Source organism: Nocardiopsis halophila DSM 44494 (genome assembly GCF_000341245.1).
GTDB classification, from domain to species: Bacteria; Actinomycetota; Actinomycetes; order Streptosporangiales; family Streptosporangiaceae; genus Nocardiopsis_A; species Nocardiopsis_A halophila.
In genome coordinates this window covers 55,660-112,303 of sequence record NZ_ANAD01000059.1, presented here as the reverse complement: position 1 = coordinate 112,303, position 56,644 = coordinate 55,660, and the positions used below count along the sequence as shown (strand labels likewise).

General features: G+C 73.0%; 55 protein-coding genes, 1 tRNA gene and 2 pseudogenes (2 of these 58 running past the window's edge). 38 read left to right on the top strand and 20 right to left on the bottom strand.

Translation table 11 applies throughout. The features are described from left to right. Positions 1-609, bottom strand: the 5' portion of a protein-coding gene (locus D450_RS0107795; protein ID WP_017538113.1) for a class I SAM-dependent methyltransferase. It extends 9 nt beyond the left edge of the window; the window shows 609 of its 618 coding nt (coding positions 1-609); it begins with the start codon at positions 607-609; its stop codon lies off the left edge, out of view. 149 nt (positions 610-758) lie between these two features. On the opposite strand from D450_RS0107795, the gene D450_RS0107790 reads away from it, so the two are divergent. The 10 genes from D450_RS0107790 (at position 759) to ccsB (ending at position 10,811) form a co-directional block, all read left to right on the top strand. Beyond that, positions 759-1,745: a sugar phosphate isomerase/epimerase family protein gene (locus D450_RS0107790; protein ID WP_017538112.1), complete on the top strand. Its 987-nt coding sequence runs from the start codon at positions 759-761 to the stop codon at positions 1,743-1,745. 68 nt (positions 1,746-1,813) lie between these two features. Beyond that, positions 1,814-2,749 (top strand): proline dehydrogenase family protein, encoded by a 936-nt coding sequence (locus D450_RS0107785; RefSeq protein ID WP_017538111.1) that lies wholly within the window; start codon positions 1,814-1,816, stop codon positions 2,747-2,749. Between the two features lie 89 nt (positions 2,750-2,838). After that, a complete protein-coding gene (gene proC, locus D450_RS0107780; protein WP_017538110.1) occupies positions 2,839-3,630 on the top strand; it encodes a pyrroline-5-carboxylate reductase in 792 nt (263 codons plus the stop codon). A gap of 108 nt (positions 3,631-3,738) precedes the next feature. Then, a complete protein-coding gene (locus tag D450_RS0107775; RefSeq protein WP_017538109.1) occupies positions 3,739-4,917 on the top strand; it encodes an acetoin utilization protein AcuC in 1,179 nt (392 codons plus the stop codon). A 68-nt stretch (positions 4,918-4,985) separates the two neighbouring features. Then, entirely contained in the window at positions 4,986-5,792 is an 807-nt protein-coding gene (locus tag D450_RS0107770) for a phosphatase (protein ID WP_017538108.1), read from the top strand. 278 nt (positions 5,793-6,070) lie between these two features. Then, entirely contained in the window at positions 6,071-6,274 is a 204-nt protein-coding gene (locus D450_RS0107765) for a helix-turn-helix domain-containing protein (RefSeq protein WP_017538107.1), read from the top strand. Positions 6,275-6,654: 380 nt separating this feature from the next. Beyond that, positions 6,655-7,266, top strand: coding sequence for a TlpA family protein disulfide reductase (locus D450_RS0107760; protein WP_017538106.1), 612 nt, complete (start codon positions 6,655-6,657; stop codon positions 7,264-7,266). Continuing rightward, positions 7,263-8,099, top strand: coding sequence for a cytochrome c biogenesis CcdA family protein (locus tag D450_RS0107755; protein WP_017538105.1), 837 nt, complete (start codon positions 7,263-7,265; stop codon positions 8,097-8,099). Before D450_RS0107760 ends, D450_RS0107755 begins: the two co-directional genes overlap by 4 nt. A 3-nt stretch (positions 8,100-8,102) precedes the next feature. After that, on the top strand, positions 8,103-9,734 hold the full coding sequence (resB, locus tag D450_RS0107750) for a cytochrome c biogenesis protein ResB (protein WP_017538104.1): 1,632 nt from the start codon (positions 8,103-8,105) through the stop codon (positions 9,732-9,734). A gap of 3 nt (positions 9,735-9,737) precedes the next feature. Beyond that, positions 9,738-10,811 (top strand): c-type cytochrome biogenesis protein CcsB, encoded by a 1,074-nt coding sequence (gene ccsB, locus D450_RS0107745; RefSeq protein ID WP_017538103.1) that lies wholly within the window; start codon positions 9,738-9,740, stop codon positions 10,809-10,811. A gap of 155 nt (positions 10,812-10,966) precedes the next feature. Here ccsB and D450_RS0107740 read toward each other — a convergent pair whose 3' ends face one another. Both D450_RS0107740 and D450_RS0107735 read right to left on the bottom strand, forming a co-directional pair. Continuing rightward, the gene (locus D450_RS0107740) at positions 10,967-11,320 is read right to left on the bottom strand and encodes a PLD nuclease N-terminal domain-containing protein (protein ID WP_017538102.1); all 354 of its coding nucleotides are present in this window, start codon (positions 11,318-11,320) and stop codon (positions 10,967-10,969) included. Between the two features lie 118 nt (positions 11,321-11,438). Then, positions 11,439-11,639, bottom strand: a complete 201-nt coding sequence (locus D450_RS0107735; RefSeq protein WP_017538101.1) for a BldC family transcriptional regulator — start codon at positions 11,637-11,639, stop codon at positions 11,439-11,441. Between the two features lie 302 nt (positions 11,640-11,941). On the opposite strand from D450_RS0107735, the gene D450_RS0107730 reads away from it, so the two are divergent. After that, positions 11,942-12,334: a DUF4229 domain-containing protein gene (locus D450_RS0107730; protein ID WP_017538100.1), complete on the top strand. Its 393-nt coding sequence runs from the start codon at positions 11,942-11,944 to the stop codon at positions 12,332-12,334. A 12-nt stretch (positions 12,335-12,346) separates the two neighbouring features. On the opposite strand, the gene D450_RS0107725 is transcribed toward D450_RS0107730, so the two are convergent. Continuing rightward, positions 12,347-13,636, bottom strand: a complete 1,290-nt coding sequence (locus D450_RS0107725; protein ID WP_017538099.1) for a hypothetical protein — start codon at positions 13,634-13,636, stop codon at positions 12,347-12,349. A 128-nt stretch (positions 13,637-13,764) separates the two neighbouring features. On the opposite strand from D450_RS0107725, the gene D450_RS0107720 reads away from it, so the two are divergent. From D450_RS0107720 to D450_RS0107635, 18 genes are all read left to right on the top strand, one after another. Next, positions 13,765-14,484 (top strand): demethylmenaquinone methyltransferase, encoded by a 720-nt coding sequence (locus tag D450_RS0107720; protein WP_017538098.1) that lies wholly within the window; start codon positions 13,765-13,767, stop codon positions 14,482-14,484. 503 nt (positions 14,485-14,987) lie between these two features. Beyond that, complete coding sequence (locus tag D450_RS0107715) at positions 14,988-16,292, top strand: geranylgeranyl reductase family protein (protein WP_017538097.1); 1,305 nt, start codon at positions 14,988-14,990, stop codon at positions 16,290-16,292. Positions 16,293-16,393: 101 nt separating this feature from the next. Beyond that, positions 16,394-16,753, top strand: coding sequence for an NADH-quinone oxidoreductase subunit A (locus D450_RS0107710; protein WP_017538096.1), 360 nt, complete (start codon positions 16,394-16,396; stop codon positions 16,751-16,753). A gap of 57 nt (positions 16,754-16,810) precedes the next feature. After that, positions 16,811-17,371, top strand: coding sequence for a NuoB/complex I 20 kDa subunit family protein (locus tag D450_RS0107705; protein ID WP_026124393.1), 561 nt, complete (start codon positions 16,811-16,813; stop codon positions 17,369-17,371). Continuing rightward, entirely contained in the window at positions 17,368-18,117 is a 750-nt protein-coding gene (locus D450_RS0107700; protein ID WP_017538094.1) for an NADH-quinone oxidoreductase subunit C, read from the top strand. The genes D450_RS0107705 and D450_RS0107700 overlap by 4 nt, the downstream gene beginning before the upstream one ends. Before the next feature lie 43 nt (positions 18,118-18,160). Beyond that, positions 18,161-19,462: an NADH-quinone oxidoreductase subunit D gene (locus D450_RS0107695; RefSeq protein ID WP_017538093.1), complete on the top strand. Its 1,302-nt coding sequence runs from the start codon at positions 18,161-18,163 to the stop codon at positions 19,460-19,462. 28 nt (positions 19,463-19,490) lie between these two features. Further along, entirely contained in the window at positions 19,491-20,186 is a 696-nt protein-coding gene (nuoE, locus tag D450_RS0107690; protein WP_017538092.1) for an NADH-quinone oxidoreductase subunit NuoE, read from the top strand. After that, positions 20,183-21,481: an NADH-quinone oxidoreductase subunit NuoF gene (nuoF, locus tag D450_RS0107685; RefSeq protein WP_017538091.1), complete on the top strand. Its 1,299-nt coding sequence runs from the start codon at positions 20,183-20,185 to the stop codon at positions 21,479-21,481. The genes nuoE and nuoF overlap by 4 nt, the downstream gene beginning before the upstream one ends. 88 nt (positions 21,482-21,569) lie before the next feature. Then, positions 21,570-24,047 carry an NADH-quinone oxidoreductase subunit G gene (locus D450_RS0107680; RefSeq protein WP_017538090.1) on the top strand — a complete coding sequence of 826 codons (2,478 nt, stop codon included), beginning with the start codon at positions 21,570-21,572 and terminating at the stop codon, positions 24,045-24,047. Beyond that, on the top strand, positions 24,044-25,420 hold the full coding sequence (gene nuoH, locus D450_RS0107675; RefSeq protein ID WP_017538089.1) for an NADH-quinone oxidoreductase subunit NuoH: 1,377 nt from the start codon (positions 24,044-24,046) through the stop codon (positions 25,418-25,420). Before D450_RS0107680 ends, nuoH begins: the two co-directional genes overlap by 4 nt. After that, complete coding sequence (nuoI, locus tag D450_RS0107670) at positions 25,413-26,015, top strand: NADH-quinone oxidoreductase subunit NuoI (protein ID WP_017538088.1); 603 nt, start codon at positions 25,413-25,415, stop codon at positions 26,013-26,015. Before nuoH ends, nuoI begins: the two co-directional genes overlap by 8 nt. Continuing rightward, entirely contained in the window at positions 26,012-26,902 is an 891-nt protein-coding gene (locus tag D450_RS0107665) for an NADH-quinone oxidoreductase subunit J (protein WP_017538087.1), read from the top strand. The genes nuoI and D450_RS0107665 overlap by 4 nt, the downstream gene beginning before the upstream one ends. After that, positions 26,890-27,189 carry an NADH-quinone oxidoreductase subunit NuoK gene (gene nuoK / locus D450_RS0107660; protein ID WP_017538086.1) on the top strand — a complete coding sequence of 100 codons (300 nt, stop codon included), beginning with the start codon at positions 26,890-26,892 and terminating at the stop codon, positions 27,187-27,189. Before D450_RS0107665 ends, nuoK begins: the two co-directional genes overlap by 13 nt. Before the next feature lie 50 nt (positions 27,190-27,239). Next, entirely contained in the window at positions 27,240-29,111 is a 1,872-nt protein-coding gene (nuoL, locus tag D450_RS0107655; protein ID WP_241483091.1) for an NADH-quinone oxidoreductase subunit L, read from the top strand. A gap of 4 nt (positions 29,112-29,115) precedes the next feature. Then, positions 29,116-30,669 (top strand): NADH-quinone oxidoreductase subunit M, encoded by a 1,554-nt coding sequence (locus tag D450_RS0107650; RefSeq protein ID WP_017538084.1) that lies wholly within the window; start codon positions 29,116-29,118, stop codon positions 30,667-30,669. Then, positions 30,666-32,264, top strand: coding sequence for an NADH-quinone oxidoreductase subunit NuoN (nuoN, locus tag D450_RS0107645; RefSeq protein ID WP_017538083.1), 1,599 nt, complete (start codon positions 30,666-30,668; stop codon positions 32,262-32,264). Before D450_RS0107650 ends, nuoN begins: the two co-directional genes overlap by 4 nt. Positions 32,265-32,490: 226 nt before the next feature. Beyond that, positions 32,491-33,498 (top strand): polyprenyl synthetase family protein, encoded by a 1,008-nt coding sequence (locus D450_RS0107640; protein WP_026128431.1) that lies wholly within the window; start codon positions 32,491-32,493, stop codon positions 33,496-33,498. A 164-nt stretch (positions 33,499-33,662) separates the two neighbouring features. Beyond that, entirely contained in the window at positions 33,663-34,073 is a 411-nt protein-coding gene (locus D450_RS0107635; RefSeq protein WP_241483088.1) for a PRC-barrel domain-containing protein, read from the top strand. On the opposite strand, the gene rarD is transcribed toward D450_RS0107635, so the two are convergent. After that, positions 34,061-35,005 (bottom strand): EamA family transporter RarD, encoded by a 945-nt coding sequence (gene rarD, locus D450_RS0107630; protein ID WP_017538080.1) that lies wholly within the window; start codon positions 35,003-35,005, stop codon positions 34,061-34,063. The two genes, D450_RS0107635 and rarD, sit on opposite strands and share 13 nt — an antisense overlap. 449 nt (positions 35,006-35,454) lie before the next feature. After that, a complete protein-coding gene (locus tag D450_RS0107625) occupies positions 35,455-37,116 on the bottom strand; it encodes a serine hydrolase domain-containing protein (RefSeq protein ID WP_241483090.1) in 1,662 nt (553 codons plus the stop codon). A 468-nt stretch (positions 37,117-37,584) separates the two neighbouring features. Here D450_RS0107625 and msrA point away from each other — a divergent pair, with 468 nt between their 5' ends. Further along, on the top strand, positions 37,585-38,250 hold the full coding sequence (msrA, locus tag D450_RS0107620; RefSeq protein WP_017538078.1) for a peptide-methionine (S)-S-oxide reductase MsrA: 666 nt from the start codon (positions 37,585-37,587) through the stop codon (positions 38,248-38,250). A gap of 53 nt (positions 38,251-38,303) precedes the next feature. Here msrA and D450_RS0107615 read toward each other — a convergent pair whose 3' ends face one another. Then, complete coding sequence (locus tag D450_RS0107615) at positions 38,304-38,483, bottom strand: DUF397 domain-containing protein (RefSeq protein WP_017538077.1); 180 nt, start codon at positions 38,481-38,483, stop codon at positions 38,304-38,306. A 2-nt stretch (positions 38,484-38,485) separates the two neighbouring features. Continuing rightward, on the bottom strand, positions 38,486-39,439 hold the full coding sequence (locus D450_RS0107610) for a helix-turn-helix domain-containing protein (protein ID WP_241483087.1): 954 nt from the start codon (positions 39,437-39,439) through the stop codon (positions 38,486-38,488). 24 nt (positions 39,440-39,463) lie between these two features. Here D450_RS0107610 and D450_RS0107605 point away from each other — a divergent pair, with 24 nt between their 5' ends. Together D450_RS0107605 and D450_RS0107600 are read left to right on the top strand one after the other, a co-directional pair. Further along, positions 39,464-39,784: a hypothetical protein gene (locus D450_RS0107605; RefSeq protein WP_017538075.1), complete on the top strand. Its 321-nt coding sequence runs from the start codon at positions 39,464-39,466 to the stop codon at positions 39,782-39,784. A 229-nt stretch (positions 39,785-40,013) separates the two neighbouring features. Continuing rightward, on the top strand, positions 40,014-40,280 hold the full coding sequence (locus D450_RS0107600) for a hypothetical protein (protein ID WP_017538074.1): 267 nt from the start codon (positions 40,014-40,016) through the stop codon (positions 40,278-40,280). A 625-nt stretch (positions 40,281-40,905) separates the two neighbouring features. Here D450_RS0107600 and D450_RS0107585 read toward each other — a convergent pair. Together D450_RS0107585 and D450_RS0107580 are read right to left on the bottom strand one after the other, a co-directional pair. Beyond that, positions 40,906-41,277 carry a hypothetical protein gene (locus tag D450_RS0107585; RefSeq protein WP_017538071.1) on the bottom strand — a complete coding sequence of 124 codons (372 nt, stop codon included), beginning with the start codon at positions 41,275-41,277 and terminating at the stop codon, positions 40,906-40,908. A gap of 101 nt (positions 41,278-41,378) precedes the next feature. After that, positions 41,379-41,879 carry a hypothetical protein gene (locus tag D450_RS0107580; RefSeq protein ID WP_017538070.1) on the bottom strand — a complete coding sequence of 167 codons (501 nt, stop codon included), beginning with the start codon at positions 41,877-41,879 and terminating at the stop codon, positions 41,379-41,381. A 415-nt stretch (positions 41,880-42,294) separates the two neighbouring features. Here D450_RS0107580 and D450_RS0107575 point away from each other — a divergent pair, with 415 nt between their 5' ends. Next, the gene (locus D450_RS0107575; RefSeq protein WP_152520811.1) at positions 42,295-44,154 is read left to right on the top strand and encodes a COG1361 S-layer family protein; all 1,860 of its coding nucleotides are present in this window, start codon (positions 42,295-42,297) and stop codon (positions 44,152-44,154) included. Positions 44,155-44,273: 119 nt separating this feature from the next. On the opposite strand, the gene D450_RS0107570 is transcribed toward D450_RS0107575, so the two are convergent. Next, positions 44,274-44,720 carry a PPOX class F420-dependent oxidoreductase gene (locus D450_RS0107570; RefSeq protein WP_017538068.1) on the bottom strand — a complete coding sequence of 149 codons (447 nt, stop codon included), beginning with the start codon at positions 44,718-44,720 and terminating at the stop codon, positions 44,274-44,276. A gap of 77 nt (positions 44,721-44,797) precedes the next feature. Between D450_RS0107570 and D450_RS0107565 the strand changes: the two genes are divergently transcribed. Continuing rightward, the gene (locus D450_RS0107565; RefSeq protein WP_017538067.1) at positions 44,798-45,181 is read left to right on the top strand and encodes a MerR family transcriptional regulator; all 384 of its coding nucleotides are present in this window, start codon (positions 44,798-44,800) and stop codon (positions 45,179-45,181) included. 78 nt (positions 45,182-45,259) lie between these two features. Here the strand turns inward: D450_RS0107565 and D450_RS0107560 are convergent, their stop codons facing one another. From D450_RS0107560 to D450_RS35565, 6 genes and pseudogenes are all read right to left on the bottom strand, one after another. After that, the gene (locus D450_RS0107560; protein WP_017538066.1) at positions 45,260-45,847 is read right to left on the bottom strand and encodes a hypothetical protein; all 588 of its coding nucleotides are present in this window, start codon (positions 45,845-45,847) and stop codon (positions 45,260-45,262) included. Between the two features lie 243 nt (positions 45,848-46,090). Next, positions 46,091-46,762, bottom strand: coding sequence for an NAD(P)H-binding protein (locus tag D450_RS0107555; protein WP_026124396.1), 672 nt, complete (start codon positions 46,760-46,762; stop codon positions 46,091-46,093). A 115-nt stretch (positions 46,763-46,877) separates the two neighbouring features. Further along, entirely contained in the window at positions 46,878-48,440 is a 1,563-nt protein-coding gene (locus D450_RS0107550; RefSeq protein ID WP_017538064.1) for a fatty acyl-CoA synthetase, read from the bottom strand. A 163-nt stretch (positions 48,441-48,603) separates the two neighbouring features. Beyond that, positions 48,604-49,663, bottom strand: a pseudogene (locus D450_RS29690) (2-oxoacid:ferredoxin oxidoreductase subunit beta). Next, positions 49,653-51,506, bottom strand: coding sequence for a 2-oxoacid:acceptor oxidoreductase subunit alpha (locus D450_RS0107525; RefSeq protein ID WP_017538060.1), 1,854 nt, complete (start codon positions 51,504-51,506; stop codon positions 49,653-49,655). Before D450_RS0107525 ends, D450_RS29690 begins: the two are co-directional and overlap by 11 nt. A gap of 257 nt (positions 51,507-51,763) precedes the next feature. Beyond that, the gene (locus D450_RS35565; protein ID WP_333563638.1) at positions 51,764-51,862 is read right to left on the bottom strand and encodes a putative leader peptide; all 99 of its coding nucleotides are present in this window, start codon (positions 51,860-51,862) and stop codon (positions 51,764-51,766) included. Positions 51,863-52,069: 207 nt separating this feature from the next. On the opposite strand from D450_RS35565, the gene D450_RS0107520 reads away from it, so the two are divergent. After that, positions 52,070-52,930 (top strand): M48 family metalloprotease, encoded by an 861-nt coding sequence (locus tag D450_RS0107520; RefSeq protein ID WP_017538059.1) that lies wholly within the window; start codon positions 52,070-52,072, stop codon positions 52,928-52,930. Between the two features lie 54 nt (positions 52,931-52,984). On the opposite strand, the gene D450_RS0107515 is transcribed toward D450_RS0107520, so the two are convergent. Then, the gene (locus D450_RS0107515) at positions 52,985-53,482 is read right to left on the bottom strand and encodes a YajQ family cyclic di-GMP-binding protein (protein ID WP_017538058.1); all 498 of its coding nucleotides are present in this window, start codon (positions 53,480-53,482) and stop codon (positions 52,985-52,987) included. A 160-nt stretch (positions 53,483-53,642) separates the two neighbouring features. On the opposite strand from D450_RS0107515, the gene D450_RS0107510 reads away from it, so the two are divergent. Both D450_RS0107510 and D450_RS33255 read left to right on the top strand, forming a co-directional pair. Further along, positions 53,643-53,724 (top strand) — tRNA-Tyr (locus D450_RS0107510). Between the two features lie 302 nt (positions 53,725-54,026). Further along, positions 54,027-54,200 (top strand): annotated as a pseudogene (locus tag D450_RS33255) (helix-turn-helix domain-containing protein); the annotation flags it as partial. Positions 54,201-54,249: 49 nt separating this feature from the next. Here D450_RS33255 and D450_RS33630 read toward each other — a convergent pair. Further along, positions 54,250-55,152 (bottom strand): nucleotidyl transferase AbiEii/AbiGii toxin family protein, encoded by a 903-nt coding sequence (locus D450_RS33630; protein ID WP_017538056.1) that lies wholly within the window; start codon positions 55,150-55,152, stop codon positions 54,250-54,252. Beyond that, complete coding sequence (locus D450_RS31745) at positions 55,149-56,147, bottom strand: type IV toxin-antitoxin system AbiEi family antitoxin domain-containing protein (RefSeq protein ID WP_017538055.1); 999 nt, start codon at positions 56,145-56,147, stop codon at positions 55,149-55,151. Before D450_RS31745 ends, D450_RS33630 begins: the two co-directional genes overlap by 4 nt. Positions 56,148-56,554: 407 nt before the next feature. On the opposite strand from D450_RS31745, the gene D450_RS0107490 reads away from it, so the two are divergent. After that, positions 56,555-56,644, top strand: the 5' end (the start) of a protein-coding gene (locus D450_RS0107490; protein WP_017538054.1) for a hypothetical protein. Its footprint extends 120 nt past the window's final position; 90 of the gene's 210 nt are visible here — the first part of the coding sequence; its start codon is at positions 56,555-56,557; the stop codon falls past the right edge of the window.

Here is a 56,644-nt window from a genome sequence, read left to right as displayed (position 1 = left end):
CCGCCACCAGAGGTTGACCGCGTAGTCCACCTCCAGGCCGGGGTGGGAGGCGGTGATCTCGGCGGCCAGCGCGGGCGGGAACTCGATGCCCACCACGGCCTCGAAGTCGGCGCGCCGCTCGAACCGCCACCGGATCTCCAGCGGTTCCCGGACGAACCCCTGGGCGGCCCAGAAGCGCTCGACGTCGTCGGGGTCGTAGCGGGGCAGGAAGCGGCGGAACCAGGAGCCGAAGGTGCTGCGGGAGGCGTCGTTGTCGATGATGAACGCGGCCCCGCCGCGGCGCACCACCCGGGACAGCTCGCGCAGGCCGGGCTCGCAGCCGCGGCCGAAGAAGTAGGCCCAGCGGGCGTGGGCCACGTCGACCGAGGCGTCGGGGACCGGCAGGCGCTGCGCCACCCCGGTGCGCACGGCGGTGTTCTCCAGACCGGCGGTGCGGGCGCGGGCCGCGGCGGCCAGCTCCCCGTGCGGCTCGACCCCGGTCACCCGGTCCGCAGCGGCCGCGAAGCCCGGCAGGTGGTACCCGGTGCCGCAGCCGATGTCGAGCACGTGCGCGCCGGCCAGGGGGCGGATGCGCTCCATGGCGGCGGCGATGCGCCCGTCCGGGTCCACCGCCGCGTTCTCCAGCTCGTAGACCCGGGGGCTGTTCCAGATGTTGGGGCTGGGGATCGCCCCCTGAAGTGCGGCTCTCACCCCGGGCAGGCTAGCCGCGCCGCGGGGGGCCGGGCGAATCCGGCCCCCCACCGCATAGGGTTGATCGGGTGAGCGCTATCGAGGTCCCCGACGCGCCGGTGGTCCTGTCGACCGCCTCGGTCTTCCCGGAGAAGACGCCCGCCGCCTTCGAGATCGCCGCCGAGCTCGGCTACGACGGCATCGAGGTCCTGGTCTCCTCCGACCCGGTCAGCCAGGACACCGACATGCTGCGCCGGCTCTCCGACTACCACGGCGTACCCGTCACCGCGGTGCACTCCCCGTGCCTGATCTTCACCCAGCGGGTGTGGGGGCGCGACCCCTGGGAGAAGCTGGTCCGCTCCAAGTCCATGGCCGAGGCGCTGGGCGCCACGGCGATCGTGGTGCACCCCGCCTTCCGCTGGCAGCGCGAGTACGCCCGGGCCTTCGAGGAGGGCATCGCCCGCATGCAGGAGGAGACCGACGTGGTCTTCGCCGTGGAGAACATGTACCCGGTCCACATGGGGGACCGGGAGGTGGTGCCCTACGCCCCCAGCTGGAACCCGCTGGACCGGGACTACCCGGACGTCACCCTGGACCTGTCGCACACCGCGATGTCGCGTTCGGACGCCATGGACATGGCCAAGCGGCTGGGCGGGCGGCTGTCCCACGTGCACCTGGCCGACGGGGTCGGCGGGCAGAACCTGGACGAGCACCTGATCCCCGGGCGCGGCACGCAGCCCTGCGCCGAGGTGCTGGAGCACCTGGCCACGACCGGCTACGACGGGCAGATCGTGCTGGAGGTCAACACCCGCAAGGCGGCCGACCGCGAGGCGCGCAAGCTGGAGCTGGCCGAGGCGCTGGCGTTCAGCCGGCTGCACTTCGCGGGCGCCTCGGACGGCGGGACCGGGCGCGGCGGCTCCGCGGGGGCCAGTCGCTCCGAGGGCTCCGAGGGGCCCGGCCGCCCGGACCGGCGCGAGCGGATCGCGCTGCGCCAGCGCGCCCCGGCCGCGCCCGAGCGCACCTTCGTCGTCGACCCCGGCGGCACGGCCGAGGAGGAGGGGGCGGACGGGCGCTGACCCGCCGCGGCCGCCCCGCGGCGCGTAGGCTCGAAAGGGGAGAGGGCCGTCCACCCGGGAGGCGCGTCGTGGTGTTCAGACGTACCGTTCTCGCGGCCGCCGGAAGCGGGCGGCTCCGGTCCGCCGCCGAGGGCTCCGGCGTCACCCGGGCCCTGGCCGGGCGCTTCATCGCCGGGGAGACGCTCGACGACGCCGTGCGCACCGTGCGCGCCCTGGCCGCCGCGGGCCTGTCCGCCACCGTCGACCACCTCGGCGAGGACGTCGACCACCCGGCCCGGGCCGGGGCGGTCGCCCGCGCCTACGGCGTGCTGCTGGAGCGGCTCGGGGAGGAGGGCCTCACCGGCGCCGCCGAGGTGTCGGTCAAGCCCACCGCGGTCGGCCTGGGGCTCGGCGGCGAGGGGGAGGCCCTCGCCGAGGAGAACATCGCGCGCATCTGCGCCGCCGCGGAGGAGGCCGGGACCACCGCCACGCTCGACATGGAGGCCGAGTGGACGGTGGCGCCGACGCTGCGCATCGCCGACCGCCTCCGCGCGCGCCACCCCGGCCTCGGCATCGTCCTGCAGAGCCGCCTGCGGCGCACCGAGGACGACGTCCGCCGGTACGCCGCCCTCCCCGGCGCGCGCGTGCGCCTGGTCAAGGGCGCCTACGCGCCGTCCCCGGACACCGCCCACCGGACCCGCGGCGCCGTCGACGCCGCCTACGTGCGCTGCCTGCACACGCTCATGGCCGGACCGGCCCGCCCGCTGGTCGCCACCCACGACCCCCGCCTGATCGCCATCGCCCGCACCCTCGCCCTGCGCCACGGCCGCGCCCCCGGCGACCACGAGTTCCAGATGGTGTACGGCGCGCGCCCCGCCGAACAGGAGCGCCTGGCCGGGCTCGGCGAGCGGGTGCGGGTCTACGTCCCCTACGGCCGCGAGTGGTACGGCTACCTCCTGCGCCGCCTCGCCGAGCGCCCCGCCTACGCCGCCTTCGCCGCACGCTCCCTGCTCACCCGGTCCTGAGGCCGGGCCCGCACCCGCGTTCGGGAGGGACGCGTCACGCTGCGTTCCGTGACCGGCCTACAGTGGAATGCGTCCGAAAGGGTGAGTGGATGATCGCGATCATTGGCGCGGGCAAGATGGGCGAGGCGCTGCTCGCCGGCCTGCTGAGCACCGGGCACGGCCCGGACGACGTACTGGTCACCGAGCCCCGTGAGGAGCACGCCGCCGAACTGCGCGAGCGCTACGGGGTGCGCACGGTCCCGGCGGCCGAGGCCGCGGGCGCCGACGCGCTGGTCCTGGCGGTCAAGCCGCAGGACATGGTCGACCTCCTCGACGGGCTGAGCCCCTACGTCGGCGGGGGCACCACGGTCGTCTCCGTGGCGGCCGGCATCACCACCGCGGTGCTGGAGAAGCACCTGGGCGACGGCGTCCCGGTGGTGCGGGCCATGCCGAACACCCCGGCGCTGGTCGGCAAGGGCATGACCGCGATCACCGGCGGCCGCGCCGCCGACGAGGGCCACCTGGAGCGCGCCGAGCGGCTGCTGCGCGCGGTCGGCGAGGTGGAGGTCGTCGCCGAGCGGCACATGGACACCGTCACCGCCATCTCCGGCAGCGGCCCGGCCTACTTCTACTTCATCGCCGAGACCATGGTCGAGGCCGGCGTGGCCATGGGCATGCCCCGCGCCACCGCCCAGCGCCTGGTGCGCCAGACCATCTCCGGCGCCTCGGCGATGCTCGGCGAGTCCGGCGAGCACCCGGTGGTGCTGCGCGAGGCCGTCACCTCCCCGGGCGGCACCACCGCGGCCGCCGTGCGGGAGCTGGACCGCCACGGCGTGCGCACCGCCTTCACCGACGCCATCGAGGCGGCCCGGGACCGCAGCCGCGCGCTGTCGGAGGGGTGAGCGCGGGGACGGGTGCGCGCCCGGATCGCACCGCTGCGTCCGGATGTGCTTGAGTATGTGTGTCACCGGACACACGCGTGGACCGCACCAACGCCAGGGGGAGGGCGCATGGCCTGCTCGCTGCACGTCGCCTGGGACGACGGGCTGACCGGCTACAACTTCGGCCCCGAGCACCCGCTCAACCCGGTGCGGGTGGAGCTGACGATGGCGCTCGCCCGCGAGCTCGGCGTGTTCGACGCCCCCGGCATCTCCTTCATCCCGGTCGAGCCGGCCTCCGACGACCTGTTGAAGCTCGTCCACGACCCCGGCTACATCGAGGCGGTCAAGCGGGCCGGGCGGACCCTGGAGCCGGACGAGGCGCACTCCCTGGGCACCCCCGACAACCCGGTCTTCCCGGACATGCACGACGCGGCGTCGCTCGTGGCGGGCGCCTCGGTGGCCGCGGCCCGCGCCGTGTGGCAGGGCGAGACCGAGCACGCCGCCAACATCGCCGGCGGCCTGCACCACGCCATGCCCGGCAACGCCTGGGGCTTCTGCGTCTACAACGACGCCTCGCTGGCCATCGCCTGGCTGCTGGAGCAGGGCGCCAAGCGGGTCGCCTACGTCGACGTCGACGTGCACCACGGCGACGGCGTGCAGGCCATGTTCTACGACGACCCGCGGGTGATGACGATCAGCCTGCACGAGTCGCCGCTCACGCTCTTCCCCGGCACCGGCCGCCCCTCCGAGAGCGGCGGCCCGGGCGCCGAGGGGTACTCCGTCAACGTCGCGCTGCCGGCCGGCACCGACGACGCCCGCTGGCTGCGCGCCTTCGACGCGGTGGTGCCGCCGCTGCTGCGCGAGTTCCAGCCCGAGGTGCTGGTCACCCAGCACGGGGCGGACGCGCACGCGCTGGACCCGCTGGCCAACCTGATGCTCAGCCTGGACGGCCAGCGCCGCGTCTACCGGGAGCTGCACGAGCTGGCCAAGACCACCGCCGGCGGCCGCTGGGTGGTGCTGGGCGGAGGCGGCTACGAGCTGGTGCAGGTCGTGCCGCGGGCCTGGACCCACCTGCTGGCCGAGGCCGCCGGGGGCGGGGTCGACCCGGAGGCGGCCACCCCCGAGGAGTGGCGCGGGCTCGTGCGCCGGCGCACCGGCGACGTTCCGCCGCTGTACATGACCGACGGCCGCACCCCCCGGTTCACCCCGTTCGAGGCGGGCTTCGACCCCGCCGACCCGGTCGACCAGGCGATCCAGGCCACCCGCAGGGCGGTCTTCCCCAGCCAGGGGATCGACCCGAGCCTGTAGCGCACGCACGAGAGGGGACCACGGACCGGGCCGAGCGGCCGCCAGGCCCACACGGAAGGGGAGAACGGGTGACGCCGCCTTCGCGCAGCGAGCTCATCGCGCACATGGTCAGGACCGGGATCGCCGGGCACGTGGACACCCCGCGCCAGGGGAACCTGCGGCACTACCGCAGGCTCGCCGAGCGCGACCCGTACCACATGTTCGGCCTCACCTTCGCCCGCGAGTGGGCCTACCCGGACATCCTGGCGCTGATGGCCAAGCGCTGCGGTGTGGTGGCCGACCCCGCCCACGAGTCCGGGGTGGACACCATCGACCCCGACCTGACCGCCGACGCGCTGGAGGCGCTGGCCGAGCGGATGGCGCGCGCCGCCCGCGACCGCGAGCGCGTCATGGTCGCCACCGGCCACCCGGTGAACCTGCACGCCACCTACCGGGGCTTCAAGCGCGCCCTGGAGCGCAGCGGCTGCCCGGTCGTCACGGCCGGCGAGGGCTTCTCCTACGCCACCGACAGCGGCCACCTGCCCGGGGAGCGGGTCCTGGTCTGGCGGGACGGAGTCGGGATGGTCACCGACACCGAGGGCGAGCCCCGGCACAGCCACCACCCCTTCGCGATGGAGGCCGCGCTGGAGGACCTGCGCCGCCGCGGCGAGCCGTGGCCGCAGCTGGTCATCGCCGACCACGGTTTCGCGGGCGCCGCCGGGGAGGCGGGCGTCTCGGCGGTGGGGTTCGCCGACTGTAACGATCCCGCACTCTTCCTCGCCGAAGACGAGGGAAAGCTGCACGCCACGGTCCCGCTGGACGACGGATACTCGACCGAGGACTACCGGCCGCTGTCGGCGTACGTGCTGCACAAGGCGGGCCTGGAGGACCGGTGAGGGCCCCGCTGACGGGGGCCGGGCGCTTTTATACCCATCCCCTAAACCTCACGGGACCCGTCGCCCCCGTATAGCTGCAGGGACAGCAAACCCGGCCTTTCAATGCCGTGAACGCGGATCTACCCTGAAAACGGACGTGTCAGCAGTTACTTCAACGACACCCCGGCGCGGTGGCGGGGTCGGCGGCGCACCCAGGGCGCGCCGCTCCTGACGGGCCTCCGCGGCGGGGAGAGGCAGGGACACCGACGCGCACGTCCGGAAGTGAGGGCGTTCCGAACATGAACAGGAGTAAGGCTCCCCTGGAAGAGGTCAGGTTCCTGACCGTGGCCGAGGTGGCCACGATCATGCGAGTGTCCAAGATGACCGTCTACCGGATGGTCCACTCCGGTGCACTCCCCGCGATCCGGGTGGGCCGGTCCTACCGGGTCCCCGAGCGCGCCGTGCACGACTACCTCCGAGAGGCCTTCGTCGAGGCCGGCTGACCGGTCGCGGTGCCTCCCCGGCACCGGATGCAGTGTCTCCCCGGCACTGGATGAAGGCCCACCCGAAGGGGGCGGTGCAGCCCCGCCCATCGCCCTCCGGGTGAGCTCCCCGTGGGCCCCCGGGCGCCCGCGCCCCGAGCGCGCCGAGCGGGCGCGCCTGAGCGCGGCCGCGCCGTGAGTGCGCTCACAGCGCCGCGCGGCGGACCGCCCCTCCGGCCGCCCGTCCGGCCCGCACCATGCCGCATTCCTCGGAACCTCCCCCCTGTCCGTGCATGTCACGGCCATAGCGAGCCCCGGCGGGCAGGGGGCGGGAGGCTCTACTACACTTCGTCGTTGTCGACGTTCGTGCCCGCCTCACCCGTGTGTTCCGAGGTTCCTTGATGCCCTCACGCAGATCCGGCGCCCTGCGCCGTGCCGGGCGGCTGCCCGCCGCGGCGCTGGCCGCCGCGCTGGCCGCCGCCGGGTGCGCGTCCGACCCCGCCGAGACGGCCGACGGCGGCTCCGACGACAGCCGCTACATCGCCGGGGACGGGACCGCCACCGAGTTCGCCCCCGAGGAGCGGGTGGAGGCCCCCGACCACAGCGGCGAGACGCTCGACGGCGAGGAGGTCGCCCTCTCCGACTACGAGGGCGGCGTCCTGGTGCTCAACGTCTGGGCCAGCTGGTGCGGGCCCTGCCGTTCGGAGACCCCCGTCCTCAACGAGGTGCACGGCGACTTCGCCGACCGGGACGTGGAGTTCCTCGGCGTCAACATCAAGGACGACCGCACCGCCGCCGAGGCCTTCGAGCGCAAGCAGGAGGTGGACTACCCCAGCCTGTACGACCAGCCGGGCGAGGTCCCCCAGGCCTTCCGCGACACCGTGCCGCCCCAGGCCATCCCCAGCACCCTGGTGATCGACCGCGAAGGGCGCATCGCCGCGCGGGTCATCGGCGAGACCGACTACGACCAGCTCACCGGGCTGGTGCAGACGGTCGTCGAGGAGGACGGATGATCGCCGAGACGGTGATCCAGGGGTCGCTGCTGCTGGCGGTCCCGCTCGCGGTCGCCGCCGGGCTGGTCTCCTTCCTCTCCCCGTGCGTGCTGCCGCTGGTGCCGGGCTACCTGTCCTACGTCACCGGCCTGTCCGGCGCCGACATGGCCGCCCGGAACCGGGCCGCCCGCGAGGCCGGGGCGGGCGCCGCGGGGGCGGACGGCGGGGCCGGCACCGCGACCGCGGTGCGCTCGGCCGACGAGGAGCTGCAGGCCCGCAAGTGGAGCATGCTGGCCGGGAGCCTGCTGTTCATCGCCGGCTTCACCTTCGTGTTCGTCGCGGTGGGGGTGTTCATCGGCGGCGTCGGCGGGCTGCTCATCGACCACGCCGAGACCATCACCCGGGTGCTGGGCGTACTCACCATCGCGCTGGGCCTGGCCTTCATGGGCGTGCTGCCCGGCATGAACCGCGAGTTCCGCTTCCACCGGCTGCCCGGCGCCGGGCTGGCCGGGGCCCCGCTGCTGGGCGTGCTGTTCGGCCTGGGGTGGACGCCCTGCATCGGCCCGACCCTGGCCGCCGTGCAGACGCTGGCCTTCACCGAGGGCAGCGCCGGGCGCGGCGCCCTGCTGTCGCTGGCCTACTGCGTGGGCCTGGGCCTGCCGTTCGTGCTCTCCTCCCTGGCCTACCGGCGCGCCCTGGGCGCGTTCGCCTGGGCGCGCAGGCACACCCGCGCGATCACCGCGGTCGGCGGGGGCATGCTCGTCCTGGTGGGACTGCTCCTGGTCACCGGGGTGTGGTCGGACATCACGGCCGTCATGCAGGGATGGACCGAAGGCTTCGAGACGGTGATCTGACCCATGGCCACCACGACCACCGACGGCGGTGCCGGAACGGGCGCCGGAGAGGACCGGGGGCCCGGCGCCCCGGGCGGCGGCCCCGCGCCGGGGGCGCTCTCCCCGGCCGGATGGGCCCGGTGGACCTGGCGGGTCCTGACCTCCATGCGCACCGCGCTCATCCTGCTGTTCCTGCTGGCCCTGGGCGCGATCCCGGGCTCCATGCTCCCCCAGCGCGTGGTCAACCCGGACGAGGTCGCCCAGTTCTCCACCGAGAACCCGGCGGTGGCCCCCTGGCTCGACCGCCTCTACCTGTTCGACGTGTACTCCTCGCCCTGGTACGCGGCGATCTACCTGCTGCTCTTCGTGTCCCTCACCGGGTGCGTGATCCCGCGCGCCCGGGCCCACCTGCGCCTGATGCGGGCCCGGCCGCCCCGGACGCCGCGCCACCTGGGCCGGATGCCCTACTCGGCGCGCTTCACCACCGGTGCCGCGCCCGAACAGGTGCTGGAGCAGGGCCGCACCGTCTTCAAGCGCTACCGGCTGGAGCGCTACGGCGACTCGCTCTCGGGGGAGACCGGGTACTTGCGCGAGGCCGGCAACGTCGTCTTCCACGTCGCGCTGCTGGGCCTGCTCGTCGCCCTGGCCGCGGGGTACGCCTTCGGCTACCGCGGCAACATGCTCGTGGTGGAGGGCGACGGCTTCGCCAACACGCTGACCTCCTACGACTCCTTCTACCCCGGGGTCGCGGCCGACGAGGACGACCTGGCGCCCTTCTCGTTCACGCTGCACGACTTCCAGGCCGACTTCGTCGAGGACGGCGGGTTCAGCGGCCAGGCCGAGTCCTTCTCCGGCGAGCTGACCTACAGGGACGCCCCGGGCGCCGAGGAGCGCACGCACACCCTGGAGGTCAACGAGCCGCTGTCGGTGGGCGGGGTGCAGGTGTACCTGCTCGGCCACGGCTACGCCCCCGAGTTCGAGGTCCGCGACGGCGAGGGCGAGGTCGTCTTCGACCAGCCGGTGCCGTTCCTGCCGCGCAACGGCGACCCGGGCCGGACGGCGGACGGCGTGGTCAAGGTCCCCGACGCGCTGCCGGAGGGGCTGGGGTTCGAGGGCGTCTTCCTGCCGACCGCGGGGGAGCGCACCGGCGAGGACGGCGAGACCGGGCTGGCCTCCACCTTCCCCGCCCCCAAGGACCCGGCGGTCACCCTCACCGCCTACACCGGGGACCTGAACATGCGCCAGGCGCAGTCGGTGTACCAGCTGGACACCTCCCGGATGGAGGAGGCGGGCGAGTCGGAGGTGCTGCGCCCCGGGGACAGCTGGGAGCTGCCGGACGGCGCGGGGGAGGTCACCTTCACCGGGTACGAGGACTTCGCGACCCTGCAGATGACCCACAACCCGGGACGACTGCCCGCCCTGCTGTTCTCCTCGCTGGCGGTGCTGGGGCTGCTGGGCACCCTGTTCGTGCGCCCGCGCCGGGCGTGGGTGCGCGCATCGGCCGGAGCCAACGGGCGTACCGTTGTCGAGGTGGCGGGGCTGGGCAAGACCGAGTCGACCGCCAACGGCCAGGAGTTCCACCGCCTGGCGACCGAGCTCAGAGACCGGCTGCGGGATGTGCCCGCGGCCGACGGACCCGCATCGTCGAAGGAGTAGCCGGTGGTGTACCAGCTCGCCGCGGAGGCGGCGGTGGACCAGGACCTGGCGTCGCTCAGCGACCACCTGATCATCGCGATGATCGTGGCCTATGCCGTGGCCCTGTTCCTGTTCGCGCTGGAGGCGGCCTACGGCCGCCGGACGGCCCTGAAGAACAACCGCCTGGTGCCGCTGGCCGCGGGCGCCCCCGGAGCGGCGGCCCCGGCCCCGGCGGCGGTGGGCGGCTCTTCCACCGTCGACCTGGACGCCGACCCGCCGTCGGGCGCCTCCGGTGGCGACGACCTGGAGGTGTCGGTCCGCGACTCCGAGCCGCGGGCCTCGGCCTCGCGCAGCGTGCTGGGCACGGTGGCGCTGGTCGTGTCCGTGGCCGGGTTCCTGCTCAACCTGGGCCAGATCGCCACCCGGGGCCTGGCGGCCGACCGCTGGCCCTGGGGCAACATGTTCGAGTTCGTGGTGGCGATCTGCCTGTGCGCCGTGGCCGCCTTCCTGTACGCGGCCTTCCGCTACCAGGCCCGCTACCTGGGCACCTTCGTGCTGCTCCCGGTGGTGCTGCTGCTGGGCATCGCCGCCCGCTGGCTGTACAGCGAGGCCGGCCCGCTGGTCCCGGCGCTGCACTCGTACTGGATCGCGATCCACGTCTCCGCGGCGATCGTGGCCACCGGGGCGTTCATGGTCTCCGGTGCCGCCGCCATCACCTACCTGGTGGCCCACCGGACCGAGGTCAAGCGCGCGGCGGGCGAGCGGGTGGCCGGCATCGCCGCCAAGCTGCCCAGCCCCGAGCTGCTGGACCGGGTCTCGCACCGCTTCGTGGTGATCGCCTTCCCGCTGTGGACCTTCGCCATCATCGCCGGGGCGGTCTGGGCGGACGAGGCCTGGGGCCGTTTCTGGGGGTGGGACCCCAAGGAGGTCTGGTCCTTCATCACCTGGGTGGTCTACGCCGCCTACCTGCACTCGCGCGCGACCGCCGGCTGGAAGGGCACCCGCTCGGCCTGGATCGGCGTGATTGGCTTCGCCTGCCTGATGTTCAACTTCTTCGGCGTGAACTACATGTTCAGCGGCCTGCACAGCTACGCCTGACACGCCTGCGTGCCCCGCCTGAGGGCCGCGCACCGCACACGGGTCCGCCCCCGCCTCTGTGTCGAGGCGGGGGCGGACCCGTACCGTGCGGGGCGCCGTGCGCGCCCACGGCGCCCTGAGGGACGGCGCCGCGGCCGCGAGGCCGCCCGTGGTGCTCAGTCGTCCGGGTTGATGCGCCTGTTCAGGCGGCGCAGGAACTCGGGGTCGTCGTCGGGGCCGATCGGGCCGGGGTGCCCCGGATCGGCGTGGGCGTCGGACGGGTCGGCGTCCGCGAACGAGGGCGCGGGGCGCTCGGGCGCGGCCGGGCCGGGGGCCGCCTCCGGGATCCGCGGGCGGCCGAGAAAGAGCCAGAGCAGCGGACCGATGGGGGTGAACACGACGATCGCGATCAGCCACAGGAGTTTGGGCAGGTTGCGGACCTCCGATGCCGGGGTGGTGAGCGCGTCGAAGAACGCGTACACCCAGAGCACGATCGTGAGCAGCGTGAACAGGCCAGCGAGCCACACCATGGATCCAGCCTATCCGCGATCCGCCGCGGGTGTGCGGGGAGCGCCGTGTCGGGCGTCGCGCCTGATGGGGGCGCGCGCCTGCGGGGGAGCGGGCGTCGCCGGGCGTGCGGCCCGGGCCTCAGGGGGCGGACTCGGTGGTCTCGCCATGGAGCAGTGCCCGGACCTCGGACTCGCGGAACCTCCGGTGGCCGCCGGGGGTGCGGATGCTGCTGATGCGCCCGGATGCGGCCCACCGGGTGACGGTCTTGGGGTCGACCCGGAAGAGGGAGGCGACCTCTCCGGGGGTCAGTAGCCGTTCGCTTCCTCTTTCCACCTTCACAATCCCCCTTCGGGGCCCGCCGTGTGGTCTGGGGGAGGCGGGCGATTGATCCCCTAGTGTGCACGAGATAGTCCGTTTCCTCCCTAGTTTTCGTAAAAACCGGGGGGAGGAGGGGGAGTGTGCGCGATATGTGATCGGACCGTGACCTTCAAAAGGCGGTGTCGACTTGATTCGTCCCATCATCCGCGGCAGGTCTCCCCGCGGGCGCAGCGCCGATCGGCCCCTTTATCCTGGACGGGGCGGTCGGCGATGCCGCCGACCCCCACGATAGTGAACCAGACCACCCCATGTGAGGCAGTTTCATGCGCAGCGTCCTCGCCTACACCGCCGCACGGCTCCTGCTGTTCGGGGTCGCCTTCGGTCTCCTCTACCTGCTGGGGGCCCGCGGAGCGCTCGCGCTGATCCTCGCCGCCCTGGTCAGCGGCCTGGTGAGCTACATCGTGCTCTCCCGCCAGCGCGATGCGGTCTCGGAGCGGATCACCGCCCGGACCGACCGGATGAGCCGCCGACTGGAAGAGGGCGCCGCCCACGAGGACGCCGCCCAGGCCGCCGGAGCGGCTCCGCAGACTGCGCCGTCGCCGAAAACGGCCGGATCCGGCCGCGCCGGGGCCGAGGACGCGGACGGCGCCGGCACGACGGGCGCCGGGAACGGCGACGGGGCCCGCCCCGAAGAGCAGGCCCCGGCCGCGCAGTAGCCCGGTGCCCGGCTAGCCGAGCGGGAACATCCCCAGCCGGGCCCGGTCCCGCTCGCCCAGGCGCGTGGTGTCGCTGCCCACGTACAGCCCGTCCTCGGTGGCCAGGAAGGCCTCGACCCCGTGGCCCCGGCTGCGGCCCGGGTTCCACGCCAACGCCCGGCCCGTGGCCGGGTCGACCGCCGCGATGCCCTCGCGCTCGACCGCGCCGGGCCCCGCGTCGTGCTCCCCGTGCCGGTTGTCCATCCAGCGCTGGTGCCCCCCGGCGTAGACCGCGGCCCCGGTGGCCTCCACCGCGTACAGCGAGTCGCCCCCGGTGTGGTTGGTCCAGGTCGGCCGCGCACCGGGGCGGTCGGTGCTCTCCCAGCGCGCCACGGTCTTGCACAGCCCCGGCTTGATCTGCGGGCCGCCCGCGGTCACCACCGCGAAGTAGGAGCCGTCGGGCGCGAAGTCGATCTGGCGCATGTAGGTGTGCATCCGCGAGTAGTCGCACTCGGCGGCGTAGGCCTCGGTCGACCACGGGCTGAGCCGGGCGGGCGAGGCGCCGGTGTCCACCACCGCGATCTGCGGGCGCCGCTCGCCCTCGACCTCCATGAAGGTCCCGGCGATGACCAGCCGCCCGCCGTCCGGGCTGAGCGCCAGGTCCTGCACGCGCAGGGTCCCCCGGCGCTCCCGGCCGATCGCGATGGAGAAGCCGCCGTCCGCGTCCCCCGTGCGGGCGTCCAGGCGGGCGAGCCCGCGCTCGCCCCCACCGCCCGCGGAGGAGAACGACCCCCCGGCGTACAGGTCGTCTCCGTGCCGGGCCAGGCGGTACACGCTGCCGCCGGTGATCCGCGCGTCGAACCCCCGGTCCACCCGACCGTCGGGGCCGACCAGCGCCGCGCCGCGCACCGGCCGCGCGCCCATCCGGGTGAACGCGCCGCCGACGTACACCCCGTCGCCGGCCTCGCCCGCCGGGACGACCGAGGCGACCGTGGCGTCCGGATCGGGGGAGAAGTCGAGCACGCGGCCGGTGCCGTGCTCGAAGGCGAACAGGTTGCTGCGCCGGTAGGTGGTGGTGCGGTCCGGCGACGCCACGCGCTGGAAGGAGCCGCCGACGTAGACGGTGTCCCCCACCTTGGCGATGGACGTGACCCTCCCGTCCAGCACGTGCGGGGTCCAGGCCACGGGCCGCTCGCCCACCACCCCCGGGTGCCCGGTGTGCTCCGCCGGGGCGGCGGCCGCCGGGGGCGCGGCGATCGGCAGGCTCAGCGCGAGCGCGCTCAGAGCGACGGCGAGTGGTCGGCGGCGGTGAGTGGAGGCCACGGGCGCCCTTCTTCCCATCCGTACGTTCGGTCGTGTATCGGCTTCGTACAGTAACCGTAATGGGGGTGTCGGCGTGACCGGAATCGCCGGGCGTCACCGACCCGCCGGAGCGGGCTTAGGCTGGGCGCATGACCCGCGCCGAACTCGACAAGTCGCCCGCCGACGTCGCCGCGATGTTCGACAGCATCGCCGGCCGCTACGACCTGCTCAACGACGTGCTCTCGCTCGGACAGGCCCGCCAGTGGCGGCGGGCCGCCGTGCGGGCGGTCGAGGCCTACAGCGGCGAGCTGGTGCTCGACCTGGCCGCCGGCACGGGCACCTCCTCCGAGGCGCTGACCGGGAACGGCGCGCGGGTGATCGCCTGCGACTTCTCCCAGGGCATGCTGAGCGAGGGCGCCCGCCGGCGCGGCGGGGCGGTGTCGGGGGGCGTGGCCTGCGTGGCCGGGGACGCCCTGGAGCTGCCCTTCGAGGACGCCGCCTTCGACGCGGTCACCATCTCCTTCGGGCTGCGCAACGTGCAGGACACCGACCGCGCCCTGCGCGAGATGTACCGGGTGACCAAGCCCGGCGGACGGGTCGTGATCTGCGAGTTCAGCCATATCCCGGTGCGCGCGGTGGACCGGGTCTACTCCGGGTACCTGATGGCCGCGCTGCCCCGGATCGCCGGGCTGTTCTCGGACAACACGGGGGCCTACGGCTACCTGTCGGAGTCGATCATGGACTGGCCGGACCAGCCGGGGCTGGCCGCGCGGATGCAGCGCGCCGGGTGGACCCGGGTGGCCTGGCGCAACCTGACCCTGGGTGTGGTGGCGCTGCACCGCGGCTACCGCCCGGCCGAGCTGTACTGACCACTGAGGTCGGTGACACCATCCCCGGCCCCTCCCCGTTGATCTCGGGAAAAACGCCCCTAAACCCGCCCTTGTAGGGTCGCTTTTCCCGAGATCAACGGGGATCCGTGCCGGTGGAGCCGGACGGGGGCCGGGTCTCGGCGCGTCGGCCCCTCCTTTCCCACTCGTCACTCCAGCAACAAAGGCACCAGAACTGATGTTCTGGTGCCTTTCGTGTTTCTGGAGGATGAAGGTGATTTCAGAGGATGAAACGGACGTAGGTTGACCTTAGTAACCCTGGTAAAAGCCGATCTGCCCGGTTTGCGACTGAAAATGCCCGGACGAGATGAATGGCAGATGGGGGTCGCCCCTGGAACGCGAAAGGTCTAGACTTCGGGGCGAGGCCTTGTGAAGGGCTTCACAAGGGTACGTGTCGTGGGTAACTCCGGACACCCTCGTACGGCCCACCCCAGAAGCGCACAAAGCGCCCATACCGCGCACCCCCACAGCCACAGGGACCACTCGTGAGCGCCACCGCACCCGACGCCCCCTCCGGGCGGGCCACCGCAGACCTCGAAGCCGACGTGATCATCGTCGGGGCCGGGCCCGCCGGCTCCGCCGCGGCCTGCCACATGGCCAGTGCCGGCCTGGACGTGCTGCTGCTGGAGAAGACCTCCTTCCCCCGCGAGAAGGTGTGCGGCGACGGGCTCACCCCGCGGGCGGTCAAGCAGCTCGCCGCGCTGGGCGTTCCCTTCGACGGCGACGGCTGGATCCGCAACCGCGGCCTGCGCATCATCGGCGGCGGCGTGCGCCTGGAACTGCCCTGGCCCGAGCTGGCCTCCTACCCCGGTTTCGGGCTCGTGCGCACCCGCTACGACTTCGACCTCATCCTGGCCGAGCGCGCCCGGGCCTGCGGCGCCAAGCTGCTGGAGCGCACCAACGTGCGCGAGCCCCTGGTGGACGAGCGCACCGGCCGGGTGCAGGGCGTGGTGGCCACCGGCCCCGACGGCGAGCAGGTGCGCTACCGGGCGCCGCTGGTGGTCGCCGCGGACGGCAACGCCTCCCGGCTGTCGGTGGCCCTGGGCATCCGCAAGCGCGACGACCGCCCGATGGGCGTGGCCGTGCGCACCTACTTCGACAGCCCCCGCCACGACGACGACTACCTGGAGTCCTGGCTGGAGCTGTGGGACGACACCGGCGGCAGACGCACGCTGCTGCCCGGCTACGGCTGGGTCTTCGGCGTCGGCGACGGCACCTGCAACGTCGGCCTGGGCATCCTCAACTCCACGTCGGCCTTCCAGGAGGTCGACTACCGGAGCCTGCTCAAGCGCTGGACGCAGAGCATGCCCGAGGAGTGGGGCTTCACCGAGGAGAACCGTCGCGGGGGCGTGCGCGGTGCCGCCCTGCCCATGGGCTTCAACCGTACGCCGCACTACTCGCGCGGGCTGATGCTGGTCGGCGATGCGGGCGGCATGGTCAACCCCTTCAACGGCGAGGGCATCGCCTACGCGCTGGAGGCCGGGGCGATCGCCGCCGACGTGGCCGTGCAGGCGCTGTCCCGCCCGACCGTGCAGACCCGCGAGCGCACCCTGATGCGCTACCCCGACGTGCTCCGCGACGCCTACGGCGGCTACTACACGCTGGGCCGGTACTTCGTGAAGATGATCGGCAACCCCGAGTTCATGAAGTACGCGACCCGCTACGGCCTGCCCCAGCGCACCCTGATGCGGTTCGCGCTGAAGATGCTGGCCAACCTCACCGAACCGTCCCACGGGGACGCCATGGACCGCGTCATCAACGGCATGTCGCGGATGGCGCCCACGTCCTAGGAGGGGCGATGGCGAGCGAGGGGCCCACGCCGGCCGCCCACGTGAAAGCGATCACAAGCGGGCGTGCATCCGCACGCCCGTCATGAAGGGGACGTCCACCGATGGAGCTGTACACACCCGTATTCGTGCTCGGCGGGATCGGCGCCGCGTTCGTGGTCGTATCGATGGTCGTCGGCAGCATCGCCGGCCCCAAGCGGTACAACCGCGCCAAGCTCCAGGCCTACGAGTGCGGGATCGAGCCGACCCCGCAGCCCGCGGGCGGCGGCCGGTTCACCATCAAGTACTACCTCACGGCGATGCTCTTCATCGTCTTCGACATCGAGATCATCTTCCTTTACCCGTGGGCGGTCCATTTCGACGCGCTCGGCCTGTTCGGCCTCATCGCGATGGTCCTCTTCCTGGTGAACGTCTCGATCGCCTACGCCTACGAATGGCGCCGCGGAGGCCTGGAATGGGACTGATCCGGCAGGCGCCGCCCCGCACGGCGCGCACGGGAAACGGACAAGGGGGTTCGCCTCATGGGACTTGAGGAGAAACTGCCGAGCGGTGTCATGCTCGGCACCGTCGAGCAGGTGGTGGGGCTGGCCCGCAAGAGCTCGATGTGGCCGGCCACCTTCGGGCTGGCCTGCTGCGCCATCGAGATGATGTCGGTCGGCGGTCCGCACTACGACCTGGCCCGGTTCGGCATGGAGAAGTTCGGCGCCACGCCGCGCCAGGCCGACCTGATGATCGTGGCCGGCCGGGTGAGCCAGAAGATGGCCCCGGTCCTGCGCCAGATCTACGACCAGATGCCCGAGCCCAAGTGGGTCATCGCGATGGGGGTGTGCGCCTCCAGCGGCGGCATGTTCAACAACTACGCCGTGGTGCAGGGCGTGGACCACGTGGTGCCGGTCGACATGTACCTGCCCGGCTGCCCGCCCCGGCCCGAGATGCTGCTGGACGCCGTGCTCAAGCTGCACGACAAGGTGCAGAACACCAAGCTCGGCGCGCACCGCCAGCGCGAGATCGAGGAGGAGGAGCAGCGGCGGCTGCGCCGCTCGCTCCCGCTGGTCGACCAGAACGAGGGGGGCGGGCGATGAGCATGTCCAACGGGGCCGGCCACACGCCCGCCGACGACCTGCCCGAGCGTACCGGACGCGAGCGGCTCGAGGCGCCGGTCACGCGCACCGGCATGTTCGGCGCCGGCGACACCGGTGACACCTCCGGCTACGGCCGGCTGCGGGTCCGCCGCACCGTGGCGCCCGGCGCCGAGCGGCCCTACACCGACCCCGGCGACCCGCGCACCGCCGGCTTCGACGCGGTGGCCGACGCCCTGGAGCAGGCGCTGGCCGACGCCCCCGCCGGCTACGGCCAGGCCGTTGAGCGGGTGGTGGTCGACCGCGGCGAGATCACCTTCCACGTGCGCCGGGAGCACCTGCCCGAGGTGCTGCGCCGGTTCCGCGACGCCGAGGACCTGCGCTTCGAGCTGTGCCTGGGGGTGACCGGGGTGCACTACCCCGACGACACCGGGCGCGAGCTGCACGCGACCTACATCCTGCGGTCGATCACCCACAACCGCGAGGTGCGGGTGGAGACCTGCTGCCCCGACGCCGACCCGCACATCCCCTCGGCGACCGGGGTGTACCCGACCAACGACTGGCACGAGCGGGAGGCCTGGGACTTCTTCGGGATCGTCTTCGACGGCCACCCCGCCCTGACCCGGATCGAGATGCCCGACGACTGGCACGGCCACCCGCAGCGCAAGGACTACCCCTTGGGCGGCATCCCGGTGGAGTACCGCGGGGCGACCGTTCCCCCGCCGGACGAGCGGAGGTCCTACGCATGAGCACCCCACGCGAGCACGACCGGGCGAGGAGGGAGGCGCGGCCATGAGCGCACAGGCCACCGAGGAGCACGTGGACGCCACCGGCGGCGACTGGGACGAGGTCGTCGCGGCGGCGCAGGCGAGCTCGGCCGAGCGGCTGGTGGTGAACATGGGGCCGCAGCACCCTTCCACCCACGGGGTGCTCCGGCTCATCCTCACCCTCGACGGCGAGACCGTCACCGAGGCGCGCGTCGGCATCGGCTACCTGCACACCGGGATCGAGAAGAACATGGAGTTCCGGACGTGGACCCAGGGGACCACGTTCGTGACCCGCATGGACTACCTCACGCCGATCTTCAACGAGACGGCGTACTGCCTGGCCGTGGAGAAACTGCTGGGCATCACCGACGAGATCCCCGAGCGGGCCAACGTCATCCGGGTGCTGATGATGGAGCTCAACCGGATGTCCTCGCACTTCGTGGCGATGGCGACGTTCGGCATGGAGCTGGGCGCCACCACGGTGATGACCAACGGCTTCCGCGAGCGGGAGATGGTGCTCGACATCTTCGAGCTCATCACCGGGCTGCGGATGAACCACGCCTACATCCGCCCCGGAGGGGTCTCCCAAGACCTGCCCTCCGGCGCCGTGGGCAAGATCCGCGAGCTGCTCAAGGAGATGCCCGAGCGCATCGCGACCCTGCGCAAGCTGCTCGACGCCAACCCGCTCTACCTGGCCCGCACCCGCGACGTGGCCCACCTGGACCTGGCCGGGTGCATGGCGCTGGGCGTGACCGGTCCGCTGGTGCGCGCCTCGGGCCTGCCCTGGGACCTGCGCAAGGCCCAGCCCTACTGCGGCTACGAGGACTACGAGTTCGACATCCCGGTCTCCGAGGGCGGCGACGTCTACGCCCGCTACCGGGTGCGCGTGGCCGAGCTGGAGCAGAGCCTGCGGATCATCGAGCAGTGCCTGGACAAGCTGGAGCCCGGCCCGGTCATGGTGGACGACCCCAAGATCGGCTGGCCCGCCAAGCTCGCCCTGGGCGCCGACGGCCTGGGCAACTCCCCGGACCACATCGCGCACATCATGGGCGGCTCCATGGAGGCGCTCATCCACCACTTCAAGCTGGTCACCGAGGGCTTCCGCGTGCCCTCGGGCCAGGCCTACTCCGCCGTGGAGAGCGCTAAGGGCGAGCTGGGCTGCCACGCGGTCAGCGACGGCGGCACCCGGCCCCACCGGGTGCACTTCCGCGACCCCTCGTTCACCCACCTGCAGGCGGTGGCGGCGATGTGCGAGGGCGGGACGGTCGCCGACGTGATCGCCGCGGTGGCCAGCATCGACCCCGTGATGGGAGGCGTGGACCGGTGACGGAGCCAGCGGAGAGGGGAGGGCCCCGATGACGAGGACCTTCGACGAGGAGACCAGGGCGCGGCTGGAGGTCGACGCCAAGGAGATCATCGCCCGCTACCCCAAGGCGCGCTCGGCGCTGCTGCCCCTGCTCCACCTGGTGCAGGCCGAGGAGGGGCACGTCAGCACCGCCGGGATCGGCTTCTGCGCCGATCAGCTGGGGCTGACCGCGGCCGAGGTCACGGCGGTGGCGACCTTCTACACCATGTACAAGCGCCGCCCGGTGGGCGACTACCACGTGGGCGTGTGCACCAACACCCTGTGCGCGGTGATGGGCGGCGACGAGATCTTCTCCGCCCTCAAGGAGCACCTGGGGGTGGGCAACGACGAGACCACCGAGGACGGCAAGGTCACGCTGGAGCACGTGGAGTGCAACGCGGCCTGCGACTTCGCCCCGGTCGTCATGGTCAACTGGGAGTTCTTCGACAACCAGACCCCCGACAGCGCCAAGGAGCTGGTCGACGGCCTGCGCCTGGGCCGGGACGTGCGCCCCACCCGCGGCCCGGGGTCGGTCTGCACCTGGAAGGAGGCCTCCCGGGTGCTCGCCGGGTTCTCCGACGGGCGCGCCGACGAGGGCCCGCAGGCGGCGGGGCCGTCCCTGGAGGGGCTGCGGCTGGCCCGCGAGCGCGGCTGGACCGCGCCCGCCCCGGGCGACGCCGGCGCCGGTGAGGAGGCCGGACAGTGACGACGACGCTCACCCCCGTCCTCTCCGACAACTGGGACCGCCCCGACGCCCCCACCCTGGAGGGCTACCGGGCCGCCGGCGGCTACCGGGCGCTGCGCACCGCCCTGTCGATGGAGCCCGACGCCCTGGTGGAGAAGGTCAAGACCTCGGGCCTGCGCGGCCGCGGCGGCGCCGGGTTCCCCACCGGCATGAAGTGGGGCTTCCTGCCGGCGGACAACCCCAACCCGCGCTACCTGGTGGTCAACGCCGACGAGTCCGAGCCGGGCACCTGCAAGGACATCCCGCTGATGATGGCCAGCCCGCACACCCTGCTGGAGGGGGTGATCATCTCCTCCTACGCCATCCGCAGCAACCAGGCCTTCATCTACGTGCGCGGCGAGGTGCTGCACGTCATCCGGCGGCTGCGGCGCGCCGTGGAGGAGGCCTACGCCGCGGGACTGCTGGGCACCGACATCCTCGGCAGCGGCTTCGACCTGGACGTGGTGGTGCACGCCGGGGCCGGGGCCTACATCTGCGGCGAGGAGACCGCGCTGCTGGACTCGCTGGAGGGCTACCGCGGCCAGCCGCGGCTCAAGCCGCCCTTCCCCGCGGTGGCCGGGCTCTACGCCTCGCCGACCGTGGTCAACAACGTGGAGTCCATCGCCACGGTGCCCGCGATCGTGGCCAACGGCGCCGAGTGGTTCACCTCCATGGGCACCGAGAAGTCCGCCGGGTTCGGGTTCTTCTCGCTGTCCGGCCACGTCACGCGGCCCGGCCAGTACGAGGCCCCGCTGGGGGTGACCCTGCGCGAGCTGCTGGACATGGCCGGGGGGATCCGCGCCGGGCACGAGCTGAAGTTCTGGACCCCCGGCGGCTCGTCCACCCCGATCTTCACCGACGAGCACCTGGACACCCCGCTGGACTTCGAGTCGGTGGGCGCGGCCGGGTCCATGCTCGGCACCCGGGCGCTGCAGATCTTCGACGAGACCACCTGCGTGGTCCGGGCGGTGGGCCGGTGGATCGCCTTCTACGCCCACGAGTCCTGCGGCAAGTGCACGCCCTGCCGCGAGGGCAACTACTGGATGGTCCAGGTCCTGGACCGGCTGGAGGCCGGCGAGGGCTCCGAGGCCGACCTGGAGAAGCTGCTGGACATCTGCGACAACCTGCTGGGCCGCTCCTTCTGCGCCCTCGGGGACGGCGCCACCAGCCCGGTGATGTCGTCGATCAAGTACTTCCGGCAGGAGTACATCGACCACTTCGAACAGGGCGGGTGCCCGTTCGACCATGCCAAGTCGACCGTGTGGGGAGGTGCGTGATGGCGATCGCCGACAGGGGCCCCTCCGGGGGGTCCGGGGGGTCGCTCCCCCGCGCTGCAGAACACCGGACCGTGTGGGGAGGGAACACGTGACCGTCACGACCGACGCCTCGTCCGGGGGCACCCCCGCGGTTCCGCCGGAGGACCTGGTCACCGTCACCATCGACGGGTTCCGGATCCAGGTGCCCAAGGGGACGCTGGTGATCCGCGCGGCGGAGCTGCTGGGCATCCAGATCCCCCGGTTCTGCGACCACCCGCTGCTCGAGCCGGTCGGGGCCTGCCGCCAGTGCCTGGTGGAGATCCCCGACGCCGGGAACGGCCGGGCGATGCCCAAGCCGCAGGCCTCCTGCACCATCACGGTGATGGAGGGCATGGTCGTCAAGACCCAGCTCACCTCGCCGACCGCGGAGAAGGCCCAGCGCGGGATCATGGAGTTCCTTCTGGTCAACCACCCGCTGGACTGCCCGGTCTGCGACAAGGGCGGCGAGTGCCCGCTGCAGAACCAGGCGATGTCCGCCGGGCAGGGGGAGACCCGCTTCACCGGGACCAAGCGCACCTTCCCCAAGCCGGTGCCGCTCTCCAGCCAGGTGCTGCTGGACCGGGAGCGCTGCATCCAGTGCGCCCGCTGCACCCGGTTCTCCGCGCAGATCGCCGGCGACCCCTTCATCGAGCTGCTGGAGCGCGGCGCCGACGAGCAGGTCGGCATCGCCGAGGGGGAGCCCTTCCAGTCCTACTTCTCCGGCAACACCGTGCAGATCTGCCCGGTGGGCGCGCTGACCGGCGCCGCCTACCGGTTCCGCTCGCGCCCCTTCGACCTGGTGAGCACGCCGAGCGTGTGCGAGCACTGCGCCGCCGGCTGCGCCCAGCGCACCGACCACCGGCGGGGCAAGGTCACCCGCCGCCTGGCCGGGGACGACCCGCAGGTCAACGAGGAGTGGAACTGCGACAAGGGCCGGTGGGCCTTCACCTACGCCACCCGGCCCGACCGGCTCTCGCGCCCCCTGGTGCGCGACGAGGAGAGCCGGGCCCTGGAGTTCGCCTCCTGGCCCGAGGCGCTGACCATGGCGGCTGAGGGGCTGTCCCGGGCGCGCCGCACGGCGGTGCTCGCCGGCGGGCGGCTCACTCTGGAGGACGCCTACGCCTACGCCAAGTTCGCCCGCGTCGCGCTCAAGACCAACGACGTGGACATGCGGGCCCGCGCGCACTCCGAGGAGGAGGCCGAGTTCCTGGCCGCCCGGGTGGCCGGGACCGGCCTGGGGGTCACCTACGCCGACCTGGAGTCGGCGCCTGCGGTGCTGCTGGCCGGGTTCGAGCCCGAGGACGAGTCGCCGGTGGTGTTCCTGCGGCTGCGCAAGGCCCACCGGGCCGGGAACGGGCGGGTCTTCTCCGTGGCGCCCTTCGCCAGCCGCGGCCTGGACAAGGCCGGGGGCACCCTGGTCCCGGCCGCGCCCGGGGAGGAGGCGCGGACCCTGGACGCCCTGGCCGAGGCGGCCCCCGAGGCCGACGCGGCGCTGCGCGCCGAGGGGGCGCTGCTGCTGGCCGGGGAGCGGCTGGCGCAGAGCCCGGGCGCGCTGTCCGCGCTGACCCGGCTGGCCGACCGCACCGGGGCCCGCCTGGCCTGGGTGCCGCGCCGCGCCGGCGAGCGCGGCGCGGTCGACGCCGGTGCGCTGCCCAACCTGCTGCCGGGCGGCCGCCCGGTGGGCGACGCCCGCGCCCGCGCCGAGACCGCCCGGGTCTGGGACGTGGCCGCGCTGCCCGAGCGCGAGGGCCGCGACACCGCCGCCGTGCTGGAGGCCGCGGCCACCGGGGAGCTGGACGCCCTGGTCGTGGCCGGCGTCGAGCTGGACGACCTGCCCGACCCGGAGGCGGCCCGCGAGGCCCTGGCCCGGGTGCCGTTCATCGTCTCCCTGGAGCTGCGGGCCGGCGACGTCACCGATCGCGCCGACGTGGTGCTGCCGGTGGCCGCCGTCGCCGAGAAGTCCGGGACCTTCGTGGACTGGGAGGGGCGGCACCGCCCCTTCGACGACGCGCTGAAGGTGCCCGGGGCCCTGTCGGACCTGCGGGTGCTGGCGGCGGTCGCCGACGAGATGGACGTCCACCTGGGGCTGCCGGACGCCGCCGCGGCCCGCCGCGAGCTGGCCGAGCTCGGCGCCTGGCGGGGCGAGCGGGTCCCGGACCCGGCCACCGCACCGGAGCCGGCCGCCGCCCCCGGGCGGGGCGAGGCGGTGCTGGCCACCTGGCGCCAGCTGCTGGGCAACGGGCGGATGGAGGACGGCGAGCCCTACCTGGCCGGGACCGCCCGGCCGGCCCTGGCCCGCGTCTCGGCCGCCACGGCCGCCGAGGCCGGCCTGGCCGACGGCGGTGAGCTGCGGGTGAGCGGGCCGCGGGGCGCCGTCACCGTTCCCGCGGTCGTCGCCGCCGCGATGCCCGACCGCGTGGTCTGGCTGCCCGCCAACGCCCGCGAGTGCGACGTCCGCCGCGACCTGGGGGCCGCCGCGGGCGACACCGTCCGCCTGGAGGCGGTCCCTGCGGCCCGGACCGCCACGAGTGCTGGGAGCCCACAGTGAAGCCCGACGCTGCGACGGCGGCCGCCTGGCAGGCGGCCCAGGCCGCCGATCCCGCGCTGGAGGCCTTCGGCGGCGATCCCTGGTGGATCACCCTGATCAAGGCCCTGGCCGTGTTCGTCTTCCTGATGCTGTCCGTGCTGATGATGATCATGGCCGACCGCAAGGTCATGGGCCGCATGCAGCAGCGGCACGGCCCCAACCGGATGGGCCCCTGGGGGCTGCTGCAGTCCCTGTTCGACGGCGTGAAGCTGTCGCTCAAGGAGGACGTGATCCCGCGCAACGTGGACCGCCTGGTCTACATCGCGGCGCCGATGATCGCGGCGGTCCCGGCCTTCATCGGCTTCTCGGTGATCCCGATCGGGCCCGAGGTGTCGATGTTCGGCGTGACCACGCCGCTGCAGCTGACCGACCTGCCGGTGGCGGCCCTGGTGGTGCTGGGCACCGCCGCGATCGGGGTGTACGGCATCGTGCTGGGCGGCTGGGCCTCCCAGTCGCCCTACGCGCTGCTCGGCGGCCTGCGCGCCTCGGCGCAGGTGATCAGCTACGAGATCGCCATGGGGCTGAGCTTCGTGGCGGTGTTCATGCTCTCGGGCACGCTCACCACCTCCGGCATCGTCGACGCCCAGCAGGACCTGTGGTTCGCCGTGGTGCTGCTGCCGTCGTTCCTGATCTACCTGGTCACCATGGTCGGCGAGACCAACCGCCTGCCCTTCGACCTGGCCGAGGGGGAGGGGGAGATCGTCGGCGGCTTCATGACCGAGTACGGGTCGATGAAGTTCACCATGTTCTTCCTGGCCGAGTACGTGAACATGGTGACCGTCGCCGCGGTGTCGGTGACCTTCTTCCTGGGCGGCTGGTACGCGCCGCCGCCGCTGACCGCCGTGTGGGAGGGCGCCAACGCCGGGTACTGGCCGGCGCTGTGGTGGCTGCTCAAGTTCATGGCGGTCATGTTCCTGTTCATCTGGCTGCGCGGCTCCCTGCCGCGGATCCGCTACGACCAGCTGATGAAGCTGGGGTGGAAGGTCCTCATCCCGATCCAGCTGGTGTGGATCACCGCGGTGGCCGCCGTGCGGCTGATGGTCAACGAGGACGCCCCGGTGGCCGCCACGGCCGCCGTCGGCGCCGCCTTCGCACTGGTCACCGCGGCCGCCCTGGCCGCCTGGGTGCGCGCCGCCAAGCGCCGCGCGGCCGCCGAGGCGGCCGAGCGCGCCGAGGAGCTGCGCGCCATGGCCGAGGACCCCGCCCGCGGCGGGTTCCCGGTGCCGCCGCTGCGCGCCGCGCACTACGGCAGCAGCGTCCCCGCGGAGCCGTCCCCGACCGCACCGGCCCCGGCCGGCAAGCCCGCCAAGCGTGAGGAGGTTACCGGTGCTTGACTGGCTCAACCCCGTCAAAGGGTTCGGCGTCACCTTCCACACCATGTTCACGAAGGTGCCGACCATCGAGTACCCGGAGGTGAAGCGCCCCACGGCGCCGCGCTTCCACGGACGCCACCGGCTCAACCGGTGGCCCGACGGCCTGGAGAAGTGCATCGGCTGCGAGCTGTGCGCCTGGGCCTGCCCCGCCGACGCCATCTACGTCGAGGCGGGGGACAACGAAGAGGACGAGCGGTACTCGCCCGGCGAGCGGTACGGCCGGGTGTACCAGATCAACTACCTGCGGTGCATCCTGTGCGGCCTGTGCGTGGAGGCCTGCCCCACCCGGGCGCTGACCATGACCAACGAGTACGAGCTCGCCGACGACGACCGCGAGAGCCTCATCTACACCAAGGAGCAGCTCCTGGCCGGGCTGACCGAGGACATGGAGGCCCCGCCGCACCCGATGCGCCTCGGCGACACCGAGGAGGACTACTACCGGAACCACGGCGAGGCCGCGCGGCGCCAGACCCCGGCGCCCGAGGCCGCCCGGAGCACCGGCGCCGCCGGTGAGCCGGCGCCGGAGGCGGCCGGGCAGAGCGGGGCGGTCCGATGAGCGAGGCCGTCGCGTTCTGGACCATCGGCGCCCTCGTGCTGGCCGCCGCCGCGGGGGTGGTGCTCTCCCGCAAAGCCGTCTACTCGGCGCTGATGATGGCCGTGGTCATGCTGGGCCTGGCCGTGTTCTACGGGATGAACCAGGCGCCGTTCCTCATGGTCGTGCAGATCGTCGTCTACACCGGCGCCGTGCTGATGCTGTTCCTGTTCGTGCTGATGCTCGTCGGCGTCAGCTCGGCGGACTCGCTGGTGGAGACCATCCGCGGGCAGCGGGTGCTGGCCGGGGCGGTCGCCGCGTGCTTCCTGTTCGCCCTGGGCCTGGGGCTGACCCGGATCGCCGGCGTGGAGCCGGTCGGCCTGGGCGCCGCCGCGGCCGCCGGGGGCACCGTGCCCGCGATCGCCTCGGAGGTGATCTTCCGCTACGTGATCGCCTTCGAGGCCACCGGTGCCCTGCTGATCACCGCGGTGCTGGGGGCGCTGGTGCTGGCGCACTCCGCACGCACCGGCGAGCGGCGCAGCCAGCGGCGGCAGGCCCGCGAGCGGGTCCTGAGCGGGTACCCCACCCCGCTGCCGGGGCCGGGCACCTACGCCCGGCACAACGCCATCGACATGCCGGCGCTGCTGCCCGACGGGTCGGTGTCGCGGCTCTCGCTCAACCCGGTGCTCACCGCCCGCGACCCCGAACTGCAGTCCGGGGTCCCCGAGGACATCCGGCTGGGCACCGTGCCCGAGGCCGGCGGCGCCTCGGACTCGGCCGCCTCCAAGGAGGGGCGCGCCGCCGGGGAGGAGCCCGCCGCGCAGGCGGAGGGGGCCGGCGCCGAGGGCGGCGGCCCGGGCGCCGACGGACCGTCCGACGGACAGGAGGCTGAGCGCTCGTGGACCCGATGAACTACATCGCGCTGGCCGCGCTCCTGTTCACCATCGGAGCGGTGGGGGTGCTCGTCCGGCGCAACGCGATCATCGTCTTCATGTGCGTGGAGCTCATGCTCAACGCCTGCAACCTGGCGTTCGTCGCCTTCGCGCGCATGCACGGCGACATCGAGGGGCAGGTCATCGCGTTCTTCGTGATGGTCGTCGCCGCCGCCGAGGTCGTCGTGGGGCTCGCGATCATCATGCAGATCTTCCGGACCCGCAGGTCGGCGTCGGTCGACGACGCGAACCTGCTCAAGTACTAGAAGGCGGCGCGACCGTGTCTGACAACTCCCTCGTGCTCGGCGGCGCCTGGATGCTCATCGCGCTGCCCCTGCTGGGCGCGGCCGTCCTGCTGCTGGGCGGCCGGCGCACCGACGGGTGGGGCCACTGGCTCGCGGTGGCGCTGCCCGCGGGAAGCTTCGTGTGGGCGGTGCTCGCCCTGGTCGAGATGCTCGGCCGCGGCGAACACGAGCGCAGCATCGCGGTGCCGGTCTACACCTGGTTCTCCTCCGGGGACCTGAGCATCGGCGCCGACCTGCTGCTGGACCCGCTCTCGATCAGCTTCGTGCTGCTCATCACCGGGGTGGGCACGCTCATCCACGTCTACTCCGTGGGCTACATGGCCCACGACGAGCGGCGGCGCCGGTTCTTCGCCTACCTGAACCTGTTCGTGGCCGCGATGCTGGTGCTGGTGCTGGCCGACAACTTCGTGCTGCTCTTCCTGGGCTGGGAGGGCGTGGGCCTGGCCTCCTACCTGCTCATCGGGTTCTGGCAGCACAAGCCGTCGGCGGCGGTGGCGGCCAAGAAGGCCTTCCTGGTCAACCGGGTCGGCGACATGGGCCTGCTGATCGCCGTCATGGTGATGTTCTCCACCTTCGGCACCGTGACCTTCTCCGAGGTGTTCGCGCGCCTGGACGGGGCCGGGCAGGGCGTGCTGACCGCCGTCGGGCTGCTCCTGCTGCTCGGCGCCTGCGGCAAGTCCGCCCAGCTGCCGCTGCAGTCCTGGCTGCTGGACGCCATGGAGGGCCCCACCCCGGTGTCCGCGCTGATCCACGCGGCGACCATGGTCACCGCCGGGGTCTACCTGATCGTGCGGGCGGGCCCGGTCTTCGAGGCGGCGCCCGCCGCACAGGCGACCGTGGCGGTGGTCGGCGCGGCCACCCTGCTGGCCGGGGCGGTCATCGGGTGCGCCAAGGACGACATCAAGAAGGCCCTGGCCGGGTCGACCATGAGCCAGATCGGCTACATGACGCTGGCGGCCGGGCTGGGCCCGGCCGGGTACGCGGTCGCCATCGCGCACCTGGTCACCCACGGCTTCTTCAAGGCCGGACTGTTCCTGGGCGCCGGGTCGGTCATGCACGGCATGAACGACGAGGTGGACATGCGCCGCTACGGCGGCCTGCGCCGGGCCATGCCGGTCACCTTCGCCACCTTCGGCCTGGGCTACCTCGCCATCATCGGGTTCCCGCTGATGTCGGGCTGGTGGACCAAGGAGGGGATCATCGAGGCGGCCTTCGGGGCCGGCGGCGCCATGGGCCAGGTCCTGGGCTGGTGCGCGCTGGCCGGCGCCGGGCTCACCGCGTTCTACATGACGCGCGTGATGATCATGACCTTCTTCGGCGAGAAGCGCTGGGACGAGGGCGTGCACCCGCACGAGTCCCCGGTCTCGATGACCGCGCCCATGGTGGTGCTGGCCGTCGGGTCGGTGGGGCTGGGGGCCGTGCTCGTCTACGGCTACCGCTTCGCCCACTTCCTGGAGCCGGCCGTGGGCGCCCCCGAGAAGCACCACGAGTTCCACTTCGCGGCGCTGTTCACCAGCGGGCCGGCGCTGGCCGCGCTGGGCCTGATGGCCGCCGGCGCCGCGGTGGCGTGGTTCATGTACGGGCGCGCCCCGGTGCCGCGCACCGCCCCGGCGGGCAATCTCGTCACCGTGGCCGCGCGCAACGAGCTCTACGGCAACCAGATCAACGAGGGCCTGCTCATGCGTCCGGGGCAGGCCGTCACCGAGGCGCTGGTCGCCATCGACACCCACGTCGTCGACGGTGCGGTGCGGGGGGTGGCCTCGGGGGTCCGGGACACCTCCGGCGGGCTCCGGCGCGCCCAGACCGGGTTCGCCCGCACCTATGCGCTGACCATGCTGTTCGGCGCCGCCGTCGTCGTCGCCACGCTGGCAGTGAGGATTTGAGCCGATGACCGACATCCCCTGGCTGACACTGGGACTGGCACTGCCGGCGCTGGGCGCGCTGGCCGTGGCGCTGGTCCCGCGCGGGGCCCCCGGGCTGGCCAAGCGCATCGCGCTGGGCGTGTCCCTGGGCACGCTGGCGCTGATGGCCGCGATGGCGTCGAACTTCTCCACGGCCGCCGCCGACCGGCTGCAGTTCCAGGAGGTGCACCCCTGGATCCCCCGGTTCGGGATCAACTACGCCCTGGGCGTGGACGGCATCGCGCTGATGCTGATCCTGATGTCGGCGGTGCTGGTGCCGCTGGTGATCCTGGCCGCCTGGCACGAGTGCGACGACGCCGACGACGGGGGCAAGGGCTACTTCGGCCTGATCCTGCTCCTGGAAGCGATGATGATCGGCGTCTTCGCGGCGACCGACGTCTTCCTGTTCTACGTCTTCTTCGAGGCCATGCTGATCCCGGTCTACTTCATGATCGGGCGCTACGGGCGGGGCGCCGAGCGGCGCCGGGCCGCGGTCACGTTCCTGCTCTACAGCCTGGCCGGCGGACTGCTGATGCTGGTCGCGGTCATCGGGGTGTACGTCTACGGCGGCACCTTCCTGTGGAGCGACCTGGCCGGCGGCGCGCTGGCCCAGGTCGACCCGGCCGCGGCGCGCTGGCTCTTCCTCGGCTTCTTCATCGCCTTCGCGATCAAGGCGCCGATGTGGCCGCTGCACAGCTGGCTGCCGAGCGCGGCGGCCTCCTCCCGGCCGGGCACCGCGGTGCTGCTGGTCGGGGTGCTGGACAAGGTCGGCACCTACGGCATGCTCCGGTACTGCCTGGAGCTGTTCCCCGGGGCCGCCACCTGGTTCGTGTGGCCGGCGGTGGCGCTGAGCCTGGTCAGCATCGTCTACGGCGCTGTGCTGGCGATCGGGCAGAGCGACATGATGCGGCTGATCGCCTTCACCTCGGTCTCCCACTTCGGGTTCATCACCCTGGGGATCTTCGCGATGACCACCCAGGCCCAGTCCGGGGCGGCCCTGTACATGGTCAACCACGGCTTCGCGACCGGGGCGCTGTTCCTGATCGTCGGGTTCCTGCTCGCCCGCCGGGGGTCGGCGGCGATCGGCGACTACCAGGGGGTGCAGAAGGTGGCCCCGGTGCTGGCGGGGACCTTCCTGCTGGCCGGGCTCGCCGGGCTGGCGCTGCCCGGGCTGGCGCCGTTCGTCAGCGAGTTCCTGGTGTTCGTCGGCACCTACGCCTTCAACCCGGTCCCGGCGGTCATCGCCGCGGTCGGGGTGGTGCTGGCGGCCCTCTACATCCTGTGGATGTACCAGCGCACCATGACCGGCCCGGTCCCCGAGCGGCTGGCCGGCCTGCGCGACCTCGACGCGCGGGAGGTGGCGGCGATCGCCCCGCTCGCCGCGCTCATCGTGCTGCTGGGCGTCTACCCGCAGCCGATGCTGGACGCCGCCGAGCCCGCGGTGGAGCGCACCATGGTCCAGCTGGACGCCGTCGACCCCGCGCCCGCGGTCGACGGGGCGGGCCCCGTCGCGGGCGGCGAGGAAGGAGCCCACGAGTGATCACCGACGCACCACCGGCCATCGACTACTGGCTGCTCGCCCCGATGCTGACCGTCTTCGGGGCGGGGGTGCTCGCCGTCCTGGTGGAGGCCTTCGCCCCCAAGGCGCGGCGGCGCCCGGTGCAGCTGGGGCTGACCGCGGCCGCGCTGGTCGCGGCGTTCGTGCTGACCGTGCTGCAGGTCGGCTCGGTGCCCGCGGAGGGCACCACGCTGGCCATGGGCGCGGTGGCGGTCGACCGCCCCGCGCTGTTCCTCCAGGGCACGATCCTGGTGATGGCCGCGATCGCGCTGCTGCTGATCGCCGAGCGGCGGGAGGGCGAGGACGCGTTCGCCGCGCAGGCGGCGGCAGTCCCCGGCAGCGAGGAGGAGCGCGCGCACGTGCTCGCCGGCTCCGAGCACACCGAGGTCTACCCCCTGGTGCTGTTCGCGGTGCTGGGCATGCTGCTGTTCCCGGCCGCCAACGACTTCCTCACCCTGTTCATCGCCCTGGAGGTGATGAGCCTCCCGCTGTACCTGCTGTGCGGGCTGGCGCGGCGCCGCCGGCTGTTCTCCCAGGAGGCGGCGGTCAAGTACTTCCTGCTGGGCGCGTTCTCCTCGGCGTTCTTCCTGTTCGGCATCGCGCTGGTGTACGGGTTCTCCGGGACGGTGAACTACGCCGGGGTCGCCGAGGCGGTCCGGGCCGGCGGGGGCGGCGCGTTCGAGGGCGGCGGCGGGGAGCCGCTGCTGCTGCTCGGGATCGCCCTGGTCGGGGCGGGGCTGCTGTTCAAGGTCGGCGCGGTGCCCTTCCACAACTGGAAGCCCGACGTCTACCAGGGGGCGCCCACCCCGATCACCGCGCTGATGGCCTCGGGCACCCTGGTCGCGGCCTTCGGGGCGCTGCTGCGGGTGTTCTTCACCGCCTTCGGGGACACCGCCGAGGCCTGGCGGCCGATGATCTGGGTGGTGGCGATCCTCACCATGGTGCTGGCCGCGGTGGTGGCCGTGACCCAGCGCGACATCAAGCGGCTGCTGGCCTACTCCTCGGTGGTGCACGCCGGGTTCGTGCTGACCGCGGTGGTCGCCGCGGACTCCGCGGGGCTGGCCGGGGCGATGTTCTACCTGGCGGCCTACGGCTTCACCACCGTCGGCGCCTTCGCCGTGGTCACCCTGGTGCGCACGCACGAGGGCGGCCCCGAGGCGGGGGACCTGTCCCGGTGGGCCGGGCTGGGCCGCACCTCCCCGGCGCTGGCCGGCGCCCTGGCGCTGTTCCTGCTGGCCTTCGCCGGAATCCCGCTGACCAGCGGGTTCATCGGCAAGTTCGCGGTGTTCGAGGCGGCGGTGGCCGCCGGCGCGGTGCCGCTGGTGGTGGTCGGCGTGCTCAGCAGCGCGGTGACCGCGTTCTTCTACGTGCGCATCATCGTGCTGATGTACTTCGCCGAACCGTCCGCCGAGGGGACGGTGCACACCGCCCGGGCCGGGGCGCTCACCGGTACCGCGATCGGCGTGGGCGTGGCCGCCACCCTGGTGCTGGGGATCTACCCCACACCGGTCCTGGACCACCTGGTTCCCGAGCCCGGGCAGGAGGCGGTGGCCACCGCCGGGGTCTTCACACGGTGACACCGCTCGGGCGGCGCGGACCCGCCGGTGCCCGGGCGGCACCGGGGGGTCCGCGCCGCAGGAGGTCACCGGCGGTTCACGGGCGGTGGGTGGCTTTGGCTCTTCAATCCGGGTCCGATAACTTGGCAAGTCGGTCGATGTTCATCCCGAGAGCGCGCGATATGCCGGACCGGCGCCAGGCCGGATCCGGGGTGGTGCGCGCCCCGTTGACGTGTGGAGCTTTCTGGTGAGCGGTGCTGTCCCGAGCGGTTTCCTCGCTCTGCCGAGTATCGACCCGGTGCTCGCCCAAGAGGTCCAGGCCGACCTGGTGCGGGTCGAGGAGACGCTGCGGGACACGGTGGCCGCCAGCGACCCGCTGCTCCGGGAGGCCGCCGCCCACCTGCTGGAGGCGGGGGGCAAGCGGTTCCGGGCGACGCTGGTGCTGCTGTCCGCGCGGTTCGGCGGGGCGGCCGGCAACCCCGAGCTGGTCCCGGCCGCGGCCGTGGTCGAGCTCACCCACGTGGCCACGCTCTACCACGACGACGTGATGGACGAGGCGGAGATGCGCCGCGGCCACACCAGTGCCAACCAGCGCTGGGGCAACTCCGTGGCGATCCTCACCGGGGACTTCGTCTTCGCCCGGGCCTCGGAGATGCTGGCCGACCTGGGCACCGACGCGGTGCGGCTGCAGGCGCGGACCTTCGGGCGCCTGGTGCAGGGGCAGATCCTGGAGACCGCCGGGCCGGCCGAGGGCACCGACCCGCTCGACCACTACATGCAGGTGATCGCGGACAAGACGGCCTCGCTCATCGCCTCCTCGGCGCGGTTCGGCGCGATCTTCGGCAAGGCCGACCGCGACGTGATCGAGGCGCTCACCAGCGCGGGCGAGGCACTGGGCATGGCCTTCCAGCTCTCCGACGACATCCTGGACGTGGCCGGGGACCCCCGCGACTCGGGCAAGATCCCCGGCACCGACCTGCGCGAGGGCGTGCTCACCCTGCCCATGTTCTACGCGCTGCGCGGCACCGACCCCGCCGACGCGCGCCTGCGCTCGCTGCTGGGCCGCCCCTTGGACGAGGAGGAGGCGCACGAGGCGCTGGGGCTGCTGCGCGCGCACACGGCCATGGAGCAGGCGCGCGCGGAGATGCGCGGCTGGGCGGACCGGGCGCGCACCGAGCTGGCCCCGCTGCCCAAGGGTCCGGCGCGGGAGGCGTTCGAGGCGCTGTGCGACTACGTGGTGGAGCGCACGGGCTGAGCCGGTCGAGCGTCCTGAGCGGCCTGTCGCAGAGCCCGCGGGGTCACGCCCCGTCCCCGGGTGCGTAAGGCCCTGGCAATCCCCGGCATGAACCCCCGGTGCGGAGGGAAGCACCGCATCTGACCTGGCAGGACGCCGGGCAGAGGCACCGGGGGGTGGACGCCGTGGCGGACTATTCGGGGGCGCGGCGGCTGGTCGGGAACCGGCTGCTGGACTCCGTCGGCACCGTGGTGGGCCGGATCGGGCAGGTGTTCTTCGACGACCGGACCCGCGAACCGGCCTGGGTGACCGTGCGCACCGGGGTGTTCGGGACCGGGGAGAGCTTCGTCCCGCTGCGCGGGGCGCACGTGGTCGACGAGGGGCTGCAGGTGCCCTTCGACGCCGAGACCGTGCGCAGCGCTCCGAGCTTCGCCGTCGACCGGCACATCTCGGTCGAGCAGGAGGACGCCGTCTTCGCGCACTACGGGCTGGCACCGGAGGTGCCCGTACCACGAGCGGAGGACCGGCCCCGGGGCCGGCACCGCAAGCCGGACCCGGGGGACGTGGGCGAGGAGCACGTGGATCAGTTGGGCTGAGCGTCGGGCTGGGCGCCGGGGCGGGCGGTCTGCTCCGTCTCGGGCTCGGGCCGCGGGGGGCGCCGGGCGTTGCGGAGCATGTCCGTGGCGAAGACGACGAGGGCGACCCAGACGACCCCGAAGCCGATCCAGCGGCTGAGCGGCAGCGGCTCGTCGAAGACCAGCCAGGCGAAGAGGAACTGCATCACCGGGACGACGAACTGCAGCAGCCCGATCAGGCTGAGCGGGATGCGGCGGTTGGCCGCGCCGAAGCACATGAGCGGCACGGCGGTGGCGATGCCGCTGCCCACCAGCAGCAGGGTGTGCGCGGGGGACAGGGAGGCGAAGGTCCCGGCTCCCGACGACTCCAGGTGGACCACGTAGGCCACTGCGGGCAGGAGCATCAGCAGCGTCTCGACGGTGAGGCTCTGCAGGCCGTCGAGCGTGGTGAAGCGCTTGACCAGGCCGTAGGTGGCGAAGGAGAACGCCATCCCGAGCGAGTACCAGGGGACGCCGCCGTAGGCGTAGGTGAGCACCGCGACCGCGACGGCGCCCAGCGCGATGGCGGTCCACTGGGCGGGGCGCAGCCGCTCGGCGAAGACGAGCACCCCCAGCACCACGCTGACCAGGGGGTTGATGAAGTAGCCGAGGGCGGCCTGGGAGGTCTGGCCGGAGTTCACGGCGACGATGAACAGGCCCCAGTTGACGGAGATGACCGCCGCCGCGGCGGTGAGCACGAGCAGCTGCCGCGGGGTGCGCAGCGCCGCCAGCACCGGCCGCCAGCTCCGCCGCAGGGACACGAGCACCCCCACGACCAGCAGGGACCACACCATCCGGTGGGCGAGGATCTCCAGCGGAGCGGAGGGTTCGAGCAGGGGCCAGTAGAGGGTGGTCAGGCCCCACATGAGGTAGGCGCTGGCCCCGAGGAGCACGCCGCGATCGGTCTCGGACACCCCAGCAGAGTAGGGGAAACATCCGATGAGCGGTAGTTAGATCTGCTAACGACCGGCATTAGCCGCGTTGACGGGTGAATTCCCAGGTCGAACGGGGTCTTCCCGGCGAGGGGCGTCACCGTCGTCCGGGCGTCGTCGCCCCCGGCGCCGACGGCGGCCACGTAGAGGGGCGACCGCTGACCGTCCGCTCGATTCCGGTGGGCGGTGCCATCGGGCCGTCGACCGTGGCGGTATCACCACTATCGGCGGTCTGACGTGGCGAAACCAGCACGATCGATGCCCTCTCCCGGCCGCCAGAAGGGGCGAAGAGGGGGATCGGCCGTACTCCTGCCCCGCGGGGCGGCCCCGGGCAGAGGGAGCGGGACACCACGCCTGATGCCGTGAACCCGAACGGGCCCCGCCGCCCGTTCTGGACGGCGGGGCCCGCAGCGGCGGCCCGGGGCGCGCCCTCAGACCCCCGGCAGGACCGTGAAGCCGTAGGCCAGGGCGAGGGCCGACAGCACCCCCAGTGCCGCGACCACCAGGGTGTAGTGCACCCGCGCGGCCGGTCCCCACCAGCCGCGTACCCAGGCGGGCACGGCGAGGACCGCCGCCGCGGCCGTCAGCGGGAGCGCCGCCGTCATCGGGGCCGTCAGCAGTGGCGGGTACGGCGGGAAGAGCGCCGTCCCCGGGCCGATGCCCTGCAGTACCAGGGCGGCGCCGGAGCCCGCCACCAGGGCGACGGCCAGGGCCGACGCCAGCCCCGCGACGAAGCGTGCGCCGACGGCCAGTGGCGACGCCGCTCCGGCGCCGTGCCCCTGCGAGCGGCGGCCCCGGAGGCGGCGCACCGCGGCGCCGACCGGCCACACGAGCGTCGACAGCGCCAGCGCGAGGGAGGCCGCCGCCGCGGCGCCCTGGACCAGGGCGTCGCGGTACCAGGGCACCCGTTCGAAGGCGTTGGACGGGATGTGGTCCATGCCCATGGCCGTGACCCGGCCGTCCTCCTCGATGAAGACCAGCCTGAAGCCCTTCTCTGCGGCGTCGCCCCCGACCGCGTGGAAGACGCCGTCCCCGGCGGGGCGCCACTCCGCCGCCCCGGACAGCGGGTCGACCGTGCGCAGGCGCTCCCCGTCCGCGCTCACCCGGGTCTGCAGGGCGGCGTAGAGCGCCTCGGCGGGTTCGCGGTGGGGGATGCGCGTCATCGAGTAGGTGCCCGCATAGCGCTCCACTCCGCCGTCCTGCCCCCCGCCTCCGGCCTCCGGCGGCCCGGCGCCGTGGAACCGCTCCAGGTACGCGCGGACGAGGTCGTCCCGGAGGGTGAACATGCCCTCGGAGGTCCCGTCGCCGTTGGCGGCCACGAAGATCCCGGCGCCGTGCTCGGGGACGAGCGCGTACTGGGTGTGCACGCCGGGGCCGTCGCCGCCGTGGCCGATCGCGCGCGGGTCGTCCGTGCGCAGCTCCCACGCCCCGTAGCCGCTCCCGGTCAGGCGCGGATCGTTGGCCGCCTGGCGGCCGAGCATCGCCTCCACCGCGCCGTCGGTGAGCACGTCCCCGCCGGCGGGGCGCTCGCGCAGCAGCTCCAGCATGAAGACCGCCATGTCGGCGGGGGTGGAGAAGGCGCTCCCGGCCGGGGCGCCGTTGATGTACTCGTACTCCAGGCGCTCGCGGCCGTCCTGACCGGAGCCGTACAGGGCCGGAAGGTCCAGGCGTGCGCCGACCGTGTCGGGTCCGCCGAACGCGGTGTGCTCCATGCCGAGCGGTTCGAAGAGGGTCCGCTCGATGTAGGGGCCGAAGGGCTCCCCGGTCACCTGCTCCACGACCCGGCCGGCCACCACGTAGCCGTAGTTGGAGTATCCGGTGTAGCGGCCCGGCGGGTGGATGCGATCGGGGCGCAGGTCGGCGACGTAGCGGCCGAGCGGGAGGATCCCCTCCTCGGAGGGGGCGCGCAGGCCGTCGAGCTGCTCGGCGAACCCGGCGGTGTGGGTGAGCAGGTGGTGCAGGGTGACCGGCCCGCGAGGGTCGTCCGGGAGCCGTTCGTCCTCGGGCAGGTAGGTGTTGACGTCCGCGTCCAGGTCGACCTCGCCGCGCTCGGCCAGCTCCACGACCGCCGCGGCGGTGAAGGACTTGGCGATCGACGCCGTGGGGAAGGCGGTGCGGCCGGGGTNCGGCCCCGCCGTAGCCCTCGGCGGCCAGGACCTCCCCGCCGCCGGCGACGGAGACGCCGGCGCCGGGGACGCCGTGCTCCTCCATGAGCGCGGGCACGCGCTCGTCGAGGAAGGCGCGCACCTCCTCGGAGTCCGGGGTGTCCGCCCGCGCCTGCGCGGCGGCGGAGCCGTCGGGGATCGTGGACGGGGGAGCCTCGGGCAGCGCGGGTGCCGTGGGGATCGCGACGGCGAGCAGCACCGCGGCCGCCGCCGGTACGCAGAACGGGAAGGGCATCGGGGGCCTCCGGTGGGGGTCGGCGCACGATCGGGGCTCGTTCCCCACGAACGTAGGCACCGGCCCGGGCCCCGGTCTGTGCGCCAGGGGCCCGTCTCCGGGTGGGCCAGGCCCTACCCGGAACCCTGGGGCCAGGGCGAGCGGGCGGATACCGTGGAGGCATGTTCGGGCAGAAGAGCACCATGACCGACCCGGAGCGGGCGCTGCCCGGCCGGGACACACCGATGCCGGTTCCGGAGCGCCACGAGGTCCTGGGGACCCCGCTCGCGCCGCCCTACCCCGAGGGGAGCAGCATCGCCGACTTCGGCATGGGCTGCTTCTGGGGTGTGGAGCGCACGTTCTGGCGGCTGGGCGCCGAGCGCGGCATCATCACCACGGCCGTCGGCTACCAGGGCGGCTACACGCCCAACCCCACCTACGAAGAGGTCTGCTCCGGGCGCACCGGCCACACCGAGGCGGTGCGCGTGGTCTTCGACCCGCGGAAGATCACCTACGAGGAACTGCTGAAGGTGTTCTGGGAGGGCCACGACCCGACCCAGGGCATGCGCCAGGGCAACGACGTGGGCACCCAGTACCGGTCCATGATCCTGTACCACGACGAGACCCAGCGCGCGGCGGCCGAGGCCTCCCGCGACGCCTTCCAGCCGGTCCTGACCCGCTCCGGCTACGGCCCCATCACCACCGAGATCGTGGAGGCGGGCCCGTTCTACTTCGCCGAGCCCTTCCACCAGCAGTACCTGAGCGACGCGAAGAACCCCAACGGCTATTGCGGGGTGGGAGGCACGGGCGCCTCCTGCCCGATCGGTGTGGCGCGCACCGACGGGTGAGAGCCGACGCAGGCCCCCGGCGCAACGGTGTCGGGGGCCTGCCGCATGTTCGGCTAGAAGCGCTCGCTTCGGAGGTCCTGGAGGAAGGCCCCCCACTCGCCCAGGGGGAACGAGAGGTGCCCGGCGTCCCGGTGCTTGGTGTCGCGGACGTCGGCACCGTGTGCGTACTCGCGGACTTCGACGCAGTCATTGGTACCGCCGCTGTAGCTGGACTTGTGCCATTCAGCAGACATCGCTAGTCAATCCTCATCATCTCTTCGTGAACCGCCCTCACGGACGCTTCCGGGTCCAATGCCACGCCCTGTAGGGCCGCGAACAGCATGCGACGCCGGGCTACTGCTGTCGAACTCGTGAGGGTCCGTCCTTCTTCTGCGCTCTCTACGTACGCCATGTCGGGGCCATCTCGCATGGTGAGCACTCGGAAGGCCCCGGCGTTGCCGGGGTGCTTTGGGTGGTCCATAGGCGCGACTTGAAGTGTCAGACGCTCCCGTTCCGCGAGAGCCGCGACGTATGCCAGCTGCTCTCGCGACGCTTCGGAGCCTCCGTAGCGTCGCTTCAGTAGTGACTCGTCGACGACGAGCCACAGCATAGGTCGCAGGCTTTCCTGCATGCTGTGTGCCCGTTCGACCCGCTCCTTCGTACGGGTGTCGAGTTCGTCCGGAGGCATCCACGGGGCGGCATGCCGGATGACGGCGCGGGCGTAGGAGCCTGTCTGCAGATAACTCGGGAACGCCAAGGCCTGGTACTCGTAGACGGCGTCCGCATCCCTGATCGCCGCTGCGATCTCGTCAAGCCACTCGGGCCGTCCGTCCCCGGTGAGGTCGTCCCACACACGGCTCAATCGGCCATCACCGATCGCCTCGTCCAGGGCTGCGCGGAGCTTCTTGGACGGGTCCGCCTTCCCGTTCTCCAGGTTGGAGATCTGCGTCTTGCTGCTCCGGACCCGTCTGGCCAACGCGGCCTGTGTATACCCGGCGTCGTTACGGGCGCGTCGGACTTCGCGACCGTACTTCTCAAGCATGTGCGGCGGAGCGGTGCGCTGCTCGGGGGGCATGCTCATACCACAGCACATCTCCGGTGTCAGCGGAACTTTTTCCCGGAAATTTCGACTCTCAGGGAACGCCGTCGGACCCTGAACAACCCCCTTCACCTCGGATGTTGTCCCGGCGATGCTCTTGAATATGAACACGACCGGCGTCCGAGGTTCCGCCGAATGAACCCGATCACCGATCCCCGGAACAACCCCCGGCACCCCTGCCCGGAGCTGCGGGACGAGTTCACTCCGCGCGGGTGGCTGTTCTTCCGCGCCGACGCCCCCTGCGGCCCCGCGACCTATCACGCGGTGTTCTGCCGCCCCGTCCCGCCGAGGTGCGCCCGCCTCCTCGGCTTCCGTGAGCACGCCAAGGGGCCGATCCCGCTGCTCCGCCTGCTGGTCCGCGAGCGGGCCGGCGTGATCGAGGCGCACGCCGCGACCTGCGCCCGCTGTGCGTTCGCACTGGCGGCCGCGAAACGCGACGCCGCCCTCGCCCGGTGACGACCGGAGCCTCACCGACCTGATCCCGGCCCGTGCGGAACGAGGGGGCCGCACGGTCCGCGGGTGTCCCGGTGCACTTCCCCGTACCGGGGCACCCGCAGACCGGCCCGAGCGCCGGGCGCCTCCCGCGACGGGAGGCACTGACCTGCGAATACCCGCGAACGACCGCGCCCCGCGACCGCTCCCATGGTCGGGGAGCGCGGCCGCAGGACACCGAGGAGCCGACGACATGTCCCTCACCACGACGAAGCCCGCCCCGAGCACGACGCGCTGGGGGCGCTCTCCCGAGCACGCCGGTGCCCACGCCGCCGCTGCGCGGCTGCAGGCCCGGTACCCGCAGATGGTGATCTGGTTCGGGGAGACCTCCGGCCACTTCTACGCGATGGACGCCTCCGGCCTGCACGAGCGCCCCACGCTCGACGCGATCACGATGCTGGCCTGTCAGCGCACCAACCGCCCCCGCCCGCGCGGCGCCGTGGCGGTGAGCGCCCGTTGAACGCGGTCGAGGTCGGAGAGACGCATCTTCGGTGTCGACTGGGACGACCCCGTCCGCCAAGCAGGGCGACGAAGAAGACCCGGGTTCTCGGAACAGAGGCGGCACCGGGGTGTTCCTTGCCAGGATGCCCTCGGCGCATGCCCGACGTCGACGGCGACGAGGGACCTGACTCGGTTCCCCGCCGGACTGAACGGGTGATGGTACTTCGCCGTTCGTTCCGGAGGTCGAAAGGAATCATGGAGGGAGACGCCGGTCGGAATACGGTCGTTCCCGCGTGCGCCGGGCTGACCGCAAATCAGGCCGCCGAGGTACTGAACGTGTCCCGTACCCACCTCATCGCCCTCCTGGAGGCACAGGAGACCGAGTCTCGGATGGTGGGGGCGCCGTAGGCGCGTGCGAGTGGGCTCCCTACTCGACTACAAGGTGCGGGACGACCGCCGAAGGCGCGTGGCCGCGGACCGGCTCTCGGCGTCGACCAGGGAGCTGGGGGTCGACTGAGCGTCCCCGTTCCGAATTTGCTGAGGGGCCCTCTGTTCCGCTCGGCGCGGGCGAGGAAGGCGGGGGATGCTCGAGCCGGACGGGCCCGGTGGCCCGCCCGGCGGGGGTCCGGGGTCTCGTCGCGTGGTCAGATGTCCAGGTTCTCTTCGATCCCCTTGAGGCGGTGACGGGCCAGTGCGAGGTTGGAGCGTTCGCGGTCCAACGCCAGGTACAGGAACAGTCCCTGCCCCTTGCGCCCGGTCAGCGGCCGGATGATGTGGTACTGGGTGGACAGCGTGATCAGGATGTCGTCGATCGCGTCCTGGAGCCCCAGGTCGCTCATGGTCCGCATCTTGGCCCGGACCACCTCGGTGTTGCCGGCCGAGGCGACCGTCAGGTCGAGCTGGGAGGTCGCGCTGAGCGACCCGAGCGGCATCCCGCTGCCGTAGTCGACCACCGCGGCGCCGATCGCGCCGTCGATCGCCATCATGTCCTTCAGACCGGTCTCGATGTCGGGCATCTGCCTCACTCCAATGCGTGTTCTCCGGAAAAGGCCCGACAGCCCCGCCTTCCCGCGCAGTGCGGCCAAGCGTGTGGGCAGGTCGTGCCATGGGGAGCGGGTCAATGGGCCACCGCCTCCTGGGCCGGTGGGACGTCGGTGTTCAACCCCCGCAGACCGATGAGCACGCGTTCGAGGACGGTCCGATCGTCCATGACCCGTACCCGGGGCCCGGGGGAGTGGTCGGGGGGCGTGCGGCGCCTGCGCGCGGGCGCCGTCGTGGGCGCCGGCTCGGCCGCGCATTCCCGCAGCCGGCGCATCGCCAGCCCGAGGTGGTCCCCGGAGCGGTCCATGCGGACCTGCAGGCACAGGTCGCCGTCGTCCAGCGGTGCCACCAGCAGGTGCTGCCCCCGGTCGGTGACCACCAGCTGCTCGATCCCGGTTCCCGCGTAGGCGGGGACCTCCCGGGCCGCCCGGAGCAGAGCGGCCGCCTCCGGGGCCGGGGCCGGGGCCGCGTCGCCCGCCACCACGATCTCGTGGCCTTCGGAGACCCGGACCAGGCCGACCCGGCTCACCCCGGGGACGGACAGAACCCTGCGCATCCGGTCCTCGATCGCGACCACGGCGCCTCTCCGCGTTCGTGGGCATCGCCGCTACCGCCCGCGGGCGGGCGGGTCGTTGGTCTCGTGCATGCCACGACATTAGTGATGTTCCGTCGAAACGACCGGCTTTTCCGAGATTTCCGCTATTGCGATGCGAGAGGTCGAGGCATCTCCCGTCCCTTCTGGGAGAGGTCGGTGGCGAATGCGTCGAATGTCGGCGGAATTGCGTCCTGATGTTCGGATCGGACGCCGTCCCCGCGCGTGCGGAATCCGGGACGGATGGCCCGAAACTCCGATAGCGCGCGTGATCCCCCTTCATGGGGAGGTAAAGATCATTCCAGTCCCGTACACCGCGCCGGGTGCCTCCTGGAAGGCCGAGGGCTCTCCGGAGAGCATCGGGACCCATTGGGCCGAGCCGGTTCGACATGGGAGCGGGATGCGCGGATCTGTGGGAAAGGCGGCGGGGAGAGGGGCCGTCCGGGCGGCCGCGGCGCTGGCGCTGCTCGGGCTGTGGCCCCTGGGGGCGCCGGCGAGCGCCGTCGCGGAGCCCGCACCGGACCCGGTCCCGGCGGCCGCGGAGGCCGGAACGGTCGGAGAGGACGTGCCGGGGGCGGCCGAGGAGCGGCCTCCGTCGGGGCTTGAGACTCCGCCGCCGGAGACGCCGGGGGAGGGGGACGGCGCCGCCGAAGGCGACACCACGCCCGCGGAGTCGGAACCGGGCCCGGAGCCGATCCCGAAACCGGACGCGTCCCCGGGGCAGCCGGACGGGCCTTCCCCGGCGCCGTCCCCGGAGCCGTCGTCCGCGCCCTCACCCGCGCCCGCACCGGAGCCTTCGCCCGAGGCGGACGAGGACGACGTGCGGGAGTCCCAGGCGGCGGCCCAGCTGCAGATCTCCAAGAGTGTCGAGCCGAACCCCATGATCATCGGGGACGAGGCGACCTACACCATCACCGTCACCAACACCGGGGACGAGGCCGCCGAGGACGTCACGGTGACCGACACCCTCGCCTCCGACGTCTCCTTCGTCTCCGCCTCCGCCGGGTGCTCGGCCTCCGGGCAGACGGTGACCTGCGGAGGGACGGGCACCACCGTCGGGGCGGGGGAGACGCTCACCTACAGCGTCACCGTGAAGGTGGACCCGGGCGTCTCCGACGGGACCAACATCACCAACCCGGCGTCGGTCGAGGCCTCCAACACCGGCGGCGCGAGCACCCAGAACATCGCCCAGACGCAGACGATGACCGACGTGGAGATCACCAAGTCCGCCGAACCGGCGACGGTGAACCCCGACGGCACGATCACCTACACGATCACCGTCACCAACCACGGGCCGTCCGAAGCGGTGGACGTCACGGTCCACGACCCCACGGACGGGAACCTGGTGAGCATCACCGGGCTCCCCGACCGGTGCCCGCCCGGCGGCCTGACCATCAGCTGCGACCTGGGCACGCTCGCGCCGGGCGAGACCGTCGAGCTGACGGTCACGGTCACGGTGAACTCCGACGTCGCGGACGGGACGCAGATCCAGAACTGTGCGACCGTCTACACGGGATCGCGGGAGTCCGATACCGGGAACAATGTGTCCTGCGCGAGCAACGAGGTCGGTCCGGGCCCTGCGGGCGACCGGACGGACCTGGAGCTGACCAAGGACGGGCCCGCGACCGTCAGCCCGGACGGGACCATCACCTACACCATCAGGGTCACGAACACCGGCCCGGTCCCGGCCGAGAACGTGCACGTGTTCGAGAACTTCGACACCGAGAACACCACGGTCGAGAGCCTCCCGGCCCAGTGCACCCTCGACGGGGAGCACGTGGGGTGCGACATCGGTGACCTGCAACCCGGGGAGAGCACCGAACTCACCGTCGTCCTCCGCGCGAACGCGGACGCCGACCCCGGGACGCTCCTGGAGAACTGCGCCGTGGCCAGGACCGCGACGAGGGACGGCCAGGTCCGGAACAACGCGGCGTGCGTGCAGACCGAGGTGGTGGACGAGGACCCCGGTCCGGACCCCTCGCCGTCACCTTCTCCGAGCCCGGACCCGTCGCCGTCTCCAACGCCGAGCCCGGAACCGGAACCGTCTCCGAGTCCCACGCACGGCGGTGGCCCGACCCCCGGTCCCGGCCCCGACGACGGCCCCGACGGCGACTCGGACACCGCGACCGGTGACGGAGGCCCCGGCCTGCCGGTGACCGGGGCCGGGGCGGCCGGATTCATCGCGGCAGGCCTGGTCACCGCCGGCGGCGGGCTGGCGCTCGCCTGGTCCGCGCGGCGGAGGGTCCCCGACGACGACTGAGCGCTCCGGACACCAGAGGGCGGGGCGGCACGGACTACCGTGCCGCCCCGCCCTCGTCGCGGCCCCTTCCCGGGACCGCCTTGGCACCGTTCCCGCGCCGTGCGGCCCCTCGGGCCCGCTCAGTCGATCTCTTCGCCGTACACGCGCTCCACGCTCATCGTCATCAGGACCCGGCGCTCGGACACCATCACCGACCGGTACTCGTCCCAGTCCGGGTGCTCGCCGGCGGCCCTGCGGTAGTAGTCGACCAGGGCCTCGACCTCCGGCCCGTGCGGGTCGCTCCCGGGGCCGACCAGCGTCACCGGGCCCTCGGCGGTGCCCCAGGCCCGCCCGTCGGACCGTGTCACCTCCAGCGCCGCCCGCGGGTCCCGGCGCAGGTTCGCCGTCTTCGCCCGGCCCTCGGTCATCGACACCTGCAGCGTGCCGGCCTCCCGGTCGTAGTACGGCATCACGGGGGAGAGCTGCGGAAGGCCGTCCGCCTTGATCGTGGCGAGGACGCCGAGCCTGCTCTGCGCCAGCAGCCCGTGCGGGTCGAATCCGGCCGTGTCCTGGTTCTGGGCGGTCACATCTGCTCCCTTGACGTCGGTCACCGATGACAGCATCCTCGACCTTCATACCGGTGTGAAGGGCAAGGAGGACCGGCGTGTTGATCGGAGAGCTGAGCCGCCGCACCGGGGTCCGGCCGCACCTGCTGCGCTACTACGAGGCCCAGGGCCTGCTGGACCCGGACCGCACCGGCGGCGGCTACCGCGCGTACGGGGAGGACGCCGTCACGCGGGTCGTCCAGATCCGCAGGCTCCTGGACGCGGGCCTGTCGACCCAGGACATCGCCTTCATCCTGCCCTGCGCCACCGGGGCCGCCCCCGACCTGGCCCCCTGCCGCGAGCTCGTGGACGCCCTGCACGCCCGCCTCGACGACATCGAGGGCCGCATCGCGACCCTCACCCGCTCCCGGACGGCGCTGCGCGCCTACATCGAGGCCGCCGAGAGCCGGATCCCCGCGTCCGGGCCCGCCGCCCCCGCCTGAGCCGGACACGCGAAAGGCCCGCGCACGGAGGTGTGCGCGGGCCCAGGCGGTCGGCCGCGAAGGGGGCTGCCGGTCCTCCTACTGCCCGTACCCCGGGTACTGCTGGCCGTAGCCCTGCTGGGGCTGCTGCCCGTAGCCCGGGTACTGCTGCGGCTGCTGGCCGTACCCGTAGCCCTGCTGGGGCTGCTGCCCGTAGCCCGGGTACTGCTGCTGGCCGTAGCCCTGCTGGGGCTGCTGCCCGTACTGCTGCTGGTAGGCCTGCTGCTGTCCGGTCTGGTACTGGTAGGCCGCGTAGGGGTCCTGCGGCTGCCCCCCGGTGGGGTGCTGCTGGTAGGCCTGCTGCTGTCCGGTGTGCTGCTGGGCGGCCTCCGGGGCCTGCTCCTCGGCGGCGGCCGCCGCCTTCCGGCCGCCGGAGCCGGCCGGGCGGAACAGGCACAGGTGCAGCGCCTCGCCCTCCGAGCCGGTGACCGGGGTCATCTGGTCGAGGTGCCAGCCGGCCTCCTCGATCCCCTCCAGGATGCGGGTCAGCCCCGGCCGGACCTTGCTGGAGCCCTCGTCGAACCCGCCGACGTCCAGCTGGACGATGAACATCCGGCGGTTCTGCTGCGCCGCCACCTTGGCGTGCTCGACGACGGTGCTGTCTCTGACGACCTGCGTGACGCTCATGGAATGAACCGTACCTATCTGCTCTGCCTGCTCTGCCCTCGCGGCGCTGCGGAGCAAGAGGTCCGCGGGGCCGTCCGCGTCCGCCCCATCATGCCGCCTGGGGGTCCGCTCTGGCCAGAAGGGCCCGGGAGCGGCCGAACAGGCCGGAACCGGCCGGTCCGGCCGCTCCCGGACACACGGCGCCGCACACGGCACGCCGGACGCGCACGCCCGGACACACCGTGTCCGGGCCGGGCCGCCCGGTCAGGCCAGAGCGGCCTCCACCGCCTCGGGGACGGGGTCGTCGCCGCCGACCAGTTCGAGCGTGCGGCCGACGGACGCCGTCGAGGCCGGCTCGGCCAGCAGCGCCGCCAGCACCTCGGCGACGTCGTCCCGCGGCACCTCGGCCTTGTCCACCGACGCGGCCAGGCGGACCCGCCCGGTGCCCGGCTCATCGGTCAGCCGCCCCGGGCGCAGGATCGTCCAGTCCAACGCCTCCGAGCGCTCCCGCAGGTCGGCGTCGGCGTCCCGCTTGGCCTCCACATAGGCCGCCCACACCGGATCCGACCCCGGGGCCGGACCGTCGTCCACGCCGATCGCCGACACCATCACATAGCGCCGCACACCGGCCAGCGAGGCCGCGTCCGCCAGCAGCGCCGCGGCCGCCCGGTCCACCGTCCCCTTGCGCTCGGCGCCGCTGCCCGGACCGGCTCCGGCGGCGAACACCACCGCGTCGGCGTCCATCACCTTCTCCGAGAGCTCGGTCACGGTGGCCTTCTCCAGGTCGGCCACGACCGGCTCGGCACCGGCCGCCCGCACGTCGTCGGCCTGCCCCGGGTCGCGGATCAGGGCCACGGGAGTGTCGCCGCGCGCCGAGAGCAGCCGCTCCAGGCGCAGCGCGATCTTGCCGTGGCCACCGGCAATCACAATTCGCATGGGGGCAGGCTACGCCGCCCGGCGGGCCCAGGAGGGAAGGACCGGCCGCCCCGCCGGGGTGCGCCGCCTCACGCCGCCGCGCCCCGTGCCGTCACACCGTCGCGCCGCCGCACCGTCACTGCGGCTGCGTGCCCTTGGGCTCGTCGCCGGTGCCCAGCTCCTCCCGCAGGATCCTCTTGAGCAGCTTGCCGCTGGCGTTGCGCGGCAGGTCCTCCACCAGGTGCACCTGCTTGGGCACCTTGAACCCGGCCAGGTGCCGCCGGGTGAACGCGATCAGCTCGTCCCCGGCGACCCGCGCCCGCGGCACCACCACCGCGGTCACCGCCTCGCCCCACCTCTCGTCCGGCAGCGCGATCACCGCCGCCTCGGCCACCGAGGGGTGCCGGTAGAGCACCTCCTCCACCTCGCGGGAGGCCACCAGCACCCCGCCGGTGTTGATCACGTCCTTGACCCGGTCGACCACGGTGAAGTACCCGTCGGCGTCGCGCCGGGCCAGGTCGCCGGAGTGGAACCAGCCGCCGCGGAAGGCCTCGGCGGTCTCCTCCGGCTTGTCCCAGTACCCCTCGCACAGCTGCGGGGAGCGGTAGACCACCTCCCCGGTCTCGCCGGGCCCGGCTTCGCCGCCGTCCTCCAGCACCACCCGCGCCTCCACATTCAGCACCGGCCGCCCGCACGAGCCCATCCGCGCCGGGACGTGCTCCTCGGGCCGCAGCACCGTGGCCAGCGGCCCGATCTCGCTCTGCCCGAAGCAGTTGTAGAAGCCGATCCCCGGCTGCCGGCGGCGGATGTCCTCCAGCACCGGCACCGGCATCGCCGCCGCGCCGTAGTACCCCTTGGCCAGAGTCGACAGGTCGCGGGCGTCGAAGTCGGGGTGGTCGCGCAGCGCCAGCCACACGGTCGGCGGGGCGAAGAAGGAGGTCGCCCGCTCCTCTTCGATCCTGCGCAGCACGTCGCCGGCGTCGGGGGACTCGGCGAGCGTGTTGCGCGCCCCCGCGGCCAGCCCCGGCATCAGGAAGACGTGCATCTGCGCCGAGTGGTAGAGCGGGAGCGCGTGCAGGATCCGGTCGTCCTCGCCGATGTCGAGGGCGTGCAGGCAGCTGGCGTACTCGTGCACCAGCGCCCGGTGGGTCAGCATCGCCCCCTTGGGGGAGGAGGTGGTGCCCGAGGTGTAGAGCAGCTGGGCCAGGTCGGCGTCGGAGACCTCGGTCACCGGTCCGGTGGGGGCGTGCGGGTCGCGGGCCACCTCCAGCACCGACTCCAAGGCCCCGCGCAGCGCCAGCACGTCCCGCGCCGGGACGGAGGGGCGCACCTCCTCCACCCGGCCGGCCAGCCGGGGGTCGGCCAGCACCACGATCGAGGAGGACTGCGAGAGCACGTAGGCCAGCTCCTCGCGGCGCAGCGCCGGGTTGACCGGCACGTGCACCAGCCCCGCCCGCGCGCAGCCCAGGAAGGCCAGCACGTAGGCGTCGGAGTTGCCGCCGAAGGCGGCGACCCGGTCGCCCCGGGTCAGCCCCAGTCCCAGCAGCCAGGCGGCCACCCGGCTCGCCCCCCGGTCCAGTTCGGCGTAGCTCCAGTTCCGGCCGCCGAACCGCAGCGCGGTCCCCTCCGGGGTGCGCGCCGCCGCGCGCCTGACGACCCCGTCCACCGTGCTCGCCGTGACCGCGGCTTCCCGCTCCATCGCGCCTCCCGCTGCCCTCACCCGCGTGATGTAACTCACCACGGTAGGTGCGGGCGGGCGGGTTCGCCAGCAGAGCGCGGACCCCGCCGGGCGCACGGCCGCCCGGCGGGGTCCGGCGGGGTCCGGACCGGGGCGGTTCAGCCCCGGTGCGGCGCCCCGGGCCTCACTCCACGGTCCAGGTGTCGCCGCTGGCCAGGAGGGCCCCCAGGTCCCCCTCGCCCTGCGCCGAGCGGGCCTCGGCCACCTGCTCGTTCATCAGGGCGTCGTAGGCGGGCCTGCGGACGTCCCGGAACACCCCGATCGGGACATGCTCGAACGCCGGGAGGTCCAGCCGGGACAGCGCGAAGGCGTACCCGGGGTCCTCGCGGTGCGCGTCGTGCCGCAGCACCGCGTCCTCGCCGACCTCCTCCACGTCGACCGTACGCAGTCCGCCGAAGCCGTCGGAGACCACGCCGCGCCCGCCNGTCCCCCACCCGCACCAGCCGCAGGTCCCGCTCGGCGGGGTCCTTCAGCGGCTCGAACGCGTCGTCGTTGAAGATCGGGCAGTTCTGGTAGATCTCCACGAACGACGACCCCTCGTGCGCGGCGGCCGCGCGCAGCACCGAGGTCAGGTGCTTGCGGTCGGAGTCGACCGTGCGCGCCACGAACGAGGCCTCCGCCCCCAGCGCCAGCGACACCGGGTTGAAGGGGGAGTCCAGCGACCCCATCGGCGAGGACTTGGTCACCATGCCCGGCTCGGAGGTGGGCGAGTACTGGCCCTTGGTCAGCCCGTAGATGCGGTTGTTGAACAGCAGGATGTTGACGTTGACGTTGCGCCGCAGCGCGTGGATCAGGTGGTTGCCGCCGATCGACAGCCCGTCTCCGTCGCCGGTGACCACCCAGACCGACAGGTCCGGGCGGGAGGCGGCCAGCCCGGTGGCGATCGCCGGCGCCCGGCCGTGGATCGAGTGCATCCCGTAGGTGCTCAGGTAGTAGGGGAACCGGGAGGAGCACCCGATGCCCGAGACGATGACCACGTTCTCCCGCGGCACCCCCAGCTCGGGCAGGAACCCCTGGAAGGCGGCGAGGATCGCGTAGTCCCCGCACCCGGGGCACCAGCGCACCTCCTGGTCGGACTTGAAGTCCTTGGCCTTGTACTCCTGCTGCGCCGACGGCACCAGCGCCAGCCCGGGGAAGGAGGGGGCGGCGGAGCCGTTCGCGGCGGATCCGTTCTCACTCGGCACGATCGATGACCTCCTGGATGACGCCCGCCAGCTCCTCGGCCTTGAACGGCAGGCCCCGCACCTTGTTGTAGCCCGTGACGTCGGCGCCGAAGCGGCCGCGCAGCAGCAGCGAGAGCTGGCCCAGGTTGATCTCGGGCACCAGCACCCGGTCGTAGCGCTCCAGCGCCTCGCCCAGGCCGGGCGGGAAGGGGTTGAGGTGGCGCAGGTGGGCCTGGGCGACCTTGCCGCCGGCGCGGCGCACCCGGCGCACGCCTGCGGCGATCGACCCGTAGGTGCCGCCCCAGCCGAGCACCAGCACGCGGGCGTCGCCCGAGGGGTCGTCCACCTCCAGCGGGTCCAGGCCGCGGGCGATCGCGTCCACCTTGCCCTGGCGCGAGCGCACCATCAGGTCGTGGTTGGCGGGGCTGTAGGAGATGTCGCCGCGGCCGTCGCTCTTCTCGATGCCGCCGATGCGGTGCTCCAGCCCGGGGGTGCCCGGCACCGCCCAGGGGCGCGCCAGCGTCTCGGGGTCGCGCCGGTAGGGCAGGAACTCCCCGCCGTCGTCCCCGGGCCCCTCGGCGAACTCGACCGAGAGGTCCGGAAGGGAGGCCACGTCCGGGATGCGCCAGGGCTCGGACCCGTTGGCCAGGTAGCCGTCGGAGAGCACGATCACCGGCGTGCGGTAGGCGGTGGCGATGCGCGCCGCCTCCACCGCGATGTCGAAGCAGTCCGCGGGCGAGCGCGGCGCCAGCACCGGCACCGGCGACTCGCCGTTGCGGCCGTACAGTGCCAGCATCAGGTCGGCCTGCTCGGTCTTGGTGGGCATGCCGGTGCTGGGCCCGGCCCGCTGCACGTCCACCACGATCAGCGGCAGCTCGGTCATCACCGCCAGGCCCAGGGTCTCGCCCTTGAGCACCATGCCCGGCCCGGAGGTGGTGGTCACGCCCAGCGACCCGCCGAAGGCGGCGCCCAGGGCGGCGCCCACCCCGGCGATCTCGTCCTCGGCCTGGAAGGTGCGCACGCCGAAGCGCTTGTGCCGGGAGAGCTCGTGCAGGATGTCGGAGGCGGGGGTGATGGGGTAGGAGCCCAGGAACAGCGGCAGCCCGGTCAGCCGGGAGGCGGCCACCAGCCCGTAGGAGATCGCCAGGTTCCCGGTGATGTTCCGGTAGGTGCCCGGGGGCAGCGAGGCCGGCTTGACCTCGTAGGACACGGCGAAGTCCTCGGTGGTCTCGCCGAAGTTCCACCCGGCCTGGAACGCCGCGAGGTTGGCGGCGAGGATCTCCGGTTTGCCCGCGAACTTGGACTTCAAAAAGCCCTGCGTGCCCTCGGTGGGCCGGTTGTACATCCAGGACAGCAGGCCCAGGGCGAACATGTTCTTGGCCCGCTGGGCGTCCTTCTTGGAGACGTCGAACTCCTCGACGGCCTTGACCGTCATCGACGTCAGCGGGACCCGGCTCACCTTGTACGACTCCAGCGACCCGTCCTCCAACGGGTCGGACCCGTAGCCGACCTTGGCCAGGCTGCGCTTGGTGAACTCGTCGGTGTTGGCGATGATCGTGGCGCCCCGGGGCAGGTCGTCCACGTTGGCCTTGAGCGCGGCCGGGTTCATCGCCACCAGCACGTCGGGGGCGTCACCGGGGGTCATGATGTCGTGGTCGGCGAAGTGGAGCTGGAAGCTCGACACGCCGGGCAGGGTTCCGGCAGGGGCGCGGATCTCCGCCGGGAAGTTGGGAAGGGTGGAAAGGTCGTTCCCGAACGACGCCGTCTCCTGGGTGAAGCGATCGCCCGTCAGCTGCATCCCGTCGCCGGAGTCTCCCGCGAACCGGATGATGACGCGATCGACACGTTGGACCTTCTTGGTCACTGAGATCGCCGACCTCCTCGACGAGCCCCCGCGGGCGCGCGGAGGCTCAGGTTGCCTCGGCCCTCGCCGCCAGACTACGCACCGCACCGCTCGCCGAGCGGCCGCGTGGTGGCCGGCGCAGGGCCCCAACGGTTGCCAATGGGATCAGTGGGGACCTGATGGGCGGCGCCTGGCGGGCGCCGCTGGGTGAGGGCCGGGCCCACACCCCCTTTCCGGGAACGGCCGCGCCGCCCCTCGGCGGCGCCCCCGTGCCGGGGTCAGGGGCGACACAGGGCGCTTTCCACCCGTGCCAGGTCGACGTGGCGCCGACCGGTCAGCAGGGCACCGGGGAGGCGGTGCGGAGTGATTACGGCCACGTCCGCCACTATAGGCCTCCGGCCCGGCGCGCGCGGCGGGCGGGGGCGGGCCGATCAGGTCGGCGCCGCCCCGGGCCCGGTCGGCGGGGTCGCGGCGCCGGACGGGAACGGACCGGCGGGGCCCACACGTTCCTATCGGTGGACGGGCCCGCGAAGCGCGGCCCGGCCGGGAGGACTGTCGGGCGGACGAAGGAGGGCGGGACCGCCGTGCACCCCAATCCGATCCGGGCCCTCGCCCTGCTCGCCGGACTGGCGGCCCTGATCGTGCTCGCCGGATGGGTGTGCGCCGGCCACGAGGGGGTGCGCGCCGCGGCGGTGGTCGTGCTCGGGGTGACCGGGCTGGTCTGCTTCTTCGGCGACTCGCTGGCGCTGCGCGCGATGCGGGCCCGGCCGGTGGGCGAATTCGAGCAGCCCGAACTGCACCGGGTGGTGCGCGACCTGGCCACCCGGGCGCGCCAGCCGATGCCCCGGCTCTACCTGTCGCCCACGGCGGCGCCGAACGCCTTCGCGGTGGGGCGCGGCCCGCGCTCGGCGGGGATCTGCTGCACCACCGGCCTGCTGCGGCTGCTGGACGAGCGGGAGCTGCGCGCGGTCGTCGCGCACGAGCTGGCCCACGTGCGCACCCGGGACACCCTGGTCTCGGCGGTGGCGGTGGGGCTGGCCACGATCATCACCTCGCTGACCGCGCTGGCGCTGCTGCTGCCGCTGGACGACGGCGACGACGAGGGGCCCGGACTGCTGGAGGGGCTGCTCTTCCTGGTGCTGGGGCCGCTGGCGGCGACGGTGATCCACGCCGGGGTCGGGCGCCGCCGGGAGTTCCGCGCCGACGAGGCGGCGGCCCGGCTCACCGGCGACCCGCTGGCGCTGGCCTCGGCCCTGCGCAAGATCGAGGCGGGGGCGCGCACCCACCCGCTGCCGACCGAGCGCCGGCTGCTGGCCGCGGGCCACCAGATGATCGCCAACCCGTTCCCCAAGCGGGGGATGTGCCGGCTGTTCGACGCCCACCCTCCCGCGGCGGAGCGCATCCGCCGCCTGCGCGCCCTGGAGGAGGAGTGGCGCCTGGAGTGAGGGGCGCGGCGGCCGGACGGCCGCCGCGTACCGCGCCTCGGGACTCCGCCGGCTCTAGCGGTAGTTGACGAACTGGATCGCCAGGTCGAAGTCCTTCTCCTTGACCAGCTGCATGACGGCCTGGAGGTCGTCCTTCTTCTTGCCGCTCACCCGCAGCTCGTCGCCCTGGATCTGCGCCTTGACGCCCTTGGGGCCCTCGTCGCGGATGAGCTTGGAGATCTTCTTGGCGTCGTCGGAGGAGATGCCCTCCTTCAGGGCGACCGGCAGGCGGTACTCCTTGCCCGAGGCCTTGGGCTTCTCGGGGACGTCCAGGACCTTCAGGGAGACCTTGCGCTTGATCAGCTTCTCCTTGAACACGTCCAGGGCGGCCGTGACGCGCTCCTCGGAGTTGGCCCTGACCTCGATGCCCTGCTCTCCGGACCAGGCGAGGGAGGCGTTGGTGCCCCTGAAGTCGAAGCGCTGGGACAGCTCCTTCTCGGCCTGCTTCAGCGCGTTGTCGACCTCCTGCCGGTCGAGCTTGGAGACGATGTCGAAACTGGATTCAGCGGCCACGTGCGCTCACACTCTCGGGGTTCGGGTCGGTTCCGGCAGGCGGCCGCGGTCCCGGGCCGGGCCGGCCGCGGCGGCACAGAGCTTACCGATTCGCGAGCGCGCCGCTTGTCCGCTATTCTCTTTCACGTCGCCGCGCCCCGACGAGGGCGCAGCACTCCCAGGCAGGTTGCCCGAGTGGCCAAAGGGAGCGGTCTGTAAAACCGCCGGCTCAGCCTACGCAGGTTCGAACCCTGCACCTGCCACCCACGGAGAACGCCCCCTGACCAGCGTGAGCCCGGTCAGGGGGCGTTCTCGTTCGGTCCGGCCGCGTCCGGGCGTGTCCCGCCGCAGACGGCCGTTCGCGACAAATACGCGGCGAAGCTTTACGGCCCCACGGTCGGCTACTCCCCGGGCGGCGCTTTGGAGCCCACCCGTGTGGCCTGCTCAGCCTTGCGCCGGTTGATGGCCTCGCGCCCCGAGACGCACGTGGCGTACGTGCTCAGTAGGGAGCCCACGCTGCTCCCCGCGCACTCCGCGACCTGAGCGGGATCGTCGAGGAAACGGGCCCCTGTGCCGGGCCGCCGAGCGCTTCCAGGTCAGCCGCACCATCGCCCGCCGGTGGGCCGACCGCTACCGCGACCGCGGCCCGGCGGGCATGGGCGATGCCTCCAGCCGCCCGGCCCCCATCGCCGGACACCTGCACATGAACACCTCGACCGTGCACGGGATCCTGGTCCGGACTGGGAGGCGCCTCGGGACGGGCCGGGGCCTGATCCAAGAAACACCCCCTAACGCCAGGCCCGATCCGAAGGCATCCACACCGCCTCCAGCGGTCCGGCCAGCAGCGGGGTGAGGAAGGCGTCGGCCAGGGGCCGGGCCTCGTCCAGGGTCGCGCACCCCTTCAGCCCGCTGATGTTCGCTGCGGCTTTGGGAAAGAGCTTCTCCCAGCTGGAATCGGGGAGCACGAAGCGGTCGGGGAGATCGAGGTCGTGGCCGAGTGAGCGGCGCCGCTCGCGCTCGCTGTCCAGCGCCGCCCGGGCCGCCGGGCCTTCTACCTCGTCCTTCTGGCAGATGAGCAGCAGGTCGGGCAGGTCGCGGATTCGGCTGGAGGCCCGGCCTTGGAACCGGGTGTACATCGCGCAGACCTTGTCCGCGATGTGGTCGGCGAGCGGGTAGAGCCGCACCGTCGGCCAGTCCTGGGGCCACTCCAGCTCCATGAGCGGCTCCAGAGCGGTTTCGACCGGGTTCTGGGTGGGGGTCTGTCCAGTAACGATATCGATGCTCACCGAGGCGACCCTGCGGACGCCGATCAGCACATCGAAGGTCTGCTTGGCCCCGCCGGTCAGCTCGGCGAGCATCTGGCGCTTGGTCGGTTCGTAGCAGAGGTAGTCGCCCAGGTCGGTCGCCGCGGCCGCGCACAGCGTCTCCAGCGCCGCCTCGGGGTCTTCGGCCCCGAGGCGCTGCAGGTCGATATCACGGCTCAGCCGCGCCTGGGCCGCGTAGCGGACCAGGAGCGCCTGCCCGCCCTTGAGCAGCCACCCATGGGGGTCGGCATGGAACACTCGGGCGACCAGGCGGTGGAAGTAGTAGCCGGTGACCAGGTCGCCGGTCTTCAGGCCGTTCTGGCTGGCCGCGCGCCGGGCGTGTGTATTGATCGCCTGCTCGAAGGCCCGCGGTGTCTTGTAGCTCACGATTCTTCCTCTGAGTCGTCCTCGTCCGAGGGCCCTCCTCCGGATCGGTATGCCCCGAAGGAGTCGGGTAGGTGGGCTCTGAGCGCAGCACGTGCGAGCGCGGCCTGCGTTTCGCGCATCGAGGGCGCCGGATTCGGAAGGGCGAGTCGGCCGATCTGGGGGAGGGACGGCATCCCCGCAGCGGTCGCGGGCGGAGAGAGGCTCCTGCGCAGGCTGCCCATCTGTTCGGCGACCTTGCTCATCGAGCGCAGTTCGGCCGGGGGCAGGGGCATCGTGGACAGCGCTTCCGCCAGGGCCAGGGCATACCCGGCCCCTGCAGCCCGTGCGACCTCCTCGGCGTGCAGGGTCCGCCCCGCCTGTTCCACCAGGTGCTCGATGAAGGCCTGCCCCCTGGTGTGCCGCGAGAGGCCGTAGGTCGTGGCGAAATGCCGGACCCGCTCGGCCAGGGCCTCCGGGTCCACCAGCCCGCGCTGCTCGGCGTCGGCGATCACACCGCCCACGTGTCCGCCGTCGGTGCGGGCCTCCAGCAGGTCGGCGATCGTGCGCTCGGCCCGGGTCACGGGAAGGCCGTCGATGACGGTCACATCCTCGGCAGCCACCGGACGGACCCGGAGCCGAACTCCGCTCTCCCTGGTCGAGCGGCGCCGTTCCACGCTGAGTTCGACCTCCCCTGTCGGGATATCGCCCAGGTCGTGAACCAGGCAGGCCGAGGCATGCGAGACGATTCCGCCATAGTCCCCGGGGGAAGTGCGCTCCCAAGCCGGGCGTGCCGGGTCCAGCCGCAGCCATGCCACCTTGACGTCCAGGTGCTGCGGGGGCGCGGCCCCCAGAACCAGGTACACGCCCCGGCCGACCCTCTCCACCACCTCCGCCTCGACCAGGCGCAGCAGCGTAACCCCACTCACACCGGCCTGCTTGGCCTGCGCGGCGGTCACGAGACCCCACTGGTCGGTGGCGTACTCGGCGAGAACCTTCGCCGCATCCTCGCGTCTCATGCAGCAAAGGTTACACCCTGGGTCGGCGAAAGTTGCAGCCTGGGTGTAATTTTTGCTGTGCAAAGCGCGGAATCGCGACGTGCCCCCGGTCCTGCTGATCCGCGGACGTGCCGAGTCGGACCACGTCGAGGGCATCCCCGAGGGGGTTCCTCCACATGAACGGCTCCTCCACGAGGACGGCCGAACAACGGGTCGAACGGGTCGAGCGGGAGGCCGGTCGTGTCCGCTGGCGTGGTTGGACTCTGCTGGCCCCGGCCGCTCCCGGGGGCGCTGCCTGCCGCCCGCATCGGCACCCTTGTTGATCTCGGGGAAGTCGGGGGAATACTCGCCGGTATTACCCCGACTTCCCCGAGATCAACGGCAAGGAGAGAAGGGGGCGCGCGCCCGGGGCGGGGTCGCTGATCGAGGTGCAGCGGCCGCGCCGCTCAGAAGGACGCGGCCGACAGTTCCACCGCTCCAGCGGACACGACCGGGAGGCCGAGGTCCGCTCACTCTAC

Excerpts from the sequence above, each read along its gene's own strand:
- proC (WP_017538110.1), top strand. The coding sequence starts at position 2,839 with ATGATCGCGATCATTGGCGCGGGCAAGATGGGCGAGGCGCTGCTCGCC.
- D450_RS0107775 (WP_017538109.1), top strand. The coding sequence starts at position 3,739 with ATGGCCTGCTCGCTGCACGTCGCCTGGGACGACGGGCTGACCGGCTAC.
- D450_RS0107765 (WP_017538107.1), top strand. The coding sequence starts at position 6,071 with ATGAACAGGAGTAAGGCTCCCCTGGAAGAGGTCAGGTTCCTGACCGTG.
- D450_RS0107760 (WP_017538106.1), top strand. The coding sequence starts at position 6,655 with ATGCCCTCACGCAGATCCGGCGCCCTGCGCCGTGCCGGGCGGCTGCCC.
- D450_RS0107755 (WP_017538105.1), top strand. The coding sequence starts at position 7,263 with ATGATCGCCGAGACGGTGATCCAGGGGTCGCTGCTGCTGGCGGTCCCG.
- resB (WP_017538104.1), top strand. The coding sequence starts at position 8,103 with ATGGCCACCACGACCACCGACGGCGGTGCCGGAACGGGCGCCGGAGAG.
- D450_RS0107740 (WP_017538102.1), bottom strand. The coding sequence starts at position 11,320 with ATGGTGTGGCTCGCTGGCCTGTTCACGCTGCTCACGATCGTGCTCTGG.
- D450_RS0107730 (WP_017538100.1), top strand. The coding sequence starts at position 11,942 with ATGCGCAGCGTCCTCGCCTACACCGCCGCACGGCTCCTGCTGTTCGGG.
- D450_RS0107720 (WP_017538098.1), top strand. The coding sequence starts at position 13,765 with ATGACCCGCGCCGAACTCGACAAGTCGCCCGCCGACGTCGCCGCGATG.
- D450_RS0107710 (WP_017538096.1), top strand. The coding sequence starts at position 16,394 with ATGGAGCTGTACACACCCGTATTCGTGCTCGGCGGGATCGGCGCCGCG.
- D450_RS0107705 (WP_026124393.1), top strand. The coding sequence starts at position 16,811 with ATGGGACTTGAGGAGAAACTGCCGAGCGGTGTCATGCTCGGCACCGTC.
- D450_RS0107700 (WP_017538094.1), top strand. The coding sequence starts at position 17,368 with ATGAGCATGTCCAACGGGGCCGGCCACACGCCCGCCGACGACCTGCCC.
- D450_RS0107695 (WP_017538093.1), top strand. The coding sequence starts at position 18,161 with ATGAGCGCACAGGCCACCGAGGAGCACGTGGACGCCACCGGCGGCGAC.
- nuoE (WP_017538092.1), top strand. The coding sequence starts at position 19,491 with ATGACGAGGACCTTCGACGAGGAGACCAGGGCGCGGCTGGAGGTCGAC.
- D450_RS0107665 (WP_017538087.1), top strand. The coding sequence starts at position 26,012 with ATGAGCGAGGCCGTCGCGTTCTGGACCATCGGCGCCCTCGTGCTGGCC.
- nuoL (WP_241483091.1), top strand. The coding sequence starts at position 27,240 with ATGCTCATCGCGCTGCCCCTGCTGGGCGCGGCCGTCCTGCTGCTGGGC.
- D450_RS0107650 (WP_017538084.1), top strand. The coding sequence starts at position 29,116 with ATGACCGACATCCCCTGGCTGACACTGGGACTGGCACTGCCGGCGCTG.
- msrA (WP_017538078.1), top strand. The coding sequence starts at position 37,585 with ATGTTCGGGCAGAAGAGCACCATGACCGACCCGGAGCGGGCGCTGCCC.
- D450_RS0107615 (WP_017538077.1), bottom strand. The coding sequence starts at position 38,483 with ATGTCTGCTGAATGGCACAAGTCCAGCTACAGCGGCGGTACCAATGAC.
- D450_RS0107605 (WP_017538075.1), top strand. The coding sequence starts at position 39,464 with ATGAACCCGATCACCGATCCCCGGAACAACCCCCGGCACCCCTGCCCG.
- D450_RS0107600 (WP_017538074.1), top strand. The coding sequence starts at position 40,014 with ATGTCCCTCACCACGACGAAGCCCGCCCCGAGCACGACGCGCTGGGGG.
- D450_RS0107585 (WP_017538071.1), bottom strand. The coding sequence starts at position 41,277 with ATGCCCGACATCGAGACCGGTCTGAAGGACATGATGGCGATCGACGGC.
- D450_RS0107575 (WP_152520811.1), top strand. The coding sequence starts at position 42,295 with ATGCGCGGATCTGTGGGAAAGGCGGCGGGGAGAGGGGCCGTCCGGGCG.
- D450_RS0107560 (WP_017538066.1), bottom strand. The coding sequence starts at position 45,847 with ATGAGCGTCACGCAGGTCGTCAGAGACAGCACCGTCGTCGAGCACGCC.
- D450_RS0107555 (WP_026124396.1), bottom strand. The coding sequence starts at position 46,762 with ATGCGAATTGTGATTGCCGGTGGCCACGGCAAGATCGCGCTGCGCCTG.
- D450_RS0107550 (WP_017538064.1), bottom strand. The coding sequence starts at position 48,440 with ATGGAGCGGGAAGCCGCGGTCACGGCGAGCACGGTGGACGGGGTCGTC.
- D450_RS31745 (WP_017538055.1), bottom strand. The coding sequence starts at position 56,147 with ATGAGACGCGAGGATGCGGCGAAGGTTCTCGCCGAGTACGCCACCGAC.